Raw genomic sequence first — 56,477 nt, forward strand, 5'->3', positions numbered from 1 at the left:
GTCCTCCATCGCGTCGAGCAGCCGGGCGGAGGCGGGCGGCACGGTGACCCCGTGGATCAAGGCGGGGGCGACGCGGGTAGGGGTGGTCCTGGTGGGGGCCACCCAGTGCGGAGCCATCCGTGCGCAGTCTCCGCGCAGCTCGGCCAGACCGGTCTCGGACTCGCGCGGGGCGATGTGATTCGGCATACCGGCACCGTAGGCACCGCAGAGCCTGCGAAGAAAGCCCTACTATCGGGTAGTTTTTCCGCTTCGGGCCCGGCGGGAGCGGGTAGCGTGAACTGTCACGTCACCCCTGGGACGCGGACATCCGTTCCCCTTCGACCTCCGCAGGAGACGTCTCCCCGTGCGTATCGCAGTCACCGGCTCCATCGCCACCGACCACCTCATGACCTTCCCCGGCCGCTTCGCCGACCAGCTGGTCGCCGACCAGCTGCACACGGTCTCGCTCTCCTTCCTGGTCGACAACCTCGACGTACGCCGGGGAGGGGTCGCCGCGAACATCTGCTTCGGCATGGGCCTGCTCGGCACCAAGCCGATCCTGGTCGGCGCGGCCGGCTCCGACTTCGACGAGTACCGCGCCTGGCTCGACCGGCACGGCGTCGACACCAGCGCGGTGCGGATCTCCGAGGTCCTGCACACCGCCCGCTTCGTCTGCACGACGGACGCCGACCACAACCAGATCGGCTCCTTCTACACCGGCGCCATGAGCGAGGCCCGCCTCATCGAGCTCAAGGCCGTCGCCGACCGCGTGGGCGGCCTCGACCTCGTCTCCATCGGCGCCGACGACCCGGAGGGCATGCTCCGCCACACGGAGGAGTGCCGGACCCGCGGCATCCCGTTCGCCGCCGACTTCTCGCAGCAGATCGCCCGCATGGACGGCGACGAGATCCGCATCCTCCTCGATGGCGCCACGTACCTCTTCTCCAACGAGTACGAGAAGGGGCTCATCGAGTCCAAGACCGGCTGGACCGACGAGGAGATCCTCGGCAAGGTCGGCCACCGGGTCACCACGCTCGGCGCCCAGGGCGTGCGCATCGAGCGGGCCGGCGAGGAGCCGATCGAGGTCGGCTGCCCCGAGGAGAACGTCAAGGCCGACCCGACCGGCGTCGGCGACGCCTTCCGCGCCGGATTCCTCTCCGGTCTCGCCTGGGGCGTCGGCCTGGAGCGCGCCGCCCAGGTCGGCTGCATGCTCGCCACGCTCGTCATCGAGACCGTGGGCACCCAGGAGTACACCCTGCACCGCACCCACTTCATGGACCGCTTCACCAAGGCGTACGGCCACGAAGCCGCCGCCGAGGTCCACGCGCACCTCGTCTGAGCACTCCGTCAGGAGAGCCGGCGGACCACATAGGCCGCGCCCCGGTCCGCCGGCTCCTCGCCCACGTACTCCTGCTCGCGCATCGCGCACCAGGCCGGGATGTCCAGCCGGGCCGCCTCGTCGTCGGAGAGCACCGTCACCGTGGCGCCCACCGGCACCCCTCCGATCACCTTTGCGAGCTCGATCACCGGGATCGGGCACCGCTTGCCCAGCGCGTCGACCACCAGCGAGTCGTCCGGGGCGGGAGAGGAGGCGGGGGAGGCGGCCGTGGTCACCGGCGCGTCGAGCTTCTCGCGGACCCCGGCGACCAGGCCCGGCAGCAGCTCCAGGAAGCGGTCGACGTCCTCCTCCGCGGTGCCCCGGGGCAGCGACACGCGGACGTTCCCCTCCGACAGGACGCCCATCGCCTTGAGCACGTGGCTCGGCGTCAGCGTGCTGCTCGTGCAGGACGAACCGGACGACACGGAGAAACCGGCCCGGTCCAGCTCCCCGAGCAACGTCTCCCCGTCGACATAGAGACAGGAGAAGGTCACCAGATGCGGCAGCCGCCGCACCGGATCACCGACCACCTCCACATCGGGCACCAGCGCGGGCACCCGGGCCCGGATCCGGTCCACCAGCGCCCGCAGCCGGGCCCCCTCCGCGTCCGCCTCCGCCCGCACCGCGCGCAGGGACGCCGCCGCCGCGACGATCGCCGGCAGGTTCTCGAACCCCGGCGCCCGCCCCGACTCCCGCTCGTCCGCGGGCCCCTGGGGCGCGAACCGGACACCCTTGCGCACCGCGAGCAGCCCGACCCCGGCCGGACCGCCCCACTTGTGCGCGCTGCCCGCCAGCAGCGACCAGCCCTCCGGCACCGGGCCCCAGGCCAGCGACTGGGCGGCGTCCACAAGCAGGGGCACCCCGGCCGCCCGGGCCAGCGCGGCCGCCTCGGCCACCGGCTGCTCGGTGCCCACCTCGTGGCTGGCGGACTGGAGGCAGGCGAGCGCGGTGTCCTCGGTGAGCGCCCGCCCGAACGTCTCCGCGTCCACCGCGCCGGTCCGCTCCACCGGGACCCGGTGGACGGTGCCGCCCCGGTCCTCGTGGTCCGCCGCCGCGTGGAGGACCGACGAGTGTTCGACCGCCGACACCACCAGACGGCGTCCGACACGCCGACGTCCGGCGAGCGCGCCGGAAATTCCGGAATGCACCGCGCGGGTGCCCGAGGAGGTGAAGACCAGCTCGTCGGGGCGGCACCCGACACCCTCGGCCGCCGCCTCCCGGGCCGCGTCCAGCAGCAGCCGGGCACGGCGTCCCTCGCGGTACAGCCGGGCCGGATCGGCCCAGCCCTCGTCCAGCGCGGCAAGCAGCGCCTGGCGGGCGACGGGGTGCAGGGGGGCGGCGGACGCCGCGTCGAAGTAGGGCACCCGGTCACGCTAGCCCGGAGCGCCCCCGACGCCCCCCACCGCCCGTCGCTCCTGATGGAGGGGGCGTCAGATGGCGGCCGGAGGCGCGAATTCCACCCCTTCGGGGAGTCGGGCGGCGCGTTGGGCACCCTCCCCGCGCGACCCCAAATAGCGTCCAGTAGGGTTTGGTCCGCATAAACATCCAAACCCCTGCCCGTACAGGGCGGCGACCGACCAGCGAGACGGCCGCGCCGACCGTGCGGGCGAGACTCTCGGGAAGGCGCTACGTGAGTCCCAACGGCTCCGACCGCTCGTCGCGGCGCCCGATGCGGCGGAAGCTGCCGCAGGTGCTGACTGCGGGCCTGATCCTGGCGACCGCCACCGGTTGCACGTACAAGGACTTCCCCCGCCTTGGTATGCCCAAGCCGGTAACGGAAGAGGCCCCACGGATCCTTTCCCTCTGGCAGGGCTCGTGGGCGGCAGCGCTCGCCACGGGCGTCCTGGTCTGGGGCCTGATCCTGTGGAGCGTCATCTTCCACCGGCGCAGCCGCACCAAGGTGGAGGTACCTCCGCAGACCCGGTACAACATGCCCATCGAGGCGCTGTACACCGTGGTCCCCCTGATCATCGTCTCGGTGCTGTTCTACTTCACCGCCCGGGACGAGACGAAGCTCCTCACGCTCTCCCCGAAGCCCGCCCACACCATCAACGTGGTCGGCTACCAGTGGAGCTGGGGCTTCAACTACATCGAGAACGTGGACGGCTCCGCCACCACGGGCAACGAGGTCCCCAAGGAGCTCGACGCCATCCCGGACAGGTTCCGCAAGGAATTCCCCAAGGGTGCGGACGGCGTCTACGACGTCGGCATCCCGGGCGACAGGAATCCGGACACCGGTAACCCGGGTCCCACCCTCTGGCTGCCCAAGGGGGAGAAGGTCCGGTTCATCCTGACTTCCCGTGACGTCATCCACTCCTTCTGGGTGGTGCCGTTCCTGATGAAGCAGGACGTCATTCCGGGGCACACCAATGCCTTCGAGGTGACCCCCACCGAGGAGGGCACCTTCCTCGGCAAGTGCGCCGAGCTCTGCGGCGTCGACCACTCCCGCATGCTCTTCAACGTCAAGGTCGTCTCCCCGGCGCAGTACCAGGCGCACCTCAAGGAGCTGGCGAAGAAGGGCCAGACGGGCTACGTGCCGGCCGGCATCGAGCAGACTGACCCGGCCAGGAATGCGGAGACGAACAAACTGTGAGCATCCTCAACGAACCTCAGGGTGCCGCGGCAGCAGACGACTCGTACGAGGACGAGCTGCCGGTCCGGCGCAAGCAGCCGGGAAACGTCGTCGTCAAGTGGCTGACCACCACTGACCACAAGACGATCGGCACGATGTACCTGGTCACATCGTTCGCCTTCTTCTGCATCGGCGGCCTGATGGCGCTCTTCATGCGCGCCGAGCTGGCCCGGCCGGGCACGCAGATCATGTCGAACGAGCAGTTCAACCAGGCGTTCACGATGCACGGCACGATCATGCTGCTGATGTTCGCGACGCCCCTGTTCGCCGGCTTCGCGAACTGGATCATGCCGCTGCAGATCGGCGCGCCCGACGTGGCGTTCCCGCGGCTGAACATGTTCGCGTACTGGCTGTACCTCTTCGGCTCGATCCTCGCGGTGGCCGGCTTCCTCACCCCGCAGGGTGCGGCCGACTTCGGCTGGTTCGCCTACTCCCCGCTCTCGGACGCCGTCCGGTCGCCGGGTGTCGGCGCCGACATGTGGATCATGGGTCTGGCCTTCTCCGGGTTCGGCACGATCCTCGGTTCGGTCAACTTCATCACCACGATCATCTGCATGCGCGCGCCCGGCATGACGATGTTCCGCATGCCGATCTTCGTCTGGAACGTCCTGCTGACCGGTGTGCTGGTCCTGCTGGCCTTCCCGGTCCTGGCGGCCGCGCTGTTCGCCCTGGAGGCGGACCGCAAGTTCGGTGCCCATGTGTTCGACGCCTCCAACGGCGGCGCCTTGCTCTGGCAACACCTCTTCTGGTTCTTCGGGCATCCAGAGGTGTACATCATCGCCTTGCCGTTCTTCGGGATCATTTCCGAAGTGATCCCGGTCTTCAGCCGCAAGCCGATGTTCGGTTACATCGGCCTGGTGGCCGCGACGATCTCCATCGCCGGCCTCTCGGTGACCGTGTGGGCGCACCACATGTACGTCACCGGCGGTGTGCTGCTGCCGTTCTTCTCGTTCATGACGTTCCTCATCGCGGTGCCCACCGGGGTGAAGTTCTTCAACTGGATCGGCACGATGTGGAAGGGCTCGCTGTCCTTCGAGACACCGATGCTCTGGGCGATCGGCTTCCTGATCACCTTCACCTTCGGTGGTCTGACCGGCGTCATCCTGGCCTCGCCGCCGATGGACTTCCACGTCTCCGACTCGTACTTCGTGGTCGCGCACTTCCACTACGTCGTCTTCGGCACCGTGGTGTTCGCGATGTTCTCCGGATTCCACTTCTGGTGGCCGAAGTTCACCGGCAAGATGCTGGACGAGCGGCTCGGCAAGATCACCTTCTGGACGCTGTTCGTGGGCTTCCACGGCACGTTCCTGGTGCAGCACTGGCTGGGCGCGGAGGGCATGCCGCGGCGTTACGCGGACTACCTCGCCGCGGACGGCTTCACCGCGCTGAACACCATCTCGACCATCTCGTCGTTCCTGCTCGGCCTGTCGATCCTGCCGTTCTTCTACAACGTCTGGAAGACCGCCAAGTACGGCAAGAAGATCGAGGTGGACGACCCGTGGGGCTACGGCCGTTCGCTGGAGTGGGCGACGTCCTGCCCGCCGCCGCGGCACAACTTCCTCACGCTGCCCCGTATCCGCTCCGAATCCCCGGCGTTCGACCTGCACCACCCGGAGATCACCGCGCTGGAGCAGCTGGACCACGCCTCCGAGGGTGACAAGGCCCTCGCGGGCGGCAAGGAGGCGGGCAAGTGAAGATCCAGGGCAAGATGTTCCTCGGTCTGGCGCTGTTCATCCTCGTCATGGCCATCACGTACGGCGTGTGGTCGAAGGAGCCCGTCGGCACCACCGCGCTGGTTCTCGCGTTCGGCCTGAGCGTGATGATCGGCTTCTACCTGGCCTTCACGGCCCGGCGGGTCGACGCGATGGCGCAGGACAACAAGGAGGCCGACGTCGCGGACGAGGCCGGCGAGGTGGGGTTCTTCTCCCCGCACAGCTGGCAGCCGCTCTCGCTGGCGATCGGCGGTGCCTTCGCCTTCATGGGCGTCGTCTTCGGCTGGTGGCTGCTGTTCTTCTCGGCGCCGCTCCTCCTGGTCGGCCTCTTCGGCTGGGTATTCGAGTACTACCGCGGTGAGAACCGCACCCAGTGAGACCGGTCCGCCGGTAGCACATCGCTCCACCTGACGGGGGGCCGACACTTCGACACGAAGTGGCCGGCCCCCCGTTTGCAGTCGTCCCGCGCGCTGAAACGGACGAATGTTCTTAGCGTGAGTCCATGAACCAGATGCCGCGCATCCGTCCCGTAGTGAGCTGCACTCTGCTGGCCGCGACCTTGGTCGCCGGGGCGGCAGCCTGCGGGAGTTCCGATGGTCACCCCCTGTCGTCCCAGCCGTTCGACGCGGCCGACGAGGTCTCCTTCAACACGCCCGACGGCGGCAAGAAGGTGAACCCCGACAAGCCCCTGGAGATCAGGGTCGACGCCGACGACGGCCGGATCACCGACGTCACGGCCGTGGACGCCGCAGGACGCCATCTGGCGGGCGAACTCGACGCCGACGGACACCGGTGGCACTCCACCGCCCCGCTGGCCGCAGGGACCCGTTACACCGTCAAGGTCCGCATGGAGGACGACGACGGGGCCCCCGGCACCCGCACGATGTCCTTCGACACCGCCAAGGCCACCAAGTTCCTGAAGGTCGCCTTCGGCCCCCAGGCGGGCACCTACGGCGTCGGCCAGCCCCTCGTCGCCACGCTCAGCGCCCCCGTCACGGACAACGCCTCACGCGCCACGGTCGAGCGCGGCCTGCGGGTCCGCTCCACGCCCTCGGTCACGGGCTCCTGGTACTGGGTGGACGACAAGACGCTGCACTACCGGCCCAAGGAGTACTGGCCGGCGAAGGCCAGCATCGAGGTCAGCTCCAACCTCACCGGCATAAAGGTCACCAACTCGCTCTACGGGGCGCCCGCGAAGGCGCTGAAGATCACCACGGGGGACCGCATAGAGGCCATCACGGACGCCTCGGAGCACTCCATGACGGTGCTCCGCAACGGCGAAGTGATCAACACCATCCCAGTCACCACGGGCAAGCCCGGGTTCGACACGCGCAACGGCGTCAAGGTGGTGCTCGGAAAGGAGCAGTACGTACGTATGCGCGGGGAATCCATCGGGATCGCCGCCGGCTCCTCCGACTCGTACGACCTCGACGTCTACTGGGCCACCCGGGTGACGTGGAGCGGTGAATACGTGCACGCCGCGCCCTGGTCCACCGGCTCGCAGGGGTACGCCAACGTCAGCCACGGCTGCACCGGCATGAGCACCAGCGAGGCCGAGTGGTTCTTCAACACCGTGCGCGAGGGCGACATCGTCAGCGTCGTCGGCAGCGACGGCGAGACGATGACGCCCTTCGACAACGGCTACGGCGACTGGAACCTGTCCTGGGCCAAGTGGCAGAAGGGCAGCGCGCTGAACAACGACACCACCGCACCGAAGGTCGACAAGGTCAGCACGGCGCGGCTGCGCCCCCAGGTCTGACCGTGGGAACCGTCCGTGGGGGCTCAGGCCCCCACGGACAGCCGCGTACGCAGCAGGGCGGCCAGGGAGTCCGCGAACTCCACCGGCTCCACCGGGAGCGTCACCGCGGCGTCCGCACGGCTCCAGGTGGCCAGCCAGGCGTCCTGCGGGCGCCCGATGAGGACCAGGACCGGCGGGCAGCGGAAGATCTCGTCCTTGATCTGCCGGCAGACGCCCATGCCGCCCGCCGGAGCGGTCTCGCCGTCCAGCACGCAGACGTCGACGCCCCCGTGCTCCAGGGCGTCCAGGACGGCGGGCAGCGTCGCGCACTCCAGGAACTCCACCGGTGGTACGTCCGCCGCGGGCCTGCGCCCTGCTGCCAGCCTCACCTGCTCACGGGTGTGCGCGTTGTCGCTGTAGACCAGGACCGTGGCGGTCGGCTGCATGGTTCCTCCGTGACATCCGTGTCTTCGGGGCACTCGGGGCCCCCGGGGAACGAGAGCCGTCCGATGCGCGGATCGTACTCCGCCCGACAGCGTGTCAGTACCGGTTCGCACCGGCCTTCCCTGGGCCGTTCGGGCAGGACACACCCCTCTGACACACCGAACGGCACCCCCCGGAGTGAGGGCGGGATAAGCGACCGACATAATGTCGGTCGTGGCGACAGCAACGACAGTAGAAACCGGGCACGCGCACCCGTCGGTCAATCGGCCGAACCTCACCAGCGTCGGAACCATCATCTGGTTGAGCTCCGAGCTGATGTTCTTCGCGGCCCTCTTCGCGATGTACTTCACCCTGCGATCGGTGACCGGACCGGAACACTGGAAGGAAATGGCGTCCGCCCTGAACTTCCCGTTCTCGGCGACGAACACCACGATCCTGGTGCTCTCCTCACTCACCTGCCAGCTCGGCGTCTTCGCCGCGGAGCGGGGCGATGTGAAGAAGCTCCGTGCCTGGTTCGTGATCACTTTCGTGATGGGTTCGATCTTCATCGGAGGCCAGGTCTTCGAGTACACCGAGCTGGTGAAGAAGGACGGCCTCTCGCTGTCCTCCGACCCGTACGGCTCGGTGTTCTACCTGACCACCGGCTTCCACGGTCTGCATGTGACGGGCGGTCTCATCGCCTTCCTGCTCGTTCTGGGCAGGACATACGCGGCCAAGAGGTTCACCCATGAACAGGCGACCGCCGCCATCGTCGTGTCCTATTACTGGCACTTCGTCGATGTCGTGTGGATCGGCCTCTTCGCCACGATCTACATGATCAAGTAACCGGGCCCGAGCCCGAACCACATCCAGCATCGACGCAGAAGATCCTGACACCGGGGTAATCCGTGAAAAAGCTCTCCGCACGACGACGCCATCCGTTGGCGGCGGTCGTCGTACTACTCCTCGCGCTGGCGGCCACCGGGGGGCTGTACGCCGCGTTCGCGCCCGCGAGTAAGGCGCAGGCCGACGACACCGCCCAGTCCCTCGCCATCGACGAGGGCAAGAAGCTGTACTCCGTCGGTTGCGCCAGCTGCCACGGAACCGGCGGTCAGGGCACCTCCGACGGGCCGCAGCTTGTCGGCGTGGGCTCCGCCGCCGTGGACTTCCAGGTCGGTACGGGCCGCATGCCCGCGCAGCAGCCGGGCGCCCAGGTACCGAAGAAGAAGGTCATCTACAGCCAGGCCGAGATCGACCAGCTCGCGGCCTACGTCGCGTCGCTCGGCGCCGGTCCGGTCGTCCCGACCAAGAGCCAGGTCAGCCCTGAGGGTGCGGACATCGCCAAGGGTGGCGACCTGTTCCGTACCAACTGCGCGCAGTGCCACAACTTCACCGGCAAGGGTGGCGCGCTGACGAACGGCAAGTACGCGCCCGACCTGGACGGCGTGGACCCGAAGCACATCTACGAGGCCATGCTGACCGGCCCGCAGAGCATGCCGTCCTTCCCGGACTCGACGATGCCCGAGCAGCAGAAGCGGGACATCATCGCCTACGTCAAGACCGTGAACGGCTCCGAAGCCGAGTCCCCCGGCGGCCTCGCACTCGGTGGCCTGGGTCCGGTCAGCGAGGGCCTGTTCGGCTGGATCTTCGGTCTGGGCGGTCTGATCGCAGTTGCCATTTGGGTCGCGGCCCACACCGCTAAGGCCAAGAAGTCATGAGTAGCCAAGAGATTCCAGAAGAGAACCTGCCCGACGCGCAGGGCACCGCGCACGCCGCGGTGGACAAGGCGCACGACGACCCGTTCGCCGACCCGGGGCTGCCGGCCCACAGGCCGCGCATCCAGGACATCGACGAGCGGGCCGCGAAGCGCTCCGAGCGCACCGTCGCGACCATGTTCCTGTTGTCCATGCTGGCGACGGTGGGCTTCATCGCCTCCTACGTCATCTTCCCGGTCGACAAGATCGTCTTCATCTTCCCGTTCGGTCATGTCAGCGCGCTCAACTTCTCCCTGGGTCTGACCCTGGGTCTGGCGCTCTTCCTGATCGGCGCGGGCGCCGTCCACTGGGCGCGCACCCTGATGTCCGACGTGGAGGTGGCCGACGACCGGCACGCCATCGAGGCGTCGCCCGAGGTCAAGGCGAAGGTGCTGTCCGACTTCGCGGACGGCGCCCGGGAGTCCGCGCTCGGCCGTCGCAAGCTGATCCGCAACACCATGTTCGGCGCGCTGGCCCTGGTGCCGCTCTCCGGCGTGATGCTGCTGCGCGACCTGGGTCCGCTGCCGGAGAAGAAGCTCCGCAAGACCCTGTGGGCCGAGGGCAAGCAGCTCGTCAACATGAACACGATGGAGCCGCTGCGTCCCGAGGACGTGGTCGTCGGTTCGCTGACCTTCGCCATGCCCGAGGGCCTGGAGGAGCACGACGAGGACTTCCAGACGCAGATCGCCAAGGCCGCCCTGATGATCATCCGCATCGAGCCGGACGACATCAAGGACAAGCGCGAGCGCGAGTGGGCGCACGAGGGCATCGTGGCCTTCTCGAAGATCTGCACGCACGTCGGCTGCCCGATCAGCCTGTACGAGCAGCAGACGCACCACGTGCTCTGCCCGTGCCACCAGTCCACCTTCGACCTCTCCGACGGCGCCCGCGTCATCTTCGGTCCGGCCGGCCACGCCCTCCCGCAGCTGCGGATCGGCGTGAACAGCGAGGGCAACCTCCAGGCGCTCGGTGACTTCGAAGAGCCCGTCGGTCCTGCATTCTGGGAGCGCGGATGAGTACTGCGACGAACACACCCGGCGCAGCGGCGCCGGGCAACCGCAAGGCGCCCGCCGGTGAGCGGGTGGCCGACTGGGCGGACGGCCGGCTGGGGATCTACTCCCTCGCCAAGGCCAACATGCGCAAGATCTTCCCGGACCACTGGTCCTTCATGCTCGGTGAGATCTGCCTCTACAGCTTCATCATCATCATCCTCACGGGTGTGTACCTGACGCTGTTCTTCCACCCGAGCATGAACGAGGTCGTCTACCACGGCCCGTACGAGCCCATGCAGGGCATCCGGATGTCGGAGGCGTACGCCTCGACGCTGAACATCAGCTTCGACGTCCGCGGTGGTCTGCTGGTCCGGCAGATCCACCACTGGGCCGCGGTCATCTTCCTGGCCGGCATGTTCGTGCACATGATGCGCGTCTTCTTCACCGGCGCGTACCGCAAGCCGCGCGAGATCAACTGGCTGTTCGGCTTCCTGCTGTTCGTCCTCGGCATGTTCACCGGGTTCACCGGTTACTCGCTGCCGGACGACCTGCTCTCCGGTACGGGTGTCCGCTTCACCCAGGGCGCGATCCTGTCGACGCCGATCGTGGGTACGTACATCTCGATGTTCCTGTTCGGCGGGGAGTTCCCCGGCGGCGACATCATCGCGAGGTTCTACTCGATCCACATCCTGCTGCTGCCGGGCATCATGCTCGGGCTCGTGGTCGGCCACCTGATCCTGGTCTTCTACCACAAGCACACCCAGTTCGCGGGTCCCGGCAAGACGAACAAGAACGTCGTCGGCATGCCCCTGCTGCCGGTGTACATGGCGAAGGCCGGCGGGTTCTTCTTCCTGGTCTTCGGCTTCATCGCGATCATCGCGGCGATCGCCTCGATCAACCCGATCTGGGCCATCGGCCCGTACCGTCCCGACCAGGTGTCCACGGGCGCCCAGCCGGACTGGTACATGGGCTTCGCCGAGGGCTTCGTCCGTGTGATGCCGGGCTGGGAGATCAACCTCTGGGGCCACACGCTGGTCCTGGGCGTCTTCATCCCGCTCGTCCTGTTCGGTGTGGTGCTCGGTGCGCTGGCCATGTGGCCGTTCATCGAGTCCTGGATCACCGGCGACAAGCGCGAGCACCACATCCTGGACAAGCCGCGCAACGCGCCGACCCGGACGGCCCTCGGTGTCGCCTGGGTGACGATCTACTTCGTCATGCTGATCGGCGGCGGCAACGACATCTGGGCGACGCACTTCAGCCTCTCGCTCAATTCGATCAGCTGGTTCGTCCGTATCGCCTTCTTCGTCGGCCCGGTCATCGCGTTCGTCGTGACCCGGCGGATCTGCCTCGGCCTTCAGCGCCGCGACAAGGAGAAGGTGCTGCACGGCCGCGAGTCCGGGCTCATCAAGCGCCTGCCGCACGGTGAGTTCGTCGAGGTCCACGAGCCGCTGTCGCCGGAAGCCCGGTACGCGCTCACCGCGCACGAGCAGTACCAGCCGCTCGAGATCGGCCCGACGGTCGACGAGAACGGTGTGGAGCGCAAGGTCTCCAGGATCACCAAGGTCCGGGCGCGGCTCAGCAAGAGCCTGTACGGCGAGGACAGCCAGATCGCCAAGCCCACCGCCGAGGAGTACAAGGAGATCACCAGCGGCCACGGCCACCACTGATCACCCGTTCTGATCGCCACGGCGAGAGCCCCGTCCATTCGCTGGACGGGGCTCTTTGCCGTCCCCTGGGCTCGATAGGGTGGAGCCGATCCCTTATCGGCTGTGGACCCCAGGAGCGGACCATGAACGTTGTGACCCCGGACGGCGGCGACAGCGTGGCGGCCTTCTCCTGGCCCGGCGTGCTGACCCCCCTGCTGCGCGGCGAGGACCTGAGCTCCGACGCCACCGCCTGGGCCATGGACCGCATCATGAGCGGCGAGGCGACCGACGTGCAGATCGCCGGATTCGCGGTCGCCCTGCGCGCCAAGGGCGAGACGGTCACCGAGGTCTCCGGCCTGGTCCGCGCGATGTACGAGCACGCCACGACCATCGAGGTCCCCGGCCGCACCGTCGACATCGTCGGCACCGGCGGCGACATGGCGAAGACCGTCAACATCTCCACGATGTCCGCGATCGTCGTGGCCGGGACCGGGGCGAAGGTCGTCAAGCACGGCAGCCGCGCCTCCTCGTCGGCCAGCGGCTCGTCCGACGTGCTCGGCAAGCTCGGCGTCAACCTGGAGCTGGCTCCCCGGCGCGTCGTGGAGGTGGCCGAGGAGGCGGGCATCACCTTCTGCTTCGCGGTGAAGTTCCACCCCGCCCTGCGCCACGCGGCCAAGGCGCGTGCGGAGCTGGGCGCGCCGACCACGTTCAACATCCTGGGCCCGCTCACCAACCCGGCCAAGGTGCGCTCCCAGGCGATCGGGGTGGCCGATCTGCGCATGGCCCCCATCGTCGCGGGCGTCCTCGCCGAGCGCGGCAACTCCGCCCTGGTCTTCCGGGGCGACGACGGCCTGGACGAGCTCACCACCACGGCGACCTCGCGGGTCTGGGTGGCCCGGGACGGCGTCGTCCGCGAGGAGACCTTCGACCCGCGCGACGTGGGCGTCGAGCTGGTCCCGGTGGAGGCGCTGCGCGGCGCCGACGCCTCGTACAACGCGGATGTGGCGCGCCGGCTGCTGGCCGGGGAGAACGGTCCGGTACGGGACGCCGTGCTGCTCAACTCGGCGGCGGCGCTGGTCGCGCTGGACCCGGGCGAGGAGCCGCTCACCGAGCAGATCCGGGCCGGTATGGCGAAGGCCGCCGAGTCGATCGACTCGGGTGCGGCCGGGCGGGCGCTGGAGAGATGGGTCGTCGCCAGCAACGCGTGAGCGCATCGATGTGCGGCAGGGCGCAGTCCGGATCGCGGACTGCGCCTTGCGCGTTCCCGTAGGTATGGCAAGATGCTGGGCAGGTCATGAGTGACAGCGACTACGGCCCCGGCCCGCTGTCCGGCAACCCTCCGTCCGTGGCGGGGTGCCCCGGGTGAAGACCAGGCCGCAGGCAGCGAGGTCTGCGGCAAGCGCGGACCCCTCGACGTCGCGTGACGTCCACCCGTGGGGTCCTTGGTCCTCAGGGAGCCTCTTGTGAGCAAGCGAATGCGTTAGGGCCCGAGGCCCTTCTCCGCACACCCCTCTTCTTTCACTCCGTGCTGCCGCGTCTGTGCCGGTACGCGGAATTCGCCTGCCTGTTACGGGAGTTCGCCATGTCTGTCTTCACCGCTGCCGCCGACCAGTCGCTTTGTGCCCCGCTGCCGGTTCTGGGCGAGGATGTCCTCGTCCCGCTGGTCACCGGTGGTGAGGTCGGCTACGCGGCGCTGGACTACGCGGCGAGCGCCCCGGCGCTGAAGCGGGTCTGGGACGACGTGGCCGCGTACGCCCCGTACTACGGCAGCGTGCACCGAGGCGCCGGGTACCTCTCGCAGCTCTCCACGGACCTCTTCGAGTCCAGCCGGGCCACCGTGGCGGAGTTCCTGGGCTGCCGCCCCGAGGACCAGGTGGTCTTCACCCGGTCCACCACGGACTCGCTGAACCTGCTGGCCGCCGCGCTGCCCGCCGACTGCCAGGTCTTCGTCTTCGAGACCGAGCACCACGCCTCGCTGCTGCCCTGGCGCGACGCCCGCGTCACCTACCTGAACGCCCCGCGCACCCCCGCCCAGGCCGTCGCCACGCTGGAGGCGGCCCTCGCGGACCGGGAGCCCCACGGACCCGCCCTGGTCTGCGTCACCGGCGCCTCCAACGTGACCGGCGAGCTGTGGCCCGTACGGGAGCTGGCCGCCGCCGCGCACGCCCACGGCGCCCGGATCGTCCTGGACGCCGCCCAGCTCGCCCCGCACCACCCCGTGGACATCGCCGAGCTGGACGTGGACTGGGTCGCCTTCTCCGGGCACAAGCTGTACGCCCCCTTCGGCTCCGGCGTCCTGGCCGGCCGGGCCGACTGGCTGTGCGACGCCGAGCCGTACCTGGCCGGCGGCGGCGCCTCCCGCACCGTGGCCCGGCGCGCGGACGGCGGGGTGGACGTCGAGTGGCACACCACGGCCGCCCGCCACGAGGCCGGTTCGCCCAACGTCATCGGCGTCTACTCGATCGCCTCCGCCTGCAAGGCCCTCACCGAGGCCGGATTCGACCGGCTGGTCGCCCGCGAGCAGCACCTCGTCCGCGAGGTCCTGGCGGGGCTGGCCGAGGTCCCCGAGGTGAAGGTGCTCTCGCTGTTCGGCGACGACGCGCCGAGGGTCGGCGTGATCTCGTTCGTGGTGGAGGGCTGGAACAGCTCGCACTTCGCCGCCGCGCTCTCCGCCGAGTACGGCATCGGGGTGCGCGACGGCCTCTTCTGCGCCCACCCGCTCGTGCGCACCCTGCTCGGCAGCGACCCGGGCGAGGCGGGGGAGTGCGGCGCGCCGGAGGCGGAGCCGGGCGAGCGGTCCCTGAACGCGATCCGGGTCAGCTTCGGCGCCGGGACCCCGGACGAGCACGTCGAGCGCTTCCTGCGCGCGGTCCGGGAGCTGGTGAGCGACGGGGCGCGCTGGAAGTACCGCACCGAGGACGGCCGTTGCGTGCCGGACCGGGGCGCCGCCCAGGTCTGACGGGCCGGTGGACCTGCCGGGTACGGGATCCGTACCCGGCTTCGGCGTACGCCGTTACGCGTCCAGGCCGATGGAGAACGCGGCCTCCAGATCGTGCTGCGAGTACGTGCGGAAGGCCACGTGGGTGTCGGTCCCCTCGACGCCCGGGATCTTGCTGATCCGGCCGGGGATGACCTCGGCCAGGTCGTCGTGCTTGGCCACCCGGACCATGGCGATCAGGTCGTAGGTGCCGGTGACCGAGAAGACCTCGCTGACGCTGTCCAGCGCGGCGATGGCCTCGGCGATCTCGGGAATCCGGTCCACGCTGGTTTTGATGAGCACGATCGCGGTGATCACGGCTGTGTTTCTCCCTCGGTGGCCGTGGCTGAAGACTTCACTCTAGGGCCTCCGGTGTCGCGCCTGTAGCGGCCCCAGGCGTAGAGGAACCCGGTCGCGAAGCCGACGACATGGGCCAGGTACGCCACGCCCGGGCCGCTTCCCGCGCCCTCGGCGGCCAGCCACTGGAGCACGAACCAGAAGATCAGCACCACCCACGCGGGAAAGCGCAGCGGCAGGAACAGCAGGAACGGGAAGACGCTGGTCACCCGGGCCCGGGGGAAGAGGTAGAGGAACGCCCCGAGCACCGCCGAGATCGCCCCCGAGGCGCCGACGAGCGTCTGGTCGGACGTGGCGTGCGCGGCGGCGTACGCGAGCAGCGCCAGATAGCCGCAGCCCAGGTAGAACAGGGCGAACTCGGTGTGCCCCATGCGTTCCTCGGCCATCGCGCCGAACACGTACAGGAACAGCATGTTGCCCAGCAGGTGCAGCCAGCTGCCGTGCACGAACAGCGCGGTGAACGGGGTGAGCAGCGCGTGCGCCGAGCCGTCCCACAGCTCGCTCGGGATCACGCCCCACCGCTCGAAGTAGCCCGCCTGCGCGGCGAGCAGGGCGTCGGCACCGCCGCGCACCGGGACGAATCCGGAGAGCGGGCTGATCAGGAAGACCGCGCAGCACAGGGCGATGAGGGCGTACGTCACCGGTGGCCCGCCCGAAGTCGCCGCGCGCAGGAACCTGCCCGCCGCGGCCCGCCGATCGATCATGAACAGAGCATGACGCAAACGGAGCGAACGGGACAGACCGCCTCGCCGTGCCGACGGGATGCGCCGAGGCCGTAGGGTGACGGGTGGGCATCCGCAGTTCGACGGCGCACCGCGAGATCCTTGTCCGGCAGCTCACGGCTCGACGAAAGAGGACGCACGATGACGACCGTTCCCCAGCCGACCGACACGACCCGCTGGCGCTGCACGCTCTGCGGGAACCTCACGCGCTTCGACGTGACGCGGTCCTCGAAGGTCGTGGAGTACGTGCACCTCGACCTGGCCGGTGAGTCGAGCGTCGAGGAACGCGAGGTGGTCAGTGAGACCATCGAGTCGGTCCGTTGTCGTTGGTGCAACGCGGTGGACCAGATCGAGCTCGTCGACAGGCCGGGTGCCGACTCCTGACGGGGCCGTGCGGAGACAACACAATGGGGTGACGGATGGTGGAGCAGCCCGAGGGCGGCGCCGCGTCGGCCGACGGGGCCGACGACGCCGTGGAGGCGCTCGACCGCCCGCTGCCCGAAGGGGTACGGCGCCGGGTCGTCGCACTGGTCTCCGACGCGTTCGGCGGCCTCACGGTCGCCGAACTGCCCGCCCAGCTGAGGCAGTACGCCCGCTTCACTGCCTCCCGGCGCGCCAAGTTCGCCGGGAACGCCATGGCCGCCGCCGTGGCGAACGACGACCGGTTCCGCCGCCGCATCGGTGACCGGCTCAGGGAGGCCCAGCCGGAGCTGGCGGGCGCCCTGGAGTCCGGCGCGCCGCCCGCCGCCGCCGACCCGGTGGACGTGGCGGCGGCGGCGTACGTGCTGCGCCCGGACGGCTGGGTGAAGCTGGTCGCGGCGGCCGGCGAAGAGGTCCAGCGCGCGGACGCCGAGCGGGCCGGCGAGGAGAGCCGGCGCGAAGTGGCGCGGCTGCGCGAGGAACTGGCCGAGGCCCGGGCCCACACGAAGAGCGAGACGGAACGGCTCCGCGCCGAACTGGACGCCGCCCGCAAGGAGACGGACTCCCTCCAGCGCAAACTGCGCAGCGCGCTCAACGAGGTCAAGCGCGGTGAGGCGGCGCTGCGCCGGGGCCGGGCCGAGACCGAGGCCGTACGCGCCGAGGCGGCCGCCCAGGTGTCCGCCGCCGAGAGCGAGACCCGGCGGCTGAGGGCGAGGCTCGGGGAGGCCGAGGCGACCGTCGAGGCGAGTCGCAGGGCGGCCCGGGAAGGGCGCTCGGTCGAGGACATGCGGCTGCGGCTGCTGCTCGACACGGTGCTCGAAGCGGCCGGCGGGCTGCGGCGCGAACTGGCGCTGCCGCCCTCCTCGATCCGCCCGGCGGACAGCGTGGACGCGGTGGAGCCCGGCCGGATGTCGCCCAAGGACATCGCCGCCCGGGCCCTTTCGGAGACCGACCCGGCGCTGCTCGACCAGCTGCTGGCGCTGCCGCAGGCCCATCTGATCGTGGACGGCTACAACGTCACCAAGACGGGTTATCCGCAGATGCCGCTGGAGAAGCAGCGGCTGAGGCTGCTCGGGGGGCTCTCGGTCCTCGCGGCGCGCACGGGCGCGGAGATGACGTGCGTGTTCGACGGGGCGGAGCTGGCCGCCCCGGTGCTCCTCGCGCCACCGCGCGGGGTGCGGGTGCTGTTCAGCAAGCCGGGCGTCACCGCCGACGAGCTGATCCGTCAACTGGCGCGCGCCGAGCCGCCGGGCCGTCCCGTGGTGGTGGTCTCCACCGACCGCGAGGTGGCCGACGGAGTGGCGAAGGCGGGGGCCAGGCCCGTTGCGTCCGCCTTGCTCCTGAAGCGGCTTTCGCGGGTTTAGCGCTCCTTGCGGGGAGTTCGCCCGAGATCAGGGAACGGACCGTCAAGTCGCCGCTACACGCCGTGGGGTGTGGGTAAAGAAGTGCTGCGTGTGACGAGATTTTTCCTGTGAGGATTTGAACTGATCACAAGATGGTCACTAGGGTCGGGCCTCGAACCTTCGCGCGGTCGATCACCCATCCGGGGTGGCGGCGAAGGAACCGCCGAGTCCGTGACGTGCACGGAGCCGGGGATCCCCTCCCCCACAGATCCGGTAGGCGGCTCGAGGAAGAAGGAGCTCGCCTTCGTGGCGTCCCACCGTCGTCCCAAGCAGCCGAGCCGCACTCGTGTGACCGTGCTCACCGCGACCGCAGCCGCGGCCGTCGCCCTGTCCTCCCAGGCCGCTCACGCCGACCCCAAGCCGACCAAGAACGAGGTCAAGGCGAAGGTCGACAAGCTCTACCACGAGGCCGGAGCCGCCACCGAGCAGTACAACGGGGCCAAGGAGAAGCAGGAGAAGCTCGAGAAGCAGATCGGCGCGATCCAGGACAAGGTGGCCCGCGGCCAGGAGGAGCTCAACCAGCTCCGGTCCGGCCTCGGTTCCCTCGCCGCCGCGCAGTACCGCTCCGGAGGCATCGACCCCTCCGTTCAGCTCTTCCTCTCCTCCGACCCGGACAGCTTCCTGGACCAGGCGTCCGCGCTCGACCAGCTGACGGCCAAGCAGACCGAGTCGCTGTCGAAGGTCCAGGAGAAGCAGCGGGCCCTCGCGCAGCAGCGCAAGGAGGCCCAGGACAAGCTGAGCGACCTCGCCTCCGTCCGCAAGACGCTCGGTGAGAAGAAGAAGAAGCAGCAGGAGAAGCTGGCCGAGGCCCGCCAACTGCTCAACACCCTCACCGCCGCCGAGCGCGAGAAGCTGCGCCAGGACGAGGCCCGCGCCAGCCGCGCCGCCGGCACCCGGGTCGAACTCGGCAACGAGGTCCCCGCCTCCGGTCTCGGGAAGGCCGCCCTCAACGCCGCCGCCACCCGCATAGGCAAGCCGTACGTGCCCGCGGCCACCGGCCCCAACTCGTTCGACTGCTCGGGCCTGACCATGTGGGCCTACGCCCAGGCCGGCGTCAACATCACCCGCACCACGTACACCCAGGTCAACCAGGGCCACCGGATCGGCGTCAGCCAGCTGGCCCCCGGCGACCTGGTCTTCTTCAACGGCAACGAGCACGTCGGCCTCTACGCGGGCAACGGCCAGGTCCTGCACGCCCCGTACCCCGGCGCGTACGTCCGCTACGAGTCGATGAGCACCATCGGCAGCATCTACGCCGCCGTGCGCATCTGAACCGCGCCCGAACGGGCGAATTCCCGCGCCCCGTACTGACGCCCGCCCCGCCGGAGACCACAGGTCACCGGCGGGGCGTCACTGTGTGTGGCCCCCGCCGGTCCGGCGCGTCTTTGTCCGCTCCGTGATCACGCGGTTACTGTCTGCCTGCTGTCGCGGCTCCCGTACGTCGGTCCGCCCGTCCGGGTGGCAGGGGCCGCACGCGTCTGCGTACAGCGGAAGGGAGTGCGGCGACCTGTGGGATCCCATCGCCGTTCCACACAGCCCGGTACCGCTCGCGGTGCCCGGGCCACCGTCCTGACGGCGGCGGCCGCGACCGCGGCCGCGACGCTCGGCGCCGCCCCCGCGCACGCCGAGCCGCACGACACCCCGCAGTCCGCCGGGGCCCGCGTCGACCACCTCTACACCGAGGCCGAGCGGGCCACCGAGCAGTACAACCGGGCCGGCGAGGACGTGACCCGGCTGCGCGGCGAGTTCAGCCGGGCCCAGGACCGGGCCGCCCGGGGCCAGGAACGCATCAACCGGATGCGCGACGACCTGGGCTCCGCGGCCCGGGCGGAGTACCGGGCGGGCGGCATCGACCCCTCGCTGGCCCTGCTGCTCACCTCGGACCCCGACAGCTACCTCGACCGGGCCGCCGCCGTCACCCTGGCCGACACCCACCGCGCCACCGCCCTCGCCGAACTGCGCAGGGCCCAGCGGGCGCTCGCCCAGACCCGGGCCGAGGCCGCCCGCTCGCTGGCCGGGCTGGAGCGCCGCCGGGAGGACGTCAGCCGCCACAAGCGGACCGTCGAACGCAAGCTCGCCCGCGCCAGGCAGCTGCTGAAGGCGCTCCCGGCCTCCCAGCGGGCCGCGCTGGCCCGCGCCTCGCGTGACGGCCGCGAACCGGGCGCCGGGCTCCTGGCCGGGCTCCCCGCGGGCTCCTCCCGCGCCGCCGCGGCCGTCCTGGCCGCCCAGCAGGCGCTCGGCCGGCCCTACGTGTGGGGCGCCAACGGGCCCTCCGGCTTCGACTGCTCCGGACTGATGCAGTGGGCCTGGGCCCAGGCGGGCGTGAGCCTGCCCCGGACCTCCCAGGCCCAGCGGTACGCCGGACACATGGTGCCGCTCTCCGAGGCCCGCCCCGGGGACCTCGTCGCCTACCGGGCGGACGCCAGCCACATCGCGATGTACGTGGGAAACGGCCAGGTCATCCACGCCCCGTACCCCGGCGCCCCGGTCCGCTACGACCCCGTCGGGATGATGCCCGTCTCCTCGGTCACCCGGGTCTGAGCCCGGCGACAGCCCGTACGCTCGTCATGTGGTCGAACAGGTGCGCATACGCGGCGGGCGGCGGCGGGCGGCGGGTGCCGTCCTCGCCGCGCTGCTGTGCGCCGCCGGGTGCTCCGCCCCGGCCGACCGGGTGCCCGACAGCACCTCCCGGGACGTCCGCGCCACCCTGGACCGGCGCGCCGCCGCCGTGCTGGCCCACGACCCCGCCGCCTACGCCGCCGCCGTCGACCCGGACGCCACGGCGCTGCGCACCGCCCAGCGCCGGGAGATCGCCCGGCTGGCGGACGTGCCGCTCGGCTCCTGGGCCTACCGGCTGACCCACCTCACCCCGCACGGGGCGGACCGGGTCACCGCCGACGTCACGCTCGGCTACCGGATCGCGGGCTACGACAGCGCCCCCGTCTCCGTCGACCGGGTCGTGGACCTGGCCCGGGACCCGGCGGACGGCCGCTGGTACGTCACCGCGGACCGGGCCGCCGACGGCAGCGCCGGGCAGCTGTGGGAGCAGGGCGACATCGAGGTGGTGCACGGCAAGCACAGCCTGGTCCTGGGCGTCGGCCGCACCCGGGACGAGCTGGACGCCATCGCGGCGACGGCGGACGAGGCGGTGCCAGCGGTCTCCGCCGCCTGGCCGGAGCGGTGGGCGGGGCGCGTGGTGGTGCTGGTGCCGGACAGCGTGACGGAGATGGGCCGGCTGCTCGGGTCGCCCGCCTCGAACTACAAGGGCATAGCGGCCGTCACCACCGGCGAGACCGGCGGCACCGGGAAGGCCCCCGCCGACCGGGTGATCGTCAACCCGGAGGCGTATGCCCTGCTCGGCGGGTTCGGGCAGCGCGTCGTCCTCACCCACGAGACCGCCCATGTGGCCACCCGCAAGCGGACCTCGTCGGCCACCCCGACCTGGCTCTCCGAGGGCTTCGCGGACTGGGCGGCCTACCGGGACCAGGACCGCACCGCCGAGGAGATCGCCCCCGAGCTCGCCGACGCGGTCCGGGCCGGTGACGTGCCGGCCGGGCTGCCGGAGGACGAGGACTTCGCCTTCGCCGGGGAGGCGGACCGGCTGGCGCAGGCGTACGAGGGCGGCTGGCTGGCCTGCGAGCTCATCGCGGACCGCTGGGGCGAGGAGAAGCTGTTCGCCTTCTACCGGGCCGTCGGAGCCCACCACGGGCGCGACGGGGCGGTCGAGGACGCCCTGCACGAGGTCCTGGGCACCACCCCGCAGGACTTCACGGCGCGCTGGCGGGTGTATCTGCGCGACCGGCTCGGCTGAGCGCGGGCTCCGCCACCGCCTCCAGGACCTCCTCGCGGGCCGGAGTCCGTACCGTGTCCCGCCACAGCCGCACGGCCGCCAGCACACACGCGGCGACCAGCAGTCCGTTGCGCAGGAACATCAGCGTCAGGCCCTGCGCGTCGCTCGTCACCACATGGACGAAGCCGATCGGGAACTCCAGCTGCGTCACGCCCGTGGCCGCGACCACCAGCACGGCCGGCCACCCCATCCGGCTCTCCCGCAGCACCAGGCACACCGCCGCGAGACCGACCAGCCACAGCATGTACTGCGGGCTGATCACCCGGCTCGTCGTGGTGAACAGCAGCACCGCCGTGAACGCCGCGTCCGCCGGCGTACTCACCCCGAACGTCCGCGCCCGCAGCCGCCACACCAGCAGCCAGCCGAACGCGGCCACGCTCAGGCCCAGCGCCAGCGTGCTCACCAGCGGCACGTGCGGGCCCAGGAACTCCAGCGAGCCGTAGTGCAGCTCCACCCGGCCCTCCCAGCCGAACTGCCGCCACACATGGAAGACCAGCGCCCCCAGCGACTCGACCTCGGTGCCCCGGTCCCGCTGGAAGCCGAGGAACGCCAGCGCGCCCGGCGCCGCCGCCACGCACACCAGCAGCAGCCCGGCCGCCACGGCCGCCGCCGTCCCCCAGGCCAGCCGGGTCGCGCGCCCCCGGGCGGTCCCGGCCAGCAGCAGCGCCGGCCACACCTTCAGCAGCGCCCCGAAGGCGGCCAGCGCCCCCAGTACCCGGGGGTGCCGCAGCCCGGCCAGCAGCGCCGCCACCGCCACGGCCGTCACCATCACGTCGTACCGGGCGTACGCGGTCGTGCCGAGCAGCGGGACGCCCGCCACCCACACCCACACCCCGGCCGCCCGGCGGCCCGGACCGTCGCTCGCGCGCAGCAGCAGCCCCAGGACCAGCGCGTCGCACAGGAACGCCAGCACGAAGAAGGCCGTGGCGTAGTCCAGGAACGGCAGCAGGGCGGGGGAGAGGATCGCCAGGGCCGCCACCGGCGGGTACTGCCAGGTGACGTCGGACTGCGGGTAGCTGCCGGAGCGCAGCACCTCGGACCAGCCGTGGTAGATCACCGACACGTCGCTCGTCACGTCGAGCCCGGGCGGGGTGACCACCTTCGTCACCCAGAGCAGCAGCACCGCTCTGGTGAGCGCCCACACCACGAAGGCCGCCGGACGCGTGCCGCTGGAACCCGTCATGACCTGCCCTCACCCGTCCTGTACGCCGTACGAAACAGCCATGATGCCCGTACGGCCTGTGCGCGGGCCATCAGGCACGGCCGCCGGGGCCCGGTACTGTCGGCGGCGATGGACAAGACCTTGATCGTGACCAACGACTTCCCGCCCCGCCCGGGAGGCATCCAGGCCTTCCTGCACAACATGGCGCTGCGGCTCGACCCCGGCCGGGTCGTCGTCTACGCCTCCACCTGGAAGCGCGGGGCCGAGGGCGCGGCCGCCACCGCCGCCTTCGACGCCGAGCAGCCCTTCACCGTCGTCCGCGACCGTACGACGATGCTGCTGCCGACCCCGCGGGTGACCCGGCGCGCCACCGAGCTGCTGCGCGCGCACGGCTGCTCGTCCGTCTGGTTCGGCGCCGCCGCCCCGCTCGGCCTGATGGGCCCGGCGCTGCGCAAGGCGGGCGCCCGGCGGCTCGTCGCCACGACGCACGGCCACGAGGCGGCCTGGGCGCAGCTGCCCGCGTCCCGGCAGCTGCTGCGCCGGATCGGCGAGGGCACCGACACGCTGACCTACCTCGGCGAGTACACCCGCTCCCGGATCGCCGCCGCGCTGAGCCCGGCCGCCGCCGCCCGCATGGTGCAGCTGCCCCCCGGGGTCGACGAGAAGACGTTCCGGCCGGACTCCGGCGGCGACGAGGTCCGGGCCCGGCTCGGGCTCACCGAACGGCCCGTCGTGGTCTGCGTGTCCCGGCTGGTGCCCCGCAAGGGCCAGGACACCCTGATCCTCGCGATGCCCGCGATCCTGGCCGCCCAGCCGGACGCGGTCCTGCTGATCGTGGGCGGCGGGCCCTTCGAGGACGACCTGCGGAGGCTCGCCGCGCGCACCGGGGTCGCGGACTCCGTGCGGTTCACCGGCCCGGTGCCCTGGTCGGAGCTGCCCGCGCACTACGGGGCCGGGGACGTCTTCGCGATGCCCTGCCGGACCCGGCGCGGCGGCCTCGACGTGGAGGGCCTGGGCATCGTCTACCTGGAGGCGTCCGCGACCGGGCTGCCGGTGGTGGCCGGCGACTCCGGCGGCGCCCCGGACGCGGTGCTGGACGGCGAGACCGGCTGGGTGGTGCGCGGCGGCGAACCCGGTGAGGCGGCGGAGCGGATCACCGCGCTGCTGGGCGACGCGGAGCTGCGGCGGCGCATGGGGGAGCGGGGCCGGGCCTGGGTCGAGGAGAAGTGGCGCTGGGACCTGCTCGCGGACCGGCTGCGCGAACTGCTCTGACACGACGACAAGGGGGCCCGCACCGATGTGGTGCGGGCCCCCTCGTCGTCGTACGTCTCACGAGCGGTAGATCGACTCCACCTCGTCCGCGAAGTCCTTCGCCACCACGTTCCGCTTCAGCTTCAGCGAGGGCGTGATGTGGCCCGCCTCCTCGGTGAACTGGGCGCCCAGGATGCGGAACTTGCGGACCGACTCGGCCTTGGAGACCGCCGCGTTGCCGTCGTCCACCGCGCGCTGCACCTCGGCGATCAGCTCCGGGTCGTCGCGCAGCGACAGCGCGGTCGATCCCGCGGGCTTGCCGTGCTCCTCGGCCCAGCGGCCCAGGAACTCCTCGTCCAGCGTCACCAGCGCGCCCACGAAGGGCCGCCCGTCGCCGACCACCATGCACTCCGCCACCAGGGCGTGGCCCCGGATGCGGTCCTCGATGACGGCGGGAGCGACGTTCTTGCCGCCGGCCGTGACGATGATCTCCTTCTTGCGGCCGGTGATCGCGAGGTAGCCGTCCTCGTCCAGCGTGCCGATGTCCCCGGTGTGGAACCAGCCGTCCGCCAGCGCCTCGGCCGTCGCCGCCTCGTTGTTCCAGTAGCCGGAGAACAGGTGCTCGCCGTGGAGCAGCACCTCGCCGTCGTCCGCGATGCGCACCACGGAACCGGGGAGCGGCTGGCCGACCGTGCCGATCTTCTGCCGGTCCCACGGGTTGAAGGCGGTGGCCGCGCAGGACTCGGTCAGGCCGTAGCCCTCCAGGACGGTGAAGCCGATGCCCCGGTAGAAGTGGCCGAGCCGCTCGCCGAGCGGGGCGCCGCCGGAGATCGCGTGCTCGCCGCGCCCGCCGAGCACCGCGCGCAGCTTGCCGTAGACCAGGCGGTCGAAGACCTTGTGCCGGAACTTCAGGCCCATCGAGGGGCCCTGCGGGGTGCCCAGCGCGCGGCTGTAGGCGATGGCCGTGTCGGCGGCCTTGTCGAAGATCTTGCCCTTGCCGTCGGCCTGCGCCTTGGCGCGCGCCGCGTTGTAGACCTTCTCGAAGACGCGCGGCACACCGAGGATCAGCGTCGGGCGGAACGCGGCCAGCTCGTCGGTGAGGTTCTTGATGTCCGGGACGCAGCCGAGCTTGATCGGCGCCATCACCGAGGCGACCTCCACCAGCCGTCCGAAGACGTGGGCGGCGGGCAGGAAGAGCAGCACCGAGCACTCGCCGGTACGGAAGAGGGGCTTCAGGCGCTCCACCACGTTGCCGCACTCCGCGAAGAAGCTGCGGTGGGTCAGCACGCAGCCCTTCGGGCGGCCCGTGGTGCCCGAGGTGTAGACGATGGTGGCCGGGTCGTCGGCGCGGGCCGCCGCGCTGCGCAGGTCCACGGTCTCCTCGGAGACCGCTTCGCCCTCGGCCCGGAGCGTGTCGACGGCGCCCTTCTCGATCTGCCAGACGTGGCGCAGCCCGGGGAGCCGGTCGCGCACGGAGGCGACGGCGGCGGCGTGGACGTCGCTCTCGACCAGGACCGCGACGGCCCCCGAGTCACCGAGGATCCACTGCACCTGCTCGGGCGAGCTGGTCTCGTACACCGGCACGGTGACCGCGCCCGCGCTCCAGATCGCGAAGTCGAGCAGCACCCACTCGTAGCGGGTGCGCGACATCAGGGCCACCCGGTCGCCGGGCTCGACGCCCGCCGCGATCAGGCCTTTGGCGGCCGACCGGACCTCGGCCAGGAACTGCGTGGCGGTGACGTCCGTCCAGACGCCCGCCACTTTGCGGCTCATCACCGCGACATCGGGATGCTGAGCGGCATTGCGGCGGATGAGATCCGTCAGGTTGCCGTCCGAGGGGACCTCGTACAGGGCCGGAAGGCTGAACTCGCGCAAGACTGCTGCTCCTCATCGGGCTCCGGTGCCACGGCTCTGTGTGACGCACCGGCGCGGTCCAAGATGGCGGGTGCTCAGTGGGGTGAGCACGACTGGACTGCCCGGACGTTACCCACCAGTACTCGGTTCCGGATAGGGGGTCCCGGCCAGATGTCTTATGCGTCACACATATCGGGACGTCCTTTCGCGCACAGTAGTCCACCCATCCACACACCAGGAAGTAACCGCAGGTCCGGGGCCTCTGCACAGGCCCTAGGCTGTTTTCATGCGAGCAGGAGCGAACACCCGCGTCCATGTGGTCAGCGACGTGCACGGCAACACCGAGGCGCTGGCCCGCGCCGGGGACGGTGCCGACGCCCTGATCTGCCTCGGTGACCTGGTCCTCTTCCTCGACTACGCGGACCACTCGCGCGGCATCTTCCCCGACCTCTTCGGCGTCGAGAACGCCGACCGGATCGTCGCCCTGCGCACCGCCCGCCGCTACGAGGAGGCCCGCGACTTCGGCCGCCAGCTGTGGCAGGGCATGGACCGCAACGCCGCGATCACCGAAGCGGTGCGCCGGCAGTACGCCGAGATGTTCGCCGCGCTGCCCACCCCGACGTACGCCACCTACGGCAACGTCGACATCCCCGCCCTGTGGCCCGAGTACGCCGCCCCCGGCACCACCGTCCTGGACGGCGAGCGCGTCGAGATCGGCGGCCGTGTCTTCGGCTTCGTCGGCGGCGGCCTGCGGACGCCGATGCGCACCCCGTACGAGATCGACGACGAGGAGTACGCCGCGAAGATCGAGGCGGTCGGCGAGGTCGACGTGCTCTGCACCCACATCCCGCCCGAGGTGCCGGAGCTGGTCTACGACACCGTGGCGCGCCGCTTCGAGCGCGGCAGCCGGGCCCTGCTCGACGCCATCCGCCGCACCCGCCCCCGCTACTCCCTCTTCGGCCACGTCCACCAGCCGCTGGCCCGCCGGATGCGGATCGGGGCCACCGAGTGCGTGAACGTCGGCCACTTCGCCTCCACCGGCCGGCCCTGGGCACTGGAGTGGTGAACCGCCCCACCCTGGGACGGGCCGCCGGGCGCACGCGATAGCCTTCTGGCGGCAGGCTTCTGCCGACGGACCGGTACACCGCACTGGAGGGCCACAGCGATGGCTGAACACACCAGCTCGAGCATCACGATCGAGGCGGCGCCGGCCGACGTCATGGGTGTGATCGCCGACTTCGAGCGCTACCCGGAGTGGACCGGCGAGGTCAAGGAGGCCGAGGTCCTCGGCACCGACGAGCACGGCCGCGCCGAGAAGGTCCGCCTCGTCCTGGACGCCGGTGCGATCAAGGACGACCACACCCTCGCCTACACCTGGATCGGCGACTACGAGGTCAGCTGGACCCTGGTCAAGTCCCAGATGCTCCGCGCCATCGACGGCTCCTACGCGCTCGCCCCCCTCGGCGACGGCGACCGCACCGAGGTCACCTACCGGCTGACCGTCGACGTCAAGATCCCCATGCTCGGCATGATCAAGCGCAAGGCGGAGAAGGTCATCATCGACCGCGCCCTCGCCGGTCTGAAGAAGCGCGTCGAGTCCGTCCCGAAGGGCTGAGCGCGTGCGTACGGTCCTGGTCACCGGACCCGGCGGAGCAGGCCGTACGACCGTCGCGGCGGCCACCGCGCTCGCCGCAGCCCGCGACGGCGCCCGCACCCTGCTGATCTCCGCCGACCCGATACCCGGCTTCCCCGACGCCACCGCCCCCACCCCGGTCACCGCCGGGCTGCGGTCCGTCCGGATCGACTCCGCCGCCCACTTTCGCGGCGAACTCCTCGCTCTCCAGGAGCAGTTGTCTTCCGTCCTCGAACTGCTCGGCGGCAACCCGCTGGACGGCGAGGAGCTGACCGAACTCCCCGGCAGCGGCGAACTCGCCCTGCTCCACGCCCTGCGCCGGGCCGCCCACGGCGACTGGTCCGCCGAGGCGTACGACCTCCTCGTGGTGGACCTCCCGCCCCTGCGCGACGCGCTGCGCCTGCTCGCCCTCCCCGAACAGCTGCGCCGCTATCTGCGCCGGCTGCTGCCCCAGGAGCGCCAGGCCGCCCGCGCCCTGCGCCCGATGCTCGCCCAGCTGGCCGGGGTGCCCATGCCCGCCCAGTGGCTGTACGAGGCCGCCGCCCGGCACGACGGCGAACTGGCCCAGGTCCAGGCGCTGATCGAGGACCGGGCCACCACCCTCCGGCTCGTCGCCGAGCCGGGCCCGGCCGCCGACGAGGCCCTGCGCACCGCCCGCACCGGCCTCGCCCTGCACGGGCTGCGCGCCGAGGCGCCGGTCGCCAACCGGCTGCTGCCCGGCCACTCCCCGGACCCGTTCTTCGCCGCGCTCGCCGCCCAGCAGGAGAAGTCCCTCGGCCACTGGGCGGACGAGGGCGCGGCCCCGGTCCGGATCGCCCACCTCGGCCGCGACCCGCAGGGCCCCGACGACCTCCTGGCCCTGGCCGTCGCGGACGGCGCGGATGGTGAGGGCAACGCGCTCGCCGTGCCCGGCACCGGCGAGGAGCCCGGCCGGGCCCCGGACCCCTGGTGGACCGAGGAGGCCGGCGGGCCGGACGGCGACGGGATACTCGTCTGGTGCCTGCGGCTCCCCGGCGCCGTCAAGAAGGACCTCCAGCTCGTCCGGCGCGGCGGCGAACTCCTCCTGACCGTCGGCCCGTTCCACCGCATCGTCCCCCTGGAACCCGCCCTGCGCCGCTGCACCGTCTCCGGCGCGGCCCTCACCGACGGCGTGCTCCGGGTCCGCTTCACGCCCGATCCCGCGCTCTGGCCCCGGACGAGCTGAACGGCGTACCGGCGTTCGGGTACCGTCGAAGGTACGTGTCCGGTATGCCGGGCCGCCGGCCACGATGCCCCCAGGAGTCCGCCATGAGCGAAGCCACCGATCGCCCCGCCGACGACAACGCCTGGGCCGACGCGTGCGCCGAGGACCTCGCCGCCGAGCAGGCCCGCCGTCGCGCCGCCTACGGCCCGCCGCCCGGCTCCGCCGCCGAGGAGCTGCGCAAGCTGATGGACGCGGTGTCCGACAAGCTCGGCTCTTTCCAGGCGCCGCTTCTCGGACTGGCCGCGCAGGGTGCCGTGCAGCAGGTCATCCAGCAGGCGAAGGCGGCCGTGGAGCCCGTGATCGAGCGCAATCCGGACGTTTTCGACCACATCGCGGCGGCCGGTAACGAACTGCTCGCCGCCTACCGCTCTGCGGTCCAGGGCCAGGAAGGCCGCTGGACCCGGGGGGCGGGGGACCCCGCGGGCACCGAAAAGAAGGCGGAAGGCCCCGAAGGCCCCCGCGACGAGGGGTCCGGCGCAGGCGAACACATCGACCTCGACTGACCGGCGCCGGAGAGGACGGGGCCCGGCCTCGGGTACGGTTGCCTCAGCGGGGCTCGACCGGAACTGAGGGATTCATGGGACTCACCATCGGCGTCGATATCGGCGGCACGAAGATCGCAGCTGGAGTGGTCGACGAAGAGGGCCACATCCTCTCGACCTTCAAGGTGCCGACCCCGCCGACGGCCGAAGCCATCGTGGACGCCATCGCGGCGGCGGTCTCCGGCGCGAGCGCCGGGCACCAGGTCGACGCCGTCGGCATCGGCGCGGCCGGATACGTGGACGACAAGCGGGCCACCGTGCTGTTCGCGCCCAACATCAACTGGCGCCACGAACCGCTCAAGGACAAGGTCGAGCAGCGCGTCGGCCTCCCCGTCGTCGTGGAGAACGACGCCAACGCCGCCGCCTGGGGCGAATACCGCTTCGGTGCCGGCCAGGGCCACGACGACGTCATCTGCATCACGCTCGGCACCGGCCTCGGCGGCGGCATCATCATCGGCAACAAGCTGCGCCGCGGACGCTTCGGCGTGGCCGCCGAGTTCGGCCACATCCGGGTCGTCCCGGACGGTCTGCTCTGCGGCTGCGGCAGCCAGGGCTGCTGGGAGCAGTACGCCTCCGGCCGCGCCCTCGTGCGCTACGCGAAGCAGCGCGCCAACGCCACCCCGGAGAACGCCACGATCCTGCTGGCGCTCGGCGACGGCACGGTCGAGGGCATCGAGGGCAAGCACATCAGCGAGGCGGCCCGCCAGGGCTGCCCGGTGGCCATCGACTCGTTCCGCGAGCTGGCCCGCTGGGCCGGTGCCGGACTCGCCGACCTGGCCTCGCTGTTCGACCCGTCGGCCTTCATCGTCGGCGGCGGCGTCTCGGACGAGGGCGAGCTCGTCCTCGACCCGATCCGCAAGTCGTTCCGGCGCTGGCTGATCGGCGGCGAATGGCGCCCGCACGCGCAGGTGCTCGCCGCCCAACTCGGCGGCAAGGCAGGACTCGTGGGAGCGGCGGACCTGGCCCGCCAGGGCTGATCCACCCGCGCATCCAAAACGCCGGACGCCCGTCGCGCCCCCTGGGGGAGCGGCGGGCGTCCGCCGTATCGTGAGGGCATGGCCACGATGTCGCTGCCCGATTCGTGCACCGAGCCGGACGGCTCGGCCGTCATCCGCGTGCTCAGCTACAACATCCGCTCGATGCGCGACGACTGCGGCGCCCTCGCCCGGGTCATCCGCGCCTGCGCCCCCGATCTGGTCCTCGTCCAGGAGGCGCCGCGCTTCGTCCGCTGGCGCAAGTACGCCGCCCGGCTCGCCGCCGCCACCGACCTGGTGATCCTGGGCGGGGGCGCCACCGCCGCCGGGCCGCTGCTGCTGTGCTCGCTGCGCGCCACGGTCGAGCGCACCGAGGACATCCTGCTGCCGCGCACCCCGGGCCAGCACCGACGGGGTTTCGCCACCGCAGTGGTCCGGTTCGCGGGCGCCCGGGTCGGGGTGGTCAGCTGCCACCTGAGCCTTCAGCGGCAGGAGCGGCTGGCCCAGGCGCAGCGGCTGACGGAGACCGTGGACGCGCTGGGCGCGGCGCACGCCGTCGTCGCCGGCGACCTCAACGACGTACCGAGCGGGCGGGCCTTCCGGCGGCTGGCCGGGCGCTACCAGGACTGCTGGGAGACCAAGCCGCAGGGCGGCGAGTACACCTTCCCGGCGCACGAGCCGCGCCGCCGGATCGACGCCGTCTTCGCCACCGGCGGCATCGAGGTCCTCGGCTGCGGGGTCCCGGACGGACTGCCCGGGGTGCGCGAGGCCGACCTCAGGGCCGCGACCGACCACCGCCCGGTGCTGGCCGCGCTGAGGGTGCCCGCCGACAGGGCCTAGACCACCGCGCCCCGGCCCGGGTCGTCGTCGCCGTCCTCGTCGGAGTCCATTCGCGCCACCAGCGTCACGAAGCCGCCCAGGAAGCCGCCGACGCAGACCGTCGTCAGCCACCAGGTCATCTCCCAGGACAGCAGCACCGCGAGCAGCATCAGCACCGGCCCGCCGACCACCGCGAGCCAGGCGAACTTCGCCGTGACGTCGGCCTCCGGCAGCGGCGGCGGCTCCGGCGGCACGAAGTGCCCCTCGTCGTCGTCCCCGCCGCCCTTGACGGGCGCGTCCGGGTCGGCCGGCTCGTAGTCGCGCGGGCCCACGCCCGGCGCGAAGACCACCGAACCACCGAGCGGCCTGTCCTCGTCCGGCTTCGGCTTGGGCGGCCGCTTGCCGAGCCCCTTGTCCGAGGCCGGGGCGGTCAGCGGACCGTCGTCCGGCAGCGCCAGGTCCTCGATCGACCGGAAGGGCCGCGCGCCCGGCGGGTCCGGCGGCTCCTCCCCGTAACCCTCCACGATGGCCCGCCAGACGGCGTCCTCGTCCAGCGGTCCGTCCCCCGCACCGGCCACCGGGGCGCCGGTGTCGTCGGCGACGGCCGCCCCCTCCGCGGGAAGCGGCTCCCGCTCCTCCTCGCTGCCCGCGCGCTCCGCGTCATACTCAGCCACTGGACGTACCCCCCTCCTGATCCTTCTCGCTCGGAGCGAGGCGGCCGATGAACGCAAGGCTCTCGTCGAAGATCCGCTTCGCATCATGGTCCAACGTCGCCACGTGGTAGCTCTGTTCCAGCAGGATCTCCCGGACGTCCGTCGAGGAGACGCGGCTCAGGATGCGGGCCGAGTCGGCGGGCGGCACGACATGGTCCTGCGGGCTGTGCAGCAGCAGGAGCGGCTGGGTGACCTGGGGCAGCTCGCCGTCGACCAGCCGGAAGAACCGGCGCACCGAATGCGCCGCGTGCAGCGGCACCCGGTCGTAGCCCACCTCCGCGACGCCCTCCAGGGCGATGTCGCTGACCAGGCCCTTCGTCGTCGGCACCAGATGGCGGGCCACCGGCAGCGCGTGCGCCGCGAGGCCGTGCACCTTGTTGGCCGGATTGACGAGCACCAGACCGCTGACCGCGTCCCCGTGCTTCGCGGCCAGCCGCAGCGCCAGCGCACCGCCCATCGAGAGCCCGAAGACGAACACCCGCTCGCAGCGCTCCAGCAGCCCGCGGAGCTCCCGGTCCACCTCCGCGTACCAGTCCTGCCAGCCGGTCACCTGCATGTCCTGCCAGCGCGTGCCGTGCCCGGGGAGCAGCGGCAGCGAGACCGTGAAGCCCCGCTCGGCCAGATGGTCGGCCCAGGGGCGCAGCGACTGCGGGGAACCGGTGAATCCGTGACAGAGGAGGACGCCGACCTCTCCGCCCTCGTGGCGGAACGGCTCGGCTCCGGGAAGGACCGGCACCGGGGTCTCCAATTCATGAGGCTCGCGGGGGAGCGAGCGGGGAGCGGAAGGGGGGTTCGGAAGGATGTACGGGATACGCGAGGATTACTTCACCGTACGCGACCGGGCCGACACCGACCAGGGCCGTCACGGCCCGGGCCGCGTACGCCCTTCCGCGCCGGGCGGGAGGAAGGGGGACACGGCGGGTTAAGGTCTGTCGGACAGCACACAGGAGGCATCCGAGTTGATCTACGGCGCTATGAAGTTCTCCATCGGCGGGTCGCTGAAGCTCGCCTTCAGGCCGTGGGTGGAGGGCCTGGAGAACATCCCCGCGCGCGGGCCCGCGATCCTCGCCAGCAACCACCTGTCGTTCTCCGACTCCTTCTTCCTGCCGGCCGTCCTGGACCGGAAGGTGACCTTCATCGCGAAGGCCGAGTACTTCACCGCGCCCGGGGTGAAGGGCAAGCTCACCGCCGCGTTCTTCAAGGGCGTCGGCCAGCTCCCCGTCGACCGCTCCGGCGCGCGCGGCGCCGGTGAGGCGGCGATCCGGGCGGGCATCCAGGTGGTCGAGAGCGGCGGCCTCTTCGGCATCTACCCCGAGGGCACCCGGTCGCCCGACGGCCGCCTCTACCGGGGCAAGCCCGGCGGTCTCGCCCGCGTCGCGCTGGCCACCGGGGCGCCGGTCATCCCCGTCGCGATGATCGACACGGAGAAGATCCAGCCGCCCGGCCAGGTGATCCCCAAGCTGATGCGGCCCGGCATCCGTATCGGCAAGCCGCTCGACTTCAGCCGCTACCACGGCATGGACGGCGACCGCTTCATCCTGCGCTCGGTCACCGACGAGGTGATGTACGAGATCATGAAGCTCTCGGGCCAGGAGTACGTCGACATCTACGCGACCGCCGCCAAGCGGCAGATCGCCGACGAGGCCAAGCGCCGGTCCGAGGCCGCGAAGAAGACGGACGGCGACAGCGCCTGAGCGGCGCCGCGGTCCGCCAGGGGGACGGGGGAGAACAGCATGGTCAAACGCGTACGCGTGGTCCGGATGTCGGTGGAGCAGCCGCTGTGGCGCGCCCTGACGGCGTACCGCGTGCTGACGATGGTCTACGCGATCCTGCTCGCCGCCTTCGCCCGGCACGACTACGAGCGGCCCTGGATAGCGATCACCTTCCTGTCGCTGATGGGCGTCTGGACGCTCGCCACCCTGCCGAAGGTGGGCAGCGCCGCCGCCTGCACCAAGCGCTTCCTGGGTGCGGACCTGGCCATCGCCCTCATCGGGATCGTGGTCACCCCGCTCGCCGACCTCCAGGCGCAGCACGTCGACGGGCCGACCCTGCCGTCCATCTGGACCGCGGGTTCCGTGCTGGCCTTCGCGATCAAGGGCGGCTGGCGGTGGGCGGGCTTCGCCTCCAGCCTGGTCGCCGTCGCCAACCTCATCGAGCGCGGCGAGCCCAGCCGCGACACCCTGCACAACGTGATGCTGGTCTGGGTCGCCTCCATCGCCATCGGCTACGTGGTGGAGGTCGCCCGGGCCAGTGAGCGCACCCTCGCCCGCGCCCTGGAGATCGAGGCCGCCACCCGCGAACGCGAACGCCTCGCCCGGGACATCCACGACGGCGTGCTCCAGGTCCTCGCGATGGTCCAGCGGCGCGGCGCCGCGCTCGGCGGCGAGGCGGCGGAGCTCGGCCGGATGGCCGGGGAGCAGGAGGTCGCCCTGCGCACCCTGGTCTCCAGCGGCCTCGTGCCGCCCACCCGGCTCTCCGAGGACGCCTCCGAGGGCGCCGTCGTCCGGACCGTCGAGACGGACGACGGCGAACCGGGCGCCGGGGACGGCGGCGAGACCGACCTGCGCGCGCTGCTCGCCCCGCACGCCGGATCCCGGACCAGCTTCGCGGAGCCCGGCGCCCCGGTCATGCTGCCGTCCGCGGCGGCGGCGGAGCTGGCGGCCGCGGTCGGCGCCGCCCTGGACAATGTCCGGGTGCACGCGGGCGAGGCCGCCCAGGCGTGGATCCTGCTGGAGGACTGGCCGGACGAGGTCATCGTCACGGTCCGGGACGACGGGCCCGGCATCCCCGAGGGACGGCTCGCGCAGGCCGAGGGGGAGGGGCGGCTCGGGGTCGCCCTGTCGATCCGCGGCCGGCTGCGCGATCTGGGCGGTACGGCAGAGCTGATCTCGGTCCCCGGACAGGGCACCGAGGTCGAATTGAAGGTTCCTAAGGTTTCACGGGGGAAGGCGGGGTCGGTCCGATGAGCGCGACACACGAAGAGGGCACCGGGCAGCCGGCGATCAGGGTGATGGTGGTGGACGACCACCCGATGTGGCGCGACGCCGTGGCCCGCGACCTCGCCGAGGCCGGCTTCGACGTGGTGGCCACCGCGGGCGACGGTCCCCAGGCCGTCCGCCGGGCCGGGGCCGTCACCCCGGACGTCCTGGTCCTCGACCTCAATCTGCCCGGCATGCCCGGGGTGCAGGTCTGCAAGGAGCTCGTCGGCAGCCAGCCCGGGCTGCGGGTCCTCGTGCTCTCCGCCAGCGGCGAGCACGCCGACGTCCTGGAGGCGGTCAAGTCCGGCGCCACCGGCTATCTGATGAAGTCGGCGAGCACCCAGGAGCTGACCGAGGCCGTTCGCCGCACCGCCGCGGGCGACGCCGTCTTCACCCCGGGGCTGGCCGGTCTGGTCCTCGGCGAGTACCGCCGGCTGGCCTCGGAGCCCGCCCCGGCCGCTTCCGACGAGCCCAAGGCCCCGGAGCTGACCGACCGGGAGACCGAGGTGCTGCGGCTCGTGGCCAAGGGGCTCTCGTACAAGCAGATCGCGGAACGGCTCGTCATCTCGCACCGGACCGTGCAGAACCACGTCCAGAACACCCTGGGCAAGCTCCAGCTGCACAACCGGGTCGAGCTGGTGCGGTACGCCATAGAGCGCGGGCTCGACGACGCCTGAGCAGCGGGGCCGGGCGCCCCGCCGTATATTCGCGATGACCGGCCGTGCCCAGCACGCAGACAGGGGAGACGTCGTGGAGATCCTGGCCTTCGGAGTGCAGTCCGACGAGAAGCCGCTGATCGAGAAGGCGTTCGCCGGGAAGCACGAAGTCCGCTGCCTCGACGTCTTCCTGAACCGGGACACCGCCCCCATCGCGGCGGGCTACGAGGTCATCTCCACCAGCGTCAACGCCGACCTGGGCAGCGCGGTCCTGCAGACCCTCGCGGCCGGCGGCACCCAGATGATCGCCCAGCGCTCCACCGGCTTCAACAACATCGACCTGGACGTCGCCGAGCGCCTGGCGCTGCGCGTCGCCCGGGTCTCGTACTACTCGCCGTACTCGGTCGCGGAGTTCGCCTGGACCCTCGCCATGGCGGTCAACCGCCGGGTGATCCGGGCCGCGGGCCGCACCCGCGACTTCGACTTCCGGCTCGACGGGCTCCTCGGCCGCGACATGCACGGCCGCACGGTGGGCGTCATCGGCACCGGCAAGATCGGCGAGGCGTTCACCCGGATCGCCCACGGCTTCGGCATGAAGCTGCTCGGCTGGGACGTCGCCGAGAACCCGGCCTGCGTCGAGCTGGGCATGCGGTACGTCGACAAGGAGCGGCTGCTCGCCGAGTCCGACCTGGTCAGCCTGCACGTGCCGCTGCTCCCGTCGACGCACCACCTCATCGACAAGGACGCCCTCGCCCTGATGAAGGACGACGCGATCCTCGTCAACTCCAGCCGGGGCGGCCTCATCGACACCTCGGCCCTGGTCGGCGAGCTGCGCGCGGGCCGCTTCCTCGGCGTGGGGCTCGACGTGTACGAGGCGGAGGCCGGGCTGTTCTTCCTGGACAAGTCCCTGGAGGGCGTGGACGACGACACCCTGGCCCGGCTCGTGACCTTCCCGAACGTCATCGTCACCTCGCACCAGGCGTACTACACCGAGGACGCGGTCGGCCAGATCATCGACGCCACCGTCGAGAACGTCGGCGACTACCTGGCCGGCCGCCACAGCGAGAACGTCCTGGTCCCCGCCCGCCCCGGGACCTGACCCCGAGTCTCAGCCGCGCACCGGCAGCCCCGCCAGCAGCTCGGACACGATCGCCGCCCCGCGCAGCGTCAGCACCGACTCCGGGTGGAACTGCACCGAGGCGAACCCGGCCCCGCGCAGCGCGTGCAGCTCCCCGGACACCTCGTCCCGGCTCGCCTCGATGCCGTGCGCCGCCAGCTCCGCCGCCCCGGAGTCGTCGCAGCGCGCGGTGAAGCTGTTGTAGAAGCCGACCGTCTCGGGCCGCCCGAACAGGTCGATACGGGTCTGCGCCCCCTGGTACGGCACCGCCTTGCGGACGATCTCCAGGCCCAGTTCGGCCGCGATCAGCTCATGGCCGAGGCACACCCCGAGCAGCCCGTGCCGGTGGTCCCGGACCAGCTCGGCGGCCATCGCGCGCAGCAGCCGCATCTTCGGGTCGGCCGCGTCCGCCGGATTCCCCGGGCCGGGGCCGAGGACCACGGGCCCCTCGTGCGCCCGCACCGCGTCCCGCAGCCCCGGCTCGTCGTAGCGGCGCACGGTGACGTCGAGCCCCGAGGCGCGCAGCAGGTGCCCGAGCATCGCGGTGAACGTGTCCTCGCCGTCCACCACCAGGGCGTGGCCGGTGCGGTCGGCGGTGCGCTCCTGCATCCGCAGCCAGAACGGGGCGAGGCCGCTGCGCCGGGCGTCCAGCGCCTCCCGCACCCGGGGGTCGTCGGCCAGCCGGGGGCGCTCCCGCTCCGCCTCCGGGCGGGCCGGGCGGACGCCCAGGGCGGCGAGGACGCCGGCCGCCTTGGCGTGGGTCTCGGCGACCTCGCTCTCCGGGTCGGAGTGGCGGACCAGAGTGGCCCCGACCGGCACCCGCAGCGTGCCGTCCGCGTCGATGTCGGCGGTCCGGATGAGGATCGGCGAGTCCAGGGTCTGGGTGCCGTCGGGCTCCCGGCGCAGCAGGGCCAGCGCGCCCGCGTAGTAGCCGCGCCCGCCGTCCTCGTACCGCTCGATGACCCGGCAGGCGTTCTGCACGGGGGAACCGGTGACGGTCGCCGCGAACATGGTCTCCTTCAGTACCTCCCGTACGTCCAGCGAGGAGCGTCCGCGCAACTCGTACTCGGTGTGCGCGAGATGGGCCATCTCCTTGAGGCGCGGGCCGATCACCACGCCGCCCATGTCGCCGACGGTGCACATCATCTTCAGCTCCTCGTCCACCACCATGGAGAGCTCCTCGGTCTCCTTGCGGTCGCCGAGGAAGGCGAGCAGGCTCTCGGGGGTGGGCCCCTCGGCGGGGTAGCGGTAGGTGCCGCTGATCGGGTTCATCACGACGGTCCCGCCGGACATCCGCACGTGCACCTCGGGACTGGCGCCGACCAGCACGCGATCCCCGGTGTGCACGACGAACGTCCAGTACGCGCCCCGCTCGCCCGCCAGCAGCCGCCGGAACAGGGCCAGCGCGTCCGCCCGGTCGAAGCCGTCGATCCGGCCCCGGAACGTCCGCCGGATCACGAAGTTCGCGCCCTCGCCCCGGCCGATCTCGTCCTCGATCACCCGCCGCACGGTGTCGGCGTACTCCTCGTCACTGACGTCGAACTCCCCGTCGTCCACGCGGACTTCGTGCCGGGGGAGCGCGTCCAGCGCCTCGTCCAGGGGCATCGTGTACGTCTCGTCCGCGACCAGGACCGACAGCGGGGTGCCGTCGTCGCGTACGTCGAAACCGCGTTCCGCGATCTGCCGGAACGGCACGACCGCCAGGGACGGCAGGTCACCGACGGGAACGTCGGCGAGCCGGTCCGCCTCGTGCACCCGGCCGATCAGCACCTCGACGGTGTCGTGGTCGTGGCCGGGGGTGCGGCGGCGCAGCAGGGCGAACGGCGGGCAGTCGTCGCGCAGGAGTCGGTCGAAGCTCATGGGTCGGTTCCTTCCAGGGAATCAGCTGGGAGGAACGGCCCGTGGACACGGAAAAGGCCGCCCCTCGGGCGGCCTCTGCGTCAGTGTGTACGCGCGATCAGTGGGCCGCCGGATGAGCGGTCCACCACCAGTTACGGGTCGAGTGCGCGAACATGCCCCGTACCCTAGCCCACGCCGGACGGCGGCGGGGCCCTTTCCCACCCGGCCGGGTGGGAAAGGGCCCCGCGCGCACGAGACGTCCGGTCGGCTAGAACAGGGTGTCGTAGATCTGCCAGCCGTCCCCGACCTGCGACTTCGTCGCGAACGGGGCCGTCACCTTGCCGGTGGAGTGGTAGAACCAGAAGTCCCCGGCCGAGTCCACGCCGACCAGGTCGCCCCGGCCGTCACGGTCCAGGTCGCTCGGGCCGAGCAGCAGCTTGTACTTGCCCCAGCCCGAACCGATCTTGACCCGCGCGTCGTACGGCTTGGTGGCCGAGCCGGTGCCCGTGTAGATCCACAGCACCCCGGACTTGTCCCGGGCCACGAAGTCCGCCTTGCCGTCGCCGTTCAGGTCGCCGGTGGAGACGATCTGGTCGTAGATCTGCCAGCCGGTGCCGATCTTCGCCTTGGGGGCGAAGGGCTTCTCCGGGGTGCCCGTGCCCTTGTAGAAGTAGATGTCCCCGGCGGCGTTGCGCGCGATCATGTCGGCCTTGCCGTCACCGTCGAGGTCGCGCATGCCGTTGAGGCTGTTGTACTGGTTCCAGCCGCTGCCGACCTTGAGCCGGGCCATGTACGGCTTGTCCGGGTTGCCGCTGCCCCGGTAGTACCAGAGGACACCGTCCTTGTCGCGGGCCACGAAGTCGCCCGTACCGTCGGCGCGCAGCGCGGTCATCGCGGTCAGCGCCGTGTAGCTGCCCCAGCCGTAGCCCGCCTGGTAGCGGCGGTAGTACGGGGAGGAGGCGCTGCCGGTGCCCTGGTACTGCCAGATCTTGCCGGCGCTGTCGCGGCCGATCATGTTGTAGCGGTCGGTCGCGGAGACCGGCGCGACGCTCGTGGAGGTCTGGACGTCGCTCGCCTTCACCCACGCCTGGCGGTGGTTGTAGCGGATCGGCAGGTACGAGGTGGAACCGATGACGTCCGTCTGGGCCGAGCCGAACCAGTCGTCGCCCTTCACCTCGGCGCCGTTCAGCGCGTACCCCTGGCCCGCGGGCAGGGTGTACTTCGTCAGGTAGTCCGGGTTGTCGGTCGGGGCCTCCAGGCCCGCGGCCTCGTAGGCGGCGGTCTCCGGGTAGGCACGCCCGTAGATCCGGACCGTCACCCCGGCCTTCGCCTTCACCACGCGCGGGGCCGCCGCGAGCGGCACGGTGTACTGGCCGCCCGGGTTCTGGAACCACGCCTTCTTGCCGCCGTACCAGATCGCCGTCCAGTCACCCTTGGTCTCGGCGACGACATAGGTGTCGCCGGCGCGGACCTTGTTCGACCAGTTGGAGCCCTCGCTCCACAGCGCCGAGAAGTACGGGTCGCTGAGCGTGGTCGCGCTGGTGGACGCCGAGGTGTACAGGTAGCCGAAGTTCGCCGGCTGCTTGGTGACCGCCTTGGAACTCGCCGTCAGCTTCGGCTGGTTGGCCGTGGTGAACGGCGGCACCACGCGCACCAGCTGCCCCGCCTCGACCGGGCCGCCGGCGCCGCTCGCGCCCGTCGGGGCGCCCATCAGGCCCATGAAGTGGTTCCAGTCCCAGAACGGGCCCGGGTCCCAGTGGGCCCCCGCGAACTTGTCGTTCAGAGCAACGGGCACCGCGTCGTGGCCGATGATGTGCTCACGGTCCAGCGGGACGCCGTACTTGTCCGCCAGGAACTTCACCAGGGCGGCGGAGGACTCGTACTGCGGCTCCTGGTACCACTTGCCCTCCTTGATCGCGTAGCCCTCGTGCTCCACGCCGATGGAGTGCATGTTCAGGGTCCAGTTGCCCGCGTGCCACGCCAGGTCCTTGTTCTCGACCATCTGCGTGACCAGGCCGTCCGACGCGCGGATCAGGTAGTTCGCGCTGGCGGCCGAGCTCGGGCTGGTGAGCGTGGCGAGCGAGCTCGCGTAGTCGCCCTCGGTGTCGTGGATCACGATCTGCCGGATGTCGACGCCCTTGTCGGGGCGCGCGGCGGGCGTGTAGCCGCGCTGGCCCGTGCTCGACGTCTTGGCCTGCACGAAGTTGCAGTTCAGACCGGAGGGGCACTCCGGGGTGGGGGTCGCGGAGGTGCTCGCGAAGGACGCGGCCAGCGGCACGTTCGCCGGCTTGACCGGCTGGACCGACGGGTCGGCGGGCAGCGAGACCTGCTGGCCGTCCTGGGTGACCGCGCGCTCGCCCGTACGGATCGAGTCGAAGACGCGCTTCGCGAAGAGGTCGGCCCCCTTCTTGTCCGGGGACTGGCTGAACCGCGCCACCGCCGGATACCACTGCGAGGCGTCGTCCGACAGGGAGCCCTTCGCGTCGCGCTGGTACTCGGCGAGGAGGGCCGCGCCCGCGCGGATGCTGTCCTCGGTGTCGTCGCGTACCGAATCCGTGTCCGCGTCGATCAGGCCGGCCGCCTTGTCCAGCGTGTGCAGCCGGGGGTCGGAGGTGTCGACCGTCTTCTTCGGCAGATCGCGCAGCGCCTTCGCGGCGTCGAAGGTCTTCTCGATCTCCGGACGGCCGGACATGTTCATGTGCGCCAGACGTTCCTTGTCGTCCGGCTGCTCCACGTCATCGGGCGACACACTGGTCAGGCCCATGACGTTGAACCCGCCGCTCGTACTCGGCTCCCCGTCATGGCTCTCCCAGCGCGTCTGCCGGTACGAGACCGCCATCAGCACGCTCTGGGGCACGTCGAACTCACGGGCCGCGTCCTGGAACTGGGCCTGGAGCACGGCGGACGGCGAGGCAGGCTTGGCGTTCCCCGTGTCCGGGTCCTGCGAGGCCATGGCCAGCGTGCCGATCGTCGCGGTCGCGACCACGGCGGCGCCGGCGCCGATCAGCAGCCGTCTCTTCCTGAGGTCCCTACGGTGATTCCGCTTCAAGTCCCCACCCTCGATGTTTACTTGTCCAACGTTGTGCAACGCTGAAAGTCGCGAGGCTAGCAGGCCGCCGGAACCGCTCCCACACCGACCGTGGCGAGACGTCCGTCTCAGTGACTGGGCAACCGGGAAAAGGAGCGTGCGCGACCCCGTAATGTGGACGCCGTGACCGTGAACGCCAATACCTCCGTCGCCGGTGGCAACACCTGGCGAGACCTTCCCGCGGCGCAGCAGCCCGAGTACCCCGACTCCGAGGCCCTGCGCGATGTACTCGCGGACCTCGCGTCGTATCCGCCGCTCGTCTTCGCGGGCGAGTGCGACCAGCTGCGTGCCCGTATGGGAGCCGTCGCCAAGGGCGAGGCGTTCCTGTTGCAGGGCGGCGACTGCGCCGAGGCCTTCGACGCCGTGTCGGCCGAGCACATCCGGGCGAAGCTCAAGACGCTGCTCCAGATGAGCGCCGTCCTCACCTACGCGGCCTCCGTGCCCGTCGTCAAGGTCGGCCGGATCGCCGGCCAGTACTCCAAGCCGCGCTCCAAGCCGACCGAGACCCGCGACGGCGTGACCCTGCCGACCTACCGCGGCGACTCCGTCAACGGCTTCGCCTTCACCGAGGCCGACCGCGTCCCCGACCCCGAGCGCCTGAAGCGGATGTACCACGCGTCCGCCTCCACGCTGAACCTCGTGCGCGCCTTCACCACCGGCGGTTACGCCGACCTGCGCCAGGTGCACGCGTGGAACCAGGACTTCGTGAAGTCGTCCCCGTCCGGCCAGCGCTACGAGGCCCTGGCCCGCGAGATCGACAACGCGCTGAACTTCATGAAGGCGTGCGGCACCGACCCCGCCGAGTTCAAGGCCGTCGAGTTCTACGCCTCGCACGAGGCGCTGCTGCTGGACTACGAGACGGCGCTGACCCGCACCGACTCGCGCACCGGCCACCTGTACGACACCTCGGGCCACATGGTGTGGATCGGTGAGCGCACCCGCCAGATGGACGGGGCGCACATCGAGTTCGCCGCCCGGGTCCGCAACCCGATCGGGATCAAGCTCGGCCCGACGACCACCGTGGACGAGGCCCTGGGCTACATCGAGCGCCTCGACCCCGAGCGCGAGCCCGGCCGGCTGACCTTCATCGTCCGGATGGGCGCCGACAAGGTCCGCGACAAGCTGCCCGAGCTGGTCGAGAAGGTCACCGCCTCCGGCGCCACCGTCGCCTGGGTGACCGACCCGATGCACGGCAACACCTTCGAGGCGGCCTCCGGCCACAAGACGCGCCGCTTCGACGACGTCCTGGACGAGGTCAAGGGCTTCTTCGAGGTGCACAAGGGCCTCGGCACGCACCCCGGCGGCATCCACGTCGAGCTGACCGGCGACGACGTCACCGAGTGCGTCGGCGGCGGCCACGAGATCTTCGTGGACGACCTCCACCAGCGCTACGAGACGGCCTGCGACCCCCGGCTCAACCGCAGCCAGTCGCTCGACCTGGCCTTCCTCGTCGCCGAGATGTACCGCGACCAGTAAGGGCCGCGGCAGGCAGCACCGTACGACTGTGGGGCACGGATCGATGTGATCCGTGCCCCACAGGGCGTTCCGGGGCTTTTACCGCCCTCGCGCGACGGGTAAGGTTAGGTTAGCCTCACCGATCATCGGGGCGGCGCCCACGACCCGTCCCCGCCCGGGAGGTGAACCGCATGTACGTCTGCTCGTGCTTCGGCGTTACGGAGCAGCAGGTCAAGGACCATGCGGCGGCCGGGGCCTGCACGCCCCGCCAGATCGCCTCCGCCTCGAAGGCCGGCACGGACTGCGGCGGCTGCGTCCGCACCATCCAGGCGATGCTCGGCCGGGGCGCCTGCCCGCGCCGCGAGCTCCTGGAACGGAAGCAGACGCCCGTCACCGCCACCGCTCCGGTGGAAGGGCTCCCCGAAGCCGCCTGAGCGCGGTCAGCTCTCCGGCTGCTCGATGAGCTGCGCGATGTACAGCGGCTCGCCCAGCTTCTCGACCAGGTCGAGCTGGGTGTCGAGATAGTCGATGTGGTGCTCCTCGTCCTCGAGGATCGACTCGAAGATGTTCGCCGAGGTGATGTCGCCCTTGTTGCGCATCAGCTCGATCCCGCGCTTCAGGCGGTCGATCGCCTCGACCTCGACCTGCCGGTCGGCCTGGAACATCTCGGTGACCGTCTGGCCGACCCGTACATGGAACAGCCGCTGGTAGTTCGGCAGACCGTCGAGGAAGAGAATGCGGTCGGTCAGGATCTCCGCGTGCTTCATCTCGTCAAAGGATTCGGCACGCGTGTATTTCGCCAGCTTCGTCCAGCCGAAGTTGTCCTGCATCTTCGCGTGCAGGAAGTACTGGTTGATGGCAGTCAATTCGGCGGTCAGCTGTTCATTCAGGAACTCGATGACCTCGGGGTCGCCCTGCATCGCAGAGGCTCCTTCCAACCGGTGAACTGGGCACGTTGGCGGCATCCTTGCACCGGACCCGCTGACCGTCCAGTAAGTGCACGCTTAGTACGAGTTGCCCGAATCGCCTCTGCCCTGGTCACGACCACCCCCGCCTGTCTGTCACCATGGAGTCATGGGTCAGCCGGAAAGCCGGGAACACCGCGCGTCAGAGCAGTCCGAGCTTCCGCCGGGCCAGCGGCTGCAGCGTGGGTGGCCGGTGACCCACTACGGGCCCGTCCCCAAGTTCAAACCGGAACGCTGGGAATTCCGCGTCTTCGGTGCGACCGCCGACGGTGAGAAGCACTGCTGGAACCACGAGGAATTCTCGGCGCTGCCGTTCTCCTCGGTCGTCGCCGATCTCCACTGCGTCACGAAATTCAGCATGCTGGGTGCCGAGTGGGGCGGTGTGCTCGCGCGCGACGTGGTCGCCCTCGCGCCGCCCGCACCTCAGGTCACGCATGTGATGGTCTGGGCCGAATACGGCTTCAGCTCCAACCTCCGGCTGGACGACTTCCTCACCGACCGGACCCTGTTCGCCACCCACAAGGGCGGCGAACTGCTCACCGCCGAACACGGCTTCCCGCTCCGGCTCGTCGTCCCCCATCTGTACGCGTGGAAGGGCCCCAAGTGGGTCCGGGGCATCGAGTACATGACCGCCGACCGCCGCGGCTTCTGGGAGGAGCGCGGCTACCACAACATCGGCGACCCCTGGCAGGAGCAGCGCTACTCCTACCAGGAGGAGCCCGGGGACGGTCCCGAACTCTGAACCGGGCGCTGGACCCGCGCTGAACCGGCCGCCTCAGCCGCCGTCGCGCAGCGCCTGGAGCCGGGCCACGTCCGCCGCGTGGCCCTCCTTGCCGCCCGGTGTCTCGATGACCAGCGGCACGCCCTCGGTGGCCGGGTGCGTGAACAGCTCGCGGAACGGCTCCTCGCCGATGTGGCCCGAGCCGATGTTCTCGTGCCGGTCCTTGTGGGCGCCGGAGACGTCCTTGGAGTCATTGGCGTGGATGAGCTTCAGGCGGCCCTTGCCGACGGTCTCCACCAGCAGGTCGAGCGTCTCCTTCATCCCGCCGGGCCCGGCCAGGTCGTGCCCGGCCGCGAAGATGTGGCAGGTGTCCAGGCAGACCCCGAGCTTCGGGTGGGCGTCCAGCGCCTCGAAGTACGGGCCGAAGTCCCAGGTCCGCGAGCAGAGCGAGGAACCCTGCCCGGCGGTGGACTCCAGCAGCAGGAACGGGTCGTCGTCGTGCGTCAGCTCGTCCAGCAGCGGCCGCATGTGCGTCCGCACCTGGGCCAGCGCCTCCTCGCGGGGCCGCCCGCCGGTCGCCGACCCCGTGTGCACCACGACGCCCAGCGCCCCGATCTCACGGGCCCGGCGCAGCGAGTGGCGCAGCGACTCCACGGACCGCTCCACCGTCGCCGGGGTGTGCGAGCCGAAGTTGATCAGATACGGGGCGTGCACGTACGCCGGTACGGACTCGGCGGCGCACTGCTCGCGGAAGAGGGCGTCCTGCGCCGGATTCCCGGCCGGGGTGGCCCAGCCGCGCGGGTTGGCGACGAAGACCTGGACGGCCTCGGCGCCCATCTCGCGGGCGTAGGGGAGGCCGACCTTGGCGAGACCGCCGGCCACGGGGACGTGGCCGCCGACGGGGTTGCGCATACGGATCTCTACAGTCCCTTGGTCTTGATGGTGATGGTGCTGCCCTCGGGGGCCCGGTCGCCGCCGTCCACGGACTGGCCGGCGACCTTGTCGCTGAAGGAGAGGAAGCCGCGGTCGACCTTGACCTCGAAGCCCGCCGCCTCCAGCTCGTCGCGGGCGTCGTCCACGTTCTTGCCGACCACGTCCGGCACGCCGACCATCCGTGGACCGGAGGAGATGGTCAGTGTCACGGTGTCGCCCTCGGCCGCCTCCTCACCCTCCTCCGGTGACTGGACGGCGACGTCGCCCTCGTCCTCCGGCGAGTGCACCCGGCCGGGCTTCACCTTCACCTTCAGGCCCTCGTCGGCCAGCGTGTCGGTGGCGTCGTCGACGGAGAGCCCGGTGACGTCCGGGACGTCGATGCGGCTGCCCTTGGAGACGACGATCGCGACCGCCGAGTCCGGGTGGCGGTCGGTGCCCGCCTCGGGGTCCGTACGCACCACCTCGCCGGCCGCCACGTCGTCGTTGAACTCTTTGGTGACCATGCCCGGGAGCAGGCCCGCCTTGGTCAGCCGCTGCCTGGCGTCGGCGAGCCGGTCGCCCGCGACGTCGGGCACCTGGACGATCTCGGGGCCGCGCGAGACGACGAGCGAGACCGAGCCGTTGCCCCTGATCCGGGCGCCGGACTTGGGGTTGCTGCGGATCACCTTGCCCCGGTCCACGGTGTCGCTGAAGGCCCGCTCCACGCCCTTCAGCTCCAGGCCGGCGCCGGAGAGCCGCTCCTTGGCCGTCTTCTCGGTCTGGCCCAGCAGCGAGGGGACCTTCGTGAACTGCCCGGAGTTGATGTACCAGACGCCGCCGCCGACGCCCAGGACGACGAGGACCGCCAGGACCGCCGCGATCAGCCCGCGCCGGGCGCCGCCGAGCGGCCCGGTCCGGCGCGGCCGCTGCGGGGGCGGGGGCGGAGGCATCTCCAGCCGGCTGGTGTGGTGGGCGGTGCCCAGGTCCTTGGGCAGGACCCGGGGGATCACCGTCGTCCGGGCGTCGGAGCCCTCCGCCCCGCCGTCCGGGCCGGGCTCCGGCAGGGCCTGCGGCGGTACGGCGTCGAGCTGCGCGTCCGTGAGGGCGGCGCGCGTCCGGCGGGCCCCGGCGAGCAGCGCCACCGCGTCGAACGGGCGGGCCTCCGGGTCCCGGGCGGTGGCGCTCGCCACCAGCGCGTCCAGCTCGGGCGCGAGACCGGGGACGACGGCGGACGGGGGCGGCACGTCCTCGTGCAGATGCTGGTAGATGACCTGGGCGGGGGACTCCCCGTCACGCGGCTTGGCGCCGGTCAGCATCTCGTACAGCACGACCCCGCAGGCGTACACGTCGGCGCGGGTGTCCGCCGTGCCGTGCTCGATCTGCTCCGGGGCCAGGTACGAGACGGTGCCGAGGATCGTCCCGGTGGTGTTCGTGACCGTGTCCACGGCCCGGACCAGGCCGAAGTCGGCGACCTTGACCCGGCCGTCGTCCCCGATCAGCACGTTCTCCGGCTTCATGTCGCGGTGCACGAAGCCCGCCCGGTGCGCCGCGCCGAGGGCGGCGAGGACCGATTCCAGGATGTCCAGCGCGGCCCGGGGCCGGAGCGCGCCGCGCTCGCTCAGCACGTCGCGCAGTGTGCACCCGGCGACGTACTCCATCGCCAGGTAGACGTACTGACCCTGGGCGCCCTGGTCGAAGACCCCGACCACGTTGGGGTGGGCGAGATGCGCCACCGACTTGGCCTCGCGGATGAAGCGCTCGACGAACGAGGCGTCGGTCGCCAGCGCCGGGTGCATCACCTTGAGGGCGAGCACCCGGTCGAGCCGCGTGTCCATGGCCCGGTAGACCGTGGCCATGCCGCCCACGGCGATGCGGGCATCGACGCGGTAGCGGCCGTCGAGCAGCTGCCCGACGAGGGGGTCCTGGAGGGTCGTATCCACCATGCGAGTCTACGAGCCGCCGCGGACAGGCCCGCCGCGGTGGGGCGAACCCGGGGCAGGACTGAAGCCGAGCCGTGACAGGCGCGTGTCAGAACGCCGGCCGCTCCGGATCGAGCACCGCCCGCCCGGCCACCGGCGACGACGCCTCCGCGAAGTGGCGGCGCGGGATGCGCCCGGCCCGGTGCGCGAGCCGCCCGCCCTCCACCGCGTGCCGCATCGCGGCGGCCATCAGCTCCGGCTCCTGGGCCCGGGTCACCGCCGAGGCGAGCATCACCGCCGAGCAGCCCAGCTCCATCGCGAGCGCCGCGTCCGACGCGGTCCCGGCACCGGCGTCCAGGATCACCGGCACCCCGGCCCGCTCGGTGATCAGCTGGAAGTTGTGCGGGTTGCGGATGCCCAGGCCCGAGCCGATGGGGGAGCCGAGCGGCATGACCGCCGCACACCCCACGTCCTCCAGCTTCCGGGCCAGGACCGGGTCGTCGTTGGTGTACGGCAGCACCGTGAACCCGTCGTCCACCAGGATCTCGGCGGCGTCCAGCAGCTCGACCGGGTCGGGCAGCAGCGTCCGCTCGTCGGCCACCACCTCCAGCTTCACCCAGTCCGTGCCCAGCGCCTCACGGGCCAGCCGGGCGGTGAGCACGGCCTCCCCGGCGGTGTAGCAGCCGGCGGTGTTCGGCAGCACCCGGATGGACAGCTTCCGCAGTACGGAGAGCACCGAGCCCTGCACGGTCGGGTCGAGGCGGCGCATCGCGACGGTGGTCAGCTCGGTGCCGGACGCGATCAGCGACCGCTCCAGCACCTCCAGGCTGGGCGCCCCGCCCGTGCCCATGATCAGCCGGGAGGTGAAGTCGGTGCCGCCGAGGGTGAACAGGTCGTCGGACATCGTCAGCCCCCCTGGACCGCGGTCAGGACCTCGACCCGGTCGCCGTCGGCGAGCGCGGCGGCGGGCCACTGGCCGCGCGGCACCACGGTCTCGTTGAGCGCGGCGGCCACCCCCGCCGTCGCGTCGGTCAGCGTCCCGACGAGGACGTCCAGGGTGGTGCCCGGCGCGACGGCGGCCGGGGCGCCGTTCACGGACACGGTGAGCGGGGTGGGCTCGGTCATGCGGGCTGCTCCTGGGGTGCGGGGACCGGGGCGAACCGGCCGGGGGAGAAGGGGCGGGCCGCCTCGGGCAGCTCACCGTCGGCCAGCAGCGACGCCATGGCGTCCCCGGTGACGGGGGTGAGCAGCACGCCGTTGCGGCCGTGGCCGGTGGCGAGATGGAGGCCGGGCAGCGCGGTGCGGCCGAGCAGCGGGGCGTTGTCGGGGGACGCGGGGCGCAGACCGGCGCGGGTCTCGGTGAGCGGCAGCTCGGTGATGCCGGGCACCAGCTCGTGGGCGTCCCGCAGCAGCTCGTAGACCCCGCCCGCGGTGACGGTGGTGTCCCAGCCCATCTCCTCGGTGGTGGCGCCGATGACCAGCTCACCGTTCTCGCGCGGTACGAGATAGACCTGGCTGCCCCGGACCACCGCGCGCACGGTGCGCGAGAGGAAGGGGGCGTACGCCGGGGGCACGGTGAGGCGCAGCACCTGGCCCTTGACCGGGCGCACCGGCGGCAGGACATGGGCGGGGACCCCGGCCAGCCGGCCGCTGAGGCTGCCCCCGGCGAGCACGACCTGTCCGGCGGCCACCTCCGTACCGTCGTCGAGCACGGCGCCCACGGCCCGGTCCGCGACCACGGAGAGGCGGTCGGCGTGGCGGCGGTGGAAGACCACTCCGGTCCGTTCGCAGGCGGTGAGCAGCGCGGCGGCGAGGCGGCGCGGGTCGACCTGGTGGTCGCCGTCCACCCGGAGACCGCCGCGCACGCCCGGGGCGAGCATCGGTTCCAGGCGGCGGCACTCGCGCCCGGTCAGCCACTCCGACTCCAGGCCCGAGCGGCGTTGCAGGTCGTGGAGCTCGCGCAGATGGGCGCGGTCGTCCGCGTCGAGCGCGACGGCCAGGGTGCCGCAGCCGCGGAAGCCGATGTCCTGCCCGCTCGCCTCCTCCAGCTCGGCCGTGAACGACGGATAGCGCCGGGCCGAGGCGAGGTTGAGCCCGAGCAGCATCTCCTCGCCATAGTGCAGTTCGGTGACCGCGGCCAGCATCCCGGCCGCGACCCGGGCCGCTCCGCCGCCCGGCTCGGGGTCGGCGAGCGCGACGGCCAGACCGCGCCGGGCGGCCCGCCAGGCGGTCACGAGACCGATGATGCCGCCCCCGATGACGAGGACGTCGGACCCTTCGGTGGGATGGGTGCGCATGGGCGTCCAGCCCCTCCCTTCGCCGGCATGACCCGGATCAGGTTCGTACGGTCGGAGGCCGTCCAGCCTCCCTCTCAGCCCGGTGCGTCCGGGCTCCCGCGTGTCTTACGGTGGCCAGCCTAGACCCCGGCCCGCGGACCGGGTAGGGAGGGCCGGGGGAGGGGGCGCCCTTTCCTGATGACTCGTCAGCTACGTAAGGTGGACAGGTGAGCGAGCAGCAGCGGGCAGAGCGGACGGAACGCCGGGTCGTCGTCGCGGGCGCGGGCATGGCGGGTGTGCAGACCGCTGTCGCCCTGCGGGAGCAGGGCTTCACCGGCCCCGTCACACTGATCGGCGCCGAACCCCACCAGCCCTACGACCGGCCCCCGCTGTCCAAGGCGGTGCTGCTCGGCAAGGCCGAGGAGTCCGCCTTCGACATCGACTTCGAGGGGCTGGACATCGCGATGCGCCTGGGCTGCGAGGTCACCGGGGTCCGCGCCGCCGACCACGAACTCGATACCTCCGAGGGCCCGGTCCCCTACGACGTCCTGGTCCTCGCCACCGGCGCCGAACCCGTCGCCCTGCCCGGCTCCGCCGGGGTCCCCGGCGTCCATCTGCTGCGCACCCTGGACGACGCGGCCCGGCTGCGCCCCGTCCTCGAAGCCGGGCACCCCGTCGTGGTCGTCGGCGCCGGGTGGATCGGCGCCGAGTTCGCCACCGCCGCCCGCGCCGCCGGCTGCGAGGTCACCGTCGTGGAGGCCGCGGACCGCCCGCTGGCCGGTGCCCTGCCCGCCGAGGTCGCCGCCCCCATGGCCGCCTGGTACGAGGAGAGCGGCGCCCGGCTCCTCACCGGCGCCCGGGTCGCCCGCGTCGAGCCCGGCACGGTGGTCCTCGCCGACGGGCGCACCCTCCCGGCCGGTGCGGTCGTCGTCGGCATCGGCGCCCACCCCGCCACCGGCTGGCTCGCCGGTTCCGGCATCGCGCTCGGGCCCGAGGGCTCGGTGACCGCCGACGCGGCGCTGCGCACCTCGCTCCCCGATGTGTACGCGGTCGGCGACTGCGCCTCCTTCCCCTCGGCCCGCTACGGCACCCGCCTGGTCGTCCACCACTGGGACAACGCCCTCCAGGGGCCCAGGACCGCCGCCGCCCACATCGCGGCCGAGGGCGCCGACATCCCGCCGTACGATCCCGTGCCCTACTTCTGGTCCGAGCAGTTCGGCCGGTTCGTGCAGTACGCCGGGCACCACGCGGACGCGGACACCCTGCTGTGGCGCGGCGACCCGGCCGAGCCCGCCTGGTCGGTGTGCTGGCTGCGCGACGGCGCCCTGGTCGCGGTGCTCGCGGTGAGCCGCCCGCGCGACCTGGCCCAGGGTCGCCGGCTCATCGAGTCGGGGGCCCGGCTCGACGCGGACCGGGCCGGCGACCCCGCCGTAGCGCTCAAGGCGGCGGTCCTGCCGTAGCGGCGTGGACCTGAAGGGCCGAGTCCGGGTTTCGGCTGTCAGTCCGGGATGGCAGGCTTGTCCCGTGACCGAGATTGACGCAAAGACCGATGCACTCGTCCCCGCCTGGCTCCACCTGCCCGACATCGCGGAAATGCTCGATGTCGAGGTGACGCGTGTGCGGCAGCTGGTCAAGGAGGGCCAGCTCATCGCCGTACGCCGTGGGGAGAACCGGACGCTTCAGGTGCCCGCCGCCTTCATCGACGGCGACAAGGTGGTCAAGGGCCTCTCCGGGACCCTGACGCTCCTGAAGGACGACGGCTACTCCGACGAGGAGATGCTCGAATGGCTCTTCACCCCCGACCCGTCCCTGCCGGGCACGCCCGCGCAGGCACTGAGTGAGAATCGCGGCACGGAGGTGAAGCGCCGCGCCCAGGCGCTCGCCGTCTGACCGACCGGGAAGCGGGCCGCATCGCGCGAGCGGGCGGCCCGCTTCCTCGCGCCGCACCACCGATCCACCGTTACCGTCTCCCCGGGGGAACCGCACCATGTCCACGCCTCGCGCGCAGCTGTCCGACGCCCGTCTCTACCTGTGCACGGACGCGCGCAGGCGCCAGGGCGACCTGCCCGACTTCCTCGACGCGGTCCTCGCCGGCGGGGTGGACATCGTCCAGCTCCGCGACAAGGGCATGGAGGCGGGCGAGGAGCTCGACCACCTCGCAGTCTTCGCGGACGCCTGCAAGCGGCACGGCAAACTCCTCGCCGTCAACGACCGGGCGGACGTGGCCCACGCCATCGGCGCCGACGTGCTGCACCTGGGCCAGGGCGACCTGCCGGTGCCCGCGGCCCGCGCGATCATCGGCGCCGAGCCGGTCATCGGCCGCTCCACGCACGCCGAGGCGGAGGTCGACGCCGCCGTCACCGAGCCCGGCGTGGACTACTTCTGCACCGGCCCCTGCTGGCCCACCCCCACCAAGCCCGGCCGCCACGCGCCCGGCCTGGACCTCGTGCGCTACGCCGCCTCGCTCGCCCCGGCCCGCCCCTGGTTCGCCATCGGGGGCATCGACGCGGACAACCTCGACCAGGTGCTGGACGCCGGGGCCCGCCGGATCGTCGTCGTACGGGCCCTGACCGAGGCGTCCGATCCGGGCGCCGCCGCCGCTGAGCTGGCACGACGGGTCCGCGAGCGCGCCGGAGCCTGACGGGGGACGGCCGCCGCCGGAGGGGCGGCCCGGGACCGGGCCGGGGCGGGTCTGGGACGAATCTGTCCGAAGGATGGACAAGAATCAGTCAATTCCGGCAAATGACTCCGGTTCGGTTGGGGGGCCGCCCCGCCCTGGTTAACCTGCCCGTATGGCCCTTGGTACACCTTCCACCAGGACAGATCACGCGCGCACCGTGCGTGAGATGCTCGCGACCGGCGCGACCTCGTACTCGTTCGAGTTCTGGGCGCCCAAGACCGAGAAGGGCGAGCGCAACCTGTGGAACGCGCTGCGCCGGGTCGAGGCCGTCGCCCCGAGCTTCGTCTCGGTGACGTACGGAGCCGGCGGCTCCACCCGCTCCGGCACGGTGAAGGCCACCCAGGACATCGCCGCCGAGTCCACGCTCACCCCGGTCGCGCACCTCACGGCCGTCGACCATTCGATCGCCGAACTGCGCAACATGGTCGGCCAGTTCGCGGACGCCGGCATCCGGAACATCCTCGCCCTGCGCGGCGACCCGCCGGGCGACCCGATGGGCCCCTGGGTCGAGCACCCGCAGGGCGTGAAGTACGCGGCGGACCTGGTCCGGCTGATCAAGGAGGCCGGCGACTTCTGCGTGGGCGTCGCGGCGTTCCCCGAGCGGCACCCGCGCTCCGACGACTGGGACACCGACATCCGCCACTTCGTGGACAAGTGCCGGGCCGGCGCCGACTACGCGATCACGCAGATGTTCTTCGATCCGGAGGCCTATCTCCGGATGCGTGACCGGGTGGTCGCGGCGGGTTGCGAAACCCCGATCATCCCCGAGGTCATGCCGGTCACCAGCGTCCGGCAATTGGAGCGATTCCCCCAGCTCAGCAACGCGACCCTGCCCGACGAGCTGAAAGACGCCATCCTCGCCGCCAAGGACGACCCCGCCGCTGTACGCTCCATTGGCATCGACTTCGCAACGCGGTTCTGCGCGAAGCTGCTCTCCGAGGGCGTGCCCGGACTGCACTTCATCACGCTGAACAACTCGACTGCGACGCTCGAGATCTACGAGAATCTCGGACTGCACAAGCAGTCGTGACCGGCCGTACCCGCCACCAACCGGGGCGGTGGCCGTAGAAGGGGGCGGGCATGGGCTGGACGGTCCTCTACATCGCGTTCGGTGTCGTCGCGCTGTGGCTGCTCGGCGAAGTGCTGTTGCAGTACAAGGCGCGGCTGCGCTGGCGCCTCCTCGCCTTCACCGGCTTCCTCTGCGTGGTGATCGGCGTCCTGATGCCGTCCGTACCCGTCATCGCCCTCGGCGCGGTCGCCTTCGCCACCGGCCAGACCTACGTGACGCTCTCGTTCCGCAAGGGCTTCTCCACCGGCTGGGCAATAGGGGGCAAGCCCGGCGAGAGCCGCCGCCGGCGCGGTGCGGCCACACGCAAGCCCACCCTGGAGGTCTCGGACCTGGAGGTGGAGTACGAGGGCGGCGCCCCCGACGCCCCGGCCGCCCCGCCGTCCGCCCCCGCCGCCGTCTACGCGACCGAGCCGATGCCCGAGGACACCGGGCAGTACGGGATCTACACCGACCCCCATCCGCCCCGCCCGGCCCAGGAGCCCCAGGCCGCGCAGAGCCACGAGGCGTACGACCCCTACGGCTACCCGGCCCACCAGCCCCAGGGTCAGGACACCTACGCCGGAACCGGGCAGTACGACTACGGCACCGATCAGCAGAGCTACGCCGCCTACTCCGACCCGTACATCGGCACCACCGCGAGCACCCCGCAGTACGGCACGTACGACGGCTACGGGAACTACGACGGCTACGGCGGCCAGCAGCAGTACGCCGACCCGTACGCGCAGGGCGACGGCTACGGCTCGGAGACCCCGCCGGGCGGCGTCTGGGTGCCGCAGCAGCGCGAGGGCGAGCAGTACCCGCAGCAGCCCGCCGCCCAGCAGGCCCCGTACCCGAACGGCTACGACACCGGCTACAACGAGCAGTACCGCTACTGAGACGCCCCCCGGCTCACCGCGAGCCGCGGAAGTCCTCGCCCTCCACCACGGTGCCCGCGACCAGCGCCCCGGACATGCCCGCGTGCGCCAGTCCGCCGCCCGGGTGGGACCAGCCGCCGGCCAGCAACAGACCCGGCAGCCGGGTCCGGTTGGCGGCGTGCAGATACGCGCCCCCGGCACCGCCCAGCGACGGCGGCGGCACGGCACCGCCCTCGGCACCCGTGTCCGCGGCGGTCTCGGCGGGCGTCCGCACCCCCGTCCGCAGCACCCGCTCCCGCAGGCCCGGCACCGCCGCGCCCGCCGCCGCGGTCAGCGTCTCCGTGAACCGGGCCCGCAGCGCCTCGTCCGTCCAGTCCACCGGGCCGTGCGGGGCCACCGTCGCCACCAGCGCCAGCGCCTCGTGCTCCGCGTCGGGGCGGGTCGAGGGGTCGTCGGGGCGCAGCACGGTCACCGTCGGGTGCGCGGCGATCCGGCCCCCGAACACCGCCGCGTGCTCGGCCGCCCCGTCCGCCGGGTGCACCACGGTCCGGTGCACGGCGTCCGCGGGGCGCCCGCCGCGCAGCGACAGCATCACCACGAACCGGCCGCTCGCCCCCGCCCCGTCCGCACGGACCGTCACATCCCCGTCGGCCCACAGCTCCTGACCCGGCACCAGACCGGGCCACGGCCGGGCCCCGAGCACCACGTGGGCGGCCTCCGCGACCGTCCCGTCCGCCAGCTCCACGCCCGCCGCGCGGCCGTCCTTCTCGACGACCCGGGCCACCTCGGCGCCGAAGACGAACTCCACCTTCCGGGCCAGGCACCGCTCGTACACCGCCCGGGCCAGTGCGCGCAGGCCGCCGCTCACGTACCAGGTGCCGAACGTCTCCTCCATGTACGGCAGGAGGGCCGCGCCCGCCGGGGCGCGCGAGGGGTCCAGGCCGTACCCGAGGGCGTATCCGTCCAGGAGGGCCGCCAGCCGGGGGTCCGCCAGCTCCCAGGCGCCGACCTCCGCCACCGTCCCGGCCCGCCGCGCCGGGCGCAGCAGCCGCCGGCGCTCCTCGGCCGGATAAGGGTCACGGCCCAGCACCTGCCAGTCGGGGCGCAGGGGCTCCTCCAGGAGCGGCCGCCGCGAGCGGTCCCAGGCGTCCCTGGCCCGGTCGAGGAACGCCCCCCACCTCGCGCCCGCCCCACCGCCGAGCGCGGCGTCCAGGGCGGCGACGGTCCCGGCGCGCGAGGCGTTCGGCAGGGACACGGAGGTGCCGTCCGCGAAGAGGTGGCGGCTCGCCGGATCCACCTGGGCCAGCGTGACGCACCGCTCCAGCGGCTCCTTGCCGGTCTTCACGAACAGGTCGCGGTAGACCGCGGGAAGGTGGAGGAGCCCGGGGCCGGTGTCGAAGGTGAAGCCCTCGTCGGCGTACTGCCCGAGCGAGCCGCCGTACGTCCGCGACCGCTCGTACACCGTCACCCGGTGGCCTGCCACGGCCAGCCGGGCCGCCGCCGCCATCGCGCCCATCCCGGCGCCGATCACCGCAATTCGTGCCATGCGGCGACCTTAACGGCCGCCGCCGGCGGTCCCGCCGTCAGCCCCAGGGAGCGCCGGAAGGGGGGACGACGGGCTGCGGCACTCCGCGTTTCTCCGCGCGGCGCTGCGCCCTGCGGCGCCAGAACCGGCGGATGCGGGAGGCCAGGAAGATCACGAGCGCGAGCCCCACGACCAGGAGCGTCCCGGCGAGGGTGGCGGCGATCCACGGATGGAAGATCGCGAAGGTGA

The 56,477-nt window shown here is 71.9% G+C and carries 55 protein-coding genes and 2 riboswitches (1 of these 57 running past the window's edge); of the genes, 35 read left to right on the plus strand and 20 right to left on the minus strand.

The genetic code is table 11. The features are described 5' to 3' along the window. A partial coding sequence (locus AMK18_RS24890) for a hypothetical protein (RefSeq protein ID WP_073864572.1) occupies positions 1-186 on the minus strand: 186 nt, incomplete at its 3' end. Between the two features lie 157 nt (positions 187-343). On the opposite strand from AMK18_RS24890, the gene AMK18_RS24895 reads away from it, so the two are divergent. Then, a complete protein-coding gene (locus AMK18_RS24895) occupies positions 344-1,318 on the plus strand; it encodes a carbohydrate kinase family protein (RefSeq protein WP_018104383.1) in 975 nt (324 codons plus the stop codon). An 8-nt stretch (positions 1,319-1,326) separates the two neighbouring features. Here the strand turns inward: AMK18_RS24895 and AMK18_RS24900 are convergent, their stop codons facing one another. Then, on the minus strand, positions 1,327-2,721 hold the full coding sequence (locus AMK18_RS24900) for a cysteine desulfurase/sulfurtransferase TusA family protein (protein ID WP_073864573.1): 1,395 nt from the start codon (positions 2,719-2,721) through the stop codon (positions 1,327-1,329). Positions 2,722-2,987: 266 nt separating this feature from the next. Here AMK18_RS24900 and ctaC point away from each other — a divergent pair, with 266 nt between their 5' ends. The 4 genes from ctaC (at position 2,988) to AMK18_RS24920 (ending at position 7,460) form a co-directional block, all read left to right on the plus strand. Then, a complete protein-coding gene (gene ctaC, locus AMK18_RS24905) occupies positions 2,988-3,950 on the plus strand; it encodes an aa3-type cytochrome oxidase subunit II (RefSeq protein ID WP_018104385.1) in 963 nt (320 codons plus the stop codon). Further along, entirely contained in the window at positions 3,947-5,683 is a 1,737-nt protein-coding gene (gene ctaD / locus AMK18_RS24910) for an aa3-type cytochrome oxidase subunit I (protein ID WP_018104386.1), read from the plus strand. The genes ctaC and ctaD overlap by 4 nt, the downstream gene beginning before the upstream one ends. Then, the gene (locus AMK18_RS24915; RefSeq protein WP_018104387.1) at positions 5,680-6,078 is read left to right on the plus strand and encodes a cytochrome c oxidase subunit 4; all 399 of its coding nucleotides are present in this window, start codon (positions 5,680-5,682) and stop codon (positions 6,076-6,078) included. Before ctaD ends, AMK18_RS24915 begins: the two co-directional genes overlap by 4 nt. Before the next feature lie 125 nt (positions 6,079-6,203). Beyond that, positions 6,204-7,460 carry a L,D-transpeptidase gene (locus AMK18_RS24920; RefSeq protein WP_026171688.1) on the plus strand — a complete coding sequence of 419 codons (1,257 nt, stop codon included), beginning with the start codon at positions 6,204-6,206 and terminating at the stop codon, positions 7,458-7,460. A 23-nt stretch (positions 7,461-7,483) separates the two neighbouring features. On the opposite strand, the gene AMK18_RS24925 is transcribed toward AMK18_RS24920, so the two are convergent. Further along, complete coding sequence (locus tag AMK18_RS24925) at positions 7,484-7,885, minus strand: hypothetical protein (RefSeq protein ID WP_018104389.1); 402 nt, start codon at positions 7,883-7,885, stop codon at positions 7,484-7,486. A 202-nt stretch (positions 7,886-8,087) separates the two neighbouring features. Here AMK18_RS24925 and ctaE point away from each other — a divergent pair, with 202 nt between their 5' ends. From ctaE to AMK18_RS24955, 6 genes are all read left to right on the plus strand, one after another. Further along, on the plus strand, positions 8,088-8,708 hold the full coding sequence (gene ctaE / locus AMK18_RS24930) for an aa3-type cytochrome oxidase subunit III (RefSeq protein ID WP_026171689.1): 621 nt from the start codon (positions 8,088-8,090) through the stop codon (positions 8,706-8,708). A gap of 62 nt (positions 8,709-8,770) precedes the next feature. Next, positions 8,771-9,580: a cytochrome bc1 complex diheme cytochrome c subunit gene (qcrC, locus tag AMK18_RS24935; RefSeq protein WP_026171690.1), complete on the plus strand. Its 810-nt coding sequence runs from the start codon at positions 8,771-8,773 to the stop codon at positions 9,578-9,580. Next, a complete protein-coding gene (qcrA, locus tag AMK18_RS24940) occupies positions 9,577-10,632 on the plus strand; it encodes a cytochrome bc1 complex Rieske iron-sulfur subunit (protein WP_037786269.1) in 1,056 nt (351 codons plus the stop codon). Before qcrC ends, qcrA begins: the two co-directional genes overlap by 4 nt. Then, positions 10,629-12,275: a cytochrome bc1 complex cytochrome b subunit gene (gene qcrB / locus AMK18_RS24945; RefSeq protein WP_026171692.1), complete on the plus strand. Its 1,647-nt coding sequence runs from the start codon at positions 10,629-10,631 to the stop codon at positions 12,273-12,275. The genes qcrA and qcrB overlap by 4 nt, the downstream gene beginning before the upstream one ends. Positions 12,276-12,397: 122 nt before the next feature. Continuing rightward, positions 12,398-13,462: an anthranilate phosphoribosyltransferase gene (gene trpD / locus AMK18_RS24950; protein WP_073864574.1), complete on the plus strand. Its 1,065-nt coding sequence runs from the start codon at positions 12,398-12,400 to the stop codon at positions 13,460-13,462. Between the two features lie 82 nt (positions 13,463-13,544). After that, a riboswitch (SAM riboswitch) is annotated at positions 13,545-13,662 on the plus strand. 174 nt (positions 13,663-13,836) lie between these two features. Next, positions 13,837-15,213: an aminotransferase class V-fold PLP-dependent enzyme gene (locus AMK18_RS24955; protein ID WP_073864575.1), complete on the plus strand. Its 1,377-nt coding sequence runs from the start codon at positions 13,837-13,839 to the stop codon at positions 15,211-15,213. A 54-nt stretch (positions 15,214-15,267) separates the two neighbouring features. Here AMK18_RS24955 and AMK18_RS24960 read toward each other — a convergent pair whose 3' ends face one another. Both AMK18_RS24960 and AMK18_RS24965 read right to left on the minus strand, forming a co-directional pair. Then, positions 15,268-15,549 (minus strand): Lrp/AsnC family transcriptional regulator, encoded by a 282-nt coding sequence (locus AMK18_RS24960; RefSeq protein ID WP_018104396.1) that lies wholly within the window; start codon positions 15,547-15,549, stop codon positions 15,268-15,270. Beyond that, positions 15,546-16,292, minus strand: a complete 747-nt coding sequence (locus AMK18_RS24965) for a rhomboid family intramembrane serine protease (RefSeq protein ID WP_026171693.1) — start codon at positions 16,290-16,292, stop codon at positions 15,546-15,548. Before AMK18_RS24965 ends, AMK18_RS24960 begins: the two co-directional genes overlap by 4 nt. A gap of 159 nt (positions 16,293-16,451) precedes the next feature. Between AMK18_RS24965 and AMK18_RS24970 the strand changes: the two genes are divergently transcribed. The 5 genes from AMK18_RS24970 (at position 16,452) to AMK18_RS24990 (ending at position 21,944) form a co-directional block, all read left to right on the plus strand. Beyond that, the gene (locus AMK18_RS24970; RefSeq protein WP_018104398.1) at positions 16,452-16,694 is read left to right on the plus strand and encodes a hypothetical protein; all 243 of its coding nucleotides are present in this window, start codon (positions 16,452-16,454) and stop codon (positions 16,692-16,694) included. A gap of 38 nt (positions 16,695-16,732) precedes the next feature. After that, positions 16,733-18,094, plus strand: a complete 1,362-nt coding sequence (locus tag AMK18_RS24975; RefSeq protein WP_026171694.1) for an NYN domain-containing protein — start codon at positions 16,733-16,735, stop codon at positions 18,092-18,094. 285 nt (positions 18,095-18,379) lie between these two features. Continuing rightward, on the plus strand, positions 18,380-19,405 hold the full coding sequence (locus AMK18_RS24980) for a C40 family peptidase (RefSeq protein ID WP_026171695.1): 1,026 nt from the start codon (positions 18,380-18,382) through the stop codon (positions 19,403-19,405). A gap of 237 nt (positions 19,406-19,642) precedes the next feature. Further along, positions 19,643-20,674, plus strand: coding sequence for a C40 family peptidase (locus tag AMK18_RS24985; protein WP_018104401.1), 1,032 nt, complete (start codon positions 19,643-19,645; stop codon positions 20,672-20,674). 28 nt (positions 20,675-20,702) lie between these two features. After that, positions 20,703-21,944 (plus strand): hypothetical protein, encoded by a 1,242-nt coding sequence (locus tag AMK18_RS24990; protein WP_073864576.1) that lies wholly within the window; start codon positions 20,703-20,705, stop codon positions 21,942-21,944. Here the strand turns inward: AMK18_RS24990 and AMK18_RS24995 are convergent. Further along, positions 21,901-23,166, minus strand: a complete 1,266-nt coding sequence (locus AMK18_RS24995) for a glycosyltransferase family 87 protein (RefSeq protein ID WP_073864577.1) — start codon at positions 23,164-23,166, stop codon at positions 21,901-21,903. The genes AMK18_RS24990 and AMK18_RS24995 overlap by 44 nt on opposite strands. Positions 23,167-23,274: 108 nt before the next feature. Here AMK18_RS24995 and AMK18_RS25000 point away from each other — a divergent pair, with 108 nt between their 5' ends. Beyond that, the gene (locus AMK18_RS25000; RefSeq protein ID WP_073864578.1) at positions 23,275-24,417 is read left to right on the plus strand and encodes a glycosyltransferase family 4 protein; all 1,143 of its coding nucleotides are present in this window, start codon (positions 23,275-23,277) and stop codon (positions 24,415-24,417) included. A 57-nt stretch (positions 24,418-24,474) separates the two neighbouring features. On the opposite strand, the gene AMK18_RS25005 is transcribed toward AMK18_RS25000, so the two are convergent. Beyond that, complete coding sequence (locus AMK18_RS25005) at positions 24,475-26,271, minus strand: AMP-dependent synthetase/ligase (RefSeq protein ID WP_073864579.1); 1,797 nt, start codon at positions 26,269-26,271, stop codon at positions 24,475-24,477. A 265-nt stretch (positions 26,272-26,536) separates the two neighbouring features. On the opposite strand from AMK18_RS25005, the gene AMK18_RS25010 reads away from it, so the two are divergent. From AMK18_RS25010 to AMK18_RS25035, 6 genes are all read left to right on the plus strand, one after another. After that, positions 26,537-27,316 carry a metallophosphoesterase family protein gene (locus tag AMK18_RS25010; RefSeq protein ID WP_073864580.1) on the plus strand — a complete coding sequence of 260 codons (780 nt, stop codon included), beginning with the start codon at positions 26,537-26,539 and terminating at the stop codon, positions 27,314-27,316. Positions 27,317-27,415: 99 nt separating this feature from the next. Then, positions 27,416-27,865 (plus strand): SRPBCC family protein, encoded by a 450-nt coding sequence (locus AMK18_RS25015; protein WP_018104407.1) that lies wholly within the window; start codon positions 27,416-27,418, stop codon positions 27,863-27,865. A gap of 4 nt (positions 27,866-27,869) precedes the next feature. Continuing rightward, positions 27,870-29,087, plus strand: a complete 1,218-nt coding sequence (locus tag AMK18_RS25020; RefSeq protein ID WP_073864581.1) for an ArsA family ATPase — start codon at positions 27,870-27,872, stop codon at positions 29,085-29,087. A gap of 83 nt (positions 29,088-29,170) precedes the next feature. Beyond that, a complete protein-coding gene (locus AMK18_RS25025; protein WP_018104409.1) occupies positions 29,171-29,629 on the plus strand; it encodes a DUF5304 domain-containing protein in 459 nt (152 codons plus the stop codon). A 74-nt stretch (positions 29,630-29,703) separates the two neighbouring features. Further along, the gene (locus AMK18_RS25030; protein WP_018104410.1) at positions 29,704-30,645 is read left to right on the plus strand and encodes an ROK family glucokinase; all 942 of its coding nucleotides are present in this window, start codon (positions 29,704-29,706) and stop codon (positions 30,643-30,645) included. Between the two features lie 78 nt (positions 30,646-30,723). After that, the gene (locus AMK18_RS25035) at positions 30,724-31,482 is read left to right on the plus strand and encodes an endonuclease/exonuclease/phosphatase family protein (RefSeq protein ID WP_073864582.1); all 759 of its coding nucleotides are present in this window, start codon (positions 30,724-30,726) and stop codon (positions 31,480-31,482) included. Here AMK18_RS25035 and AMK18_RS25040 read toward each other — a convergent pair. Together AMK18_RS25040 and AMK18_RS25045 are read right to left on the minus strand one after the other, a co-directional pair. Next, the gene (locus tag AMK18_RS25040; protein WP_073864583.1) at positions 31,479-32,135 is read right to left on the minus strand and encodes a hypothetical protein; all 657 of its coding nucleotides are present in this window, start codon (positions 32,133-32,135) and stop codon (positions 31,479-31,481) included. The two genes, AMK18_RS25035 and AMK18_RS25040, sit on opposite strands and share 4 nt — an antisense overlap. Next, on the minus strand, positions 32,128-32,910 hold the full coding sequence (locus AMK18_RS25045) for an alpha/beta hydrolase (RefSeq protein WP_073864785.1): 783 nt from the start codon (positions 32,908-32,910) through the stop codon (positions 32,128-32,130). The genes AMK18_RS25040 and AMK18_RS25045 overlap by 8 nt, the downstream gene beginning before the upstream one ends. A 238-nt stretch (positions 32,911-33,148) precedes the next feature. Between AMK18_RS25045 and AMK18_RS25050 the strand changes: the two genes are divergently transcribed. From AMK18_RS25050 to AMK18_RS25065, 4 genes are all read left to right on the plus strand, one after another. Then, positions 33,149-33,868 carry a lysophospholipid acyltransferase family protein gene (locus AMK18_RS25050; RefSeq protein ID WP_073864584.1) on the plus strand — a complete coding sequence of 240 codons (720 nt, stop codon included), beginning with the start codon at positions 33,149-33,151 and terminating at the stop codon, positions 33,866-33,868. Between the two features lie 39 nt (positions 33,869-33,907). Then, a complete protein-coding gene (gene macS, locus AMK18_RS25055) occupies positions 33,908-35,140 on the plus strand; it encodes a MacS family sensor histidine kinase (protein WP_073864585.1) in 1,233 nt (410 codons plus the stop codon). Then, positions 35,137-35,829, plus strand: a complete 693-nt coding sequence (locus AMK18_RS25060) for a response regulator (protein WP_018104416.1) — start codon at positions 35,137-35,139, stop codon at positions 35,827-35,829. Before macS ends, AMK18_RS25060 begins: the two co-directional genes overlap by 4 nt. A 73-nt stretch (positions 35,830-35,902) precedes the next feature. Next, positions 35,903-36,907 carry a 2-hydroxyacid dehydrogenase gene (locus tag AMK18_RS25065; RefSeq protein WP_073864586.1) on the plus strand — a complete coding sequence of 335 codons (1,005 nt, stop codon included), beginning with the start codon at positions 35,903-35,905 and terminating at the stop codon, positions 36,905-36,907. A 9-nt stretch (positions 36,908-36,916) separates the two neighbouring features. On the opposite strand, the gene AMK18_RS25070 is transcribed toward AMK18_RS25065, so the two are convergent. From AMK18_RS25070 to AMK18_RS25080, 3 genes are all read right to left on the minus strand, one after another. Continuing rightward, positions 36,917-38,785 carry an anthranilate synthase family protein gene (locus AMK18_RS25070; RefSeq protein WP_073864587.1) on the minus strand — a complete coding sequence of 623 codons (1,869 nt, stop codon included), beginning with the start codon at positions 38,783-38,785 and terminating at the stop codon, positions 36,917-36,919. 97 nt (positions 38,786-38,882) lie between these two features. Further along, positions 38,883-38,939: a trp operon leader peptide gene (locus AMK18_RS35705; protein ID WP_073735655.1), complete on the minus strand. Its 57-nt coding sequence runs from the start codon at positions 38,937-38,939 to the stop codon at positions 38,883-38,885. Between the two features lie 93 nt (positions 38,940-39,032). Continuing rightward, a complete protein-coding gene (locus AMK18_RS25080; protein WP_241836641.1) occupies positions 39,033-41,813 on the minus strand; it encodes an N-acetylmuramoyl-L-alanine amidase in 2,781 nt (926 codons plus the stop codon). A 168-nt stretch (positions 41,814-41,981) separates the two neighbouring features. Here AMK18_RS25080 and AMK18_RS25085 point away from each other — a divergent pair, with 168 nt between their 5' ends. Next, complete coding sequence (locus AMK18_RS25085) at positions 41,982-43,328, plus strand: class II 3-deoxy-7-phosphoheptulonate synthase (RefSeq protein ID WP_026171698.1); 1,347 nt, start codon at positions 41,982-41,984, stop codon at positions 43,326-43,328. 170 nt (positions 43,329-43,498) lie between these two features. After that, positions 43,499-43,741, plus strand: a complete 243-nt coding sequence (locus AMK18_RS25090) for a (2Fe-2S)-binding protein (protein WP_018104421.1) — start codon at positions 43,499-43,501, stop codon at positions 43,739-43,741. Between the two features lie 6 nt (positions 43,742-43,747). Here AMK18_RS25090 and bfr read toward each other — a convergent pair whose 3' ends face one another. Next, positions 43,748-44,227, minus strand: a complete 480-nt coding sequence (gene bfr / locus AMK18_RS25095; protein ID WP_018104422.1) for a bacterioferritin — start codon at positions 44,225-44,227, stop codon at positions 43,748-43,750. Positions 44,228-44,381: 154 nt separating this feature from the next. On the opposite strand from bfr, the gene AMK18_RS25100 reads away from it, so the two are divergent. After that, positions 44,382-45,014 carry a sulfite oxidase-like oxidoreductase gene (locus AMK18_RS25100; RefSeq protein ID WP_073864589.1) on the plus strand — a complete coding sequence of 211 codons (633 nt, stop codon included), beginning with the start codon at positions 44,382-44,384 and terminating at the stop codon, positions 45,012-45,014. Between the two features lie 33 nt (positions 45,015-45,047). Here the strand turns inward: AMK18_RS25100 and AMK18_RS25105 are convergent, their stop codons facing one another. From AMK18_RS25105 to thiO, 5 genes are all read right to left on the minus strand, one after another. After that, positions 45,048-45,905 carry a deoxyribonuclease IV gene (locus tag AMK18_RS25105; RefSeq protein WP_073864590.1) on the minus strand — a complete coding sequence of 286 codons (858 nt, stop codon included), beginning with the start codon at positions 45,903-45,905 and terminating at the stop codon, positions 45,048-45,050. Positions 45,906-45,913: 8 nt separating this feature from the next. Continuing rightward, positions 45,914-47,845, minus strand: a complete 1,932-nt coding sequence (gene pknB / locus AMK18_RS25110; RefSeq protein ID WP_198957087.1) for a Stk1 family PASTA domain-containing Ser/Thr kinase — start codon at positions 47,843-47,845, stop codon at positions 45,914-45,916. 88 nt (positions 47,846-47,933) lie between these two features. Continuing rightward, on the minus strand, positions 47,934-48,728 hold the full coding sequence (locus tag AMK18_RS25115) for a thiazole synthase (RefSeq protein WP_018104426.1): 795 nt from the start codon (positions 48,726-48,728) through the stop codon (positions 47,934-47,936). Between the two features lie 2 nt (positions 48,729-48,730). Further along, complete coding sequence (gene thiS / locus AMK18_RS25120) at positions 48,731-48,949, minus strand: sulfur carrier protein ThiS (RefSeq protein WP_073864592.1); 219 nt, start codon at positions 48,947-48,949, stop codon at positions 48,731-48,733. Next, positions 48,946-50,121 carry a glycine oxidase ThiO gene (gene thiO / locus AMK18_RS25125; RefSeq protein ID WP_073864593.1) on the minus strand — a complete coding sequence of 392 codons (1,176 nt, stop codon included), beginning with the start codon at positions 50,119-50,121 and terminating at the stop codon, positions 48,946-48,948. The genes thiS and thiO overlap by 4 nt, the downstream gene beginning before the upstream one ends. After that, a riboswitch (TPP riboswitch) is annotated at positions 50,119-50,231 on the minus strand. (Overlaps the previous gene by 3 nt.) A 96-nt stretch (positions 50,232-50,327) precedes the next feature. Here thiO and AMK18_RS25130 point away from each other — a divergent pair. The 5 genes from AMK18_RS25130 to AMK18_RS25150 all read left to right on the plus strand — a co-directional run bounded on the left by AMK18_RS25130 (position 50,328) and on the right by AMK18_RS25150 (position 54,724). Beyond that, positions 50,328-51,560, plus strand: coding sequence for an NAD(P)/FAD-dependent oxidoreductase (locus AMK18_RS25130; RefSeq protein WP_073864594.1), 1,233 nt, complete (start codon positions 50,328-50,330; stop codon positions 51,558-51,560). Positions 51,561-51,624: 64 nt separating this feature from the next. Continuing rightward, entirely contained in the window at positions 51,625-51,990 is a 366-nt protein-coding gene (locus tag AMK18_RS25135; RefSeq protein ID WP_018104430.1) for an Rv2175c family DNA-binding protein, read from the plus strand. Positions 51,991-52,087: 97 nt separating this feature from the next. After that, a complete protein-coding gene (gene thiE / locus AMK18_RS25140) occupies positions 52,088-52,741 on the plus strand; it encodes a thiamine phosphate synthase (protein WP_073864595.1) in 654 nt (217 codons plus the stop codon). Between the two features lie 151 nt (positions 52,742-52,892). Then, positions 52,893-53,810 (plus strand): methylenetetrahydrofolate reductase [NAD(P)H], encoded by a 918-nt coding sequence (metF, locus tag AMK18_RS25145; protein WP_051083948.1) that lies wholly within the window; start codon positions 52,893-52,895, stop codon positions 53,808-53,810. Between the two features lie 50 nt (positions 53,811-53,860). Next, a complete protein-coding gene (locus tag AMK18_RS25150; RefSeq protein ID WP_073864596.1) occupies positions 53,861-54,724 on the plus strand; it encodes a hypothetical protein in 864 nt (287 codons plus the stop codon). A gap of 13 nt (positions 54,725-54,737) precedes the next feature. Here AMK18_RS25150 and AMK18_RS25155 read toward each other — a convergent pair whose 3' ends face one another. Both AMK18_RS25155 and AMK18_RS25160 read right to left on the minus strand, forming a co-directional pair. Then, positions 54,738-56,249, minus strand: a complete 1,512-nt coding sequence (locus AMK18_RS25155) for a phytoene desaturase family protein (RefSeq protein ID WP_241836642.1) — start codon at positions 56,247-56,249, stop codon at positions 54,738-54,740. 37 nt (positions 56,250-56,286) lie between these two features. After that, on the minus strand, positions 56,287-56,477 hold the final stretch of the coding sequence (locus AMK18_RS25160) for a DUF4126 domain-containing protein (RefSeq protein WP_018104435.1). It continues 439 nt past the right edge of the window; the window shows 191 of its 630 coding nt (coding positions 440-630); the start codon falls outside the window, past its right edge; the stop codon is at positions 56,287-56,289.

It is taken from the genome of Streptomyces sp. CB01249, assembly GCF_001905735.1.
Taxonomy (GTDB): Bacteria; Actinomycetota; Actinomycetes; order Streptomycetales; family Streptomycetaceae; genus Streptomyces.

What these genes read in the sequence shown, in the direction of transcription:
- AMK18_RS24920 (WP_026171688.1), top strand. Translation starts at nt 6,204, where the DNA reads ATGAACCAGATGCCGCGCATCCGTCCCGTAGTGAGCTGCACTCTGCTG.
- AMK18_RS24925 (WP_018104389.1), bottom strand. Translation starts at nt 7,885, where the DNA reads ATGCAGCCGACCGCCACGGTCCTGGTCTACAGCGACAACGCGCACACC.
- ctaE (WP_026171689.1), top strand. Translation starts at nt 8,088, where the DNA reads ATGTCGGTCGTGGCGACAGCAACGACAGTAGAAACCGGGCACGCGCAC.
- qcrA (WP_037786269.1), top strand. Translation starts at nt 9,577, where the DNA reads ATGAGTAGCCAAGAGATTCCAGAAGAGAACCTGCCCGACGCGCAGGGC.
- qcrB (WP_026171692.1), top strand. Translation starts at nt 10,629, where the DNA reads ATGAGTACTGCGACGAACACACCCGGCGCAGCGGCGCCGGGCAACCGC.
- trpD (WP_073864574.1), top strand. Translation starts at nt 12,398, where the DNA reads ATGAACGTTGTGACCCCGGACGGCGGCGACAGCGTGGCGGCCTTCTCC.
- AMK18_RS24955 (WP_073864575.1), top strand. Translation starts at nt 13,837, where the DNA reads ATGTCTGTCTTCACCGCTGCCGCCGACCAGTCGCTTTGTGCCCCGCTG.
- AMK18_RS24965 (WP_026171693.1), bottom strand. Translation starts at nt 16,292, where the DNA reads ATGATCGATCGGCGGGCCGCGGCGGGCAGGTTCCTGCGCGCGGCGACT.
- AMK18_RS24970 (WP_018104398.1), top strand. Translation starts at nt 16,452, where the DNA reads ATGACGACCGTTCCCCAGCCGACCGACACGACCCGCTGGCGCTGCACG.
- AMK18_RS24995 (WP_073864577.1), bottom strand. Translation starts at nt 23,166, where the DNA reads ATGACGGGTTCCAGCGGCACGCGTCCGGCGGCCTTCGTGGTGTGGGCG.
- AMK18_RS25000 (WP_073864578.1), top strand. Translation starts at nt 23,275, where the DNA reads ATGGACAAGACCTTGATCGTGACCAACGACTTCCCGCCCCGCCCGGGA.
- AMK18_RS25010 (WP_073864580.1), top strand. Translation starts at nt 26,537, where the DNA reads ATGCGAGCAGGAGCGAACACCCGCGTCCATGTGGTCAGCGACGTGCAC.
- AMK18_RS25015 (WP_018104407.1), top strand. Translation starts at nt 27,416, where the DNA reads ATGGCTGAACACACCAGCTCGAGCATCACGATCGAGGCGGCGCCGGCC.
- AMK18_RS25025 (WP_018104409.1), top strand. Translation starts at nt 29,171, where the DNA reads ATGAGCGAAGCCACCGATCGCCCCGCCGACGACAACGCCTGGGCCGAC.
- AMK18_RS25030 (WP_018104410.1), top strand. Translation starts at nt 29,704, where the DNA reads ATGGGACTCACCATCGGCGTCGATATCGGCGGCACGAAGATCGCAGCT.
- AMK18_RS25035 (WP_073864582.1), top strand. Translation starts at nt 30,724, where the DNA reads ATGGCCACGATGTCGCTGCCCGATTCGTGCACCGAGCCGGACGGCTCG.
- AMK18_RS25050 (WP_073864584.1), top strand. Translation starts at nt 33,149, where the DNA reads ATGAAGTTCTCCATCGGCGGGTCGCTGAAGCTCGCCTTCAGGCCGTGG.
- macS (WP_073864585.1), top strand. Translation starts at nt 33,908, where the DNA reads ATGGTCAAACGCGTACGCGTGGTCCGGATGTCGGTGGAGCAGCCGCTG.
- AMK18_RS25060 (WP_018104416.1), top strand. Translation starts at nt 35,137, where the DNA reads ATGAGCGCGACACACGAAGAGGGCACCGGGCAGCCGGCGATCAGGGTG.
- AMK18_RS25070 (WP_073864587.1), bottom strand. Translation starts at nt 38,785, where the DNA reads ATGAGCTTCGACCGACTCCTGCGCGACGACTGCCCGCCGTTCGCCCTG.
- AMK18_RS25090 (WP_018104421.1), top strand. Translation starts at nt 43,499, where the DNA reads ATGTACGTCTGCTCGTGCTTCGGCGTTACGGAGCAGCAGGTCAAGGAC.
- bfr (WP_018104422.1), bottom strand. Translation starts at nt 44,227, where the DNA reads ATGCAGGGCGACCCCGAGGTCATCGAGTTCCTGAATGAACAGCTGACC.
- AMK18_RS25100 (WP_073864589.1), top strand. Translation starts at nt 44,382, where the DNA reads ATGGGTCAGCCGGAAAGCCGGGAACACCGCGCGTCAGAGCAGTCCGAG.
- AMK18_RS25105 (WP_073864590.1), bottom strand. Translation starts at nt 45,905, where the DNA reads ATGCGCAACCCCGTCGGCGGCCACGTCCCCGTGGCCGGCGGTCTCGCC.
- AMK18_RS25115 (WP_018104426.1), bottom strand. Translation starts at nt 48,728, where the DNA reads ATGTCCGACGACCTGTTCACCCTCGGCGGCACCGACTTCACCTCCCGG.
- thiS (WP_073864592.1), bottom strand. Translation starts at nt 48,949, where the DNA reads ATGACCGAGCCCACCCCGCTCACCGTGTCCGTGAACGGCGCCCCGGCC.
- thiO (WP_073864593.1), bottom strand. Translation starts at nt 50,121, where the DNA reads ATGCGCACCCATCCCACCGAAGGGTCCGACGTCCTCGTCATCGGGGGC.
- thiE (WP_073864595.1), top strand. Translation starts at nt 52,088, where the DNA reads ATGTCCACGCCTCGCGCGCAGCTGTCCGACGCCCGTCTCTACCTGTGC.
- metF (WP_051083948.1), top strand. Translation starts at nt 52,893, where the DNA reads ATGGCCCTTGGTACACCTTCCACCAGGACAGATCACGCGCGCACCGTG.
- AMK18_RS25150 (WP_073864596.1), top strand. Translation starts at nt 53,861, where the DNA reads ATGGGCTGGACGGTCCTCTACATCGCGTTCGGTGTCGTCGCGCTGTGG.
- AMK18_RS25155 (WP_241836642.1), bottom strand. Translation starts at nt 56,249, where the DNA reads ATGGCACGAATTGCGGTGATCGGCGCCGGGATGGGCGCGATGGCGGCG.